General features: G+C 41.9%; 43 protein-coding genes, 1 CRISPR repeat array and 1 riboswitch. Of the genes, 7 read left to right on the top strand and 36 right to left on the bottom strand.

The genetic code is table 11. From position 1 onward, the window contains the following. Positions 1-51: 51 nt before the first annotated feature. Positions 52-347: direct repeats of the CRISPR family, unit length 32 nt; unit sequence ATTTCAATCCACGCACCCGTACAGGGTGCGAC. Between the two features lie 169 nt (positions 348-516). The 9 genes from cas2 to UB32_RS02125 all read right to left on the bottom strand — a co-directional run bounded on the left by cas2 (position 517) and on the right by UB32_RS02125 (position 11785). Beyond that, positions 517-807 carry a CRISPR-associated endonuclease Cas2 gene (gene cas2 / locus UB32_RS02165; protein WP_044390826.1) on the bottom strand — a complete coding sequence of 97 codons (291 nt, stop codon included), beginning with the start codon at positions 805-807 and terminating at the stop codon, positions 517-519. A 9-nt stretch (positions 808-816) separates the two neighbouring features. Further along, on the bottom strand, positions 817-1848 hold the full coding sequence (cas1c, locus tag UB32_RS02160) for a type I-C CRISPR-associated endonuclease Cas1c (RefSeq protein ID WP_044390824.1): 1032 nt from the start codon (positions 1846-1848) through the stop codon (positions 817-819). After that, positions 1845-2504: a CRISPR-associated protein Cas4 gene (gene cas4 / locus UB32_RS02155; protein ID WP_044390823.1), complete on the bottom strand. Its 660-nt coding sequence runs from the start codon at positions 2502-2504 to the stop codon at positions 1845-1847. Before cas4 ends, cas1c begins: the two co-directional genes overlap by 4 nt. After that, a complete protein-coding gene (gene cas7c, locus UB32_RS02150) occupies positions 2494-3357 on the bottom strand; it encodes a type I-C CRISPR-associated protein Cas7/Csd2 (protein ID WP_044390822.1) in 864 nt (287 codons plus the stop codon). Before cas7c ends, cas4 begins: the two co-directional genes overlap by 11 nt. A 16-nt stretch (positions 3358-3373) precedes the next feature. Then, complete coding sequence (cas8c, locus tag UB32_RS02145) at positions 3374-5242, bottom strand: type I-C CRISPR-associated protein Cas8c/Csd1 (protein ID WP_044390820.1); 1869 nt, start codon at positions 5240-5242, stop codon at positions 3374-3376. After that, positions 5239-5949 carry a type I-C CRISPR-associated protein Cas5c gene (gene cas5c, locus UB32_RS02140; protein ID WP_044390819.1) on the bottom strand — a complete coding sequence of 237 codons (711 nt, stop codon included), beginning with the start codon at positions 5947-5949 and terminating at the stop codon, positions 5239-5241. The genes cas8c and cas5c overlap by 4 nt, the downstream gene beginning before the upstream one ends. Positions 5950-6144: 195 nt before the next feature. Beyond that, a complete protein-coding gene (locus UB32_RS02135) occupies positions 6145-8571 on the bottom strand; it encodes a CRISPR-associated helicase/endonuclease Cas3 (protein ID WP_044390818.1) in 2427 nt (808 codons plus the stop codon). A 278-nt stretch (positions 8572-8849) separates the two neighbouring features. Further along, entirely contained in the window at positions 8850-10577 is a 1728-nt protein-coding gene (locus UB32_RS02130; protein ID WP_044390817.1) for a glycine betaine ABC transporter substrate-binding protein, read from the bottom strand. After that, positions 10574-11785, bottom strand: a complete 1212-nt coding sequence (locus UB32_RS02125; RefSeq protein ID WP_044390830.1) for a quaternary amine ABC transporter ATP-binding protein — start codon at positions 11783-11785, stop codon at positions 10574-10576. The genes UB32_RS02130 and UB32_RS02125 overlap by 4 nt, the downstream gene beginning before the upstream one ends. 450 nt (positions 11786-12235) lie before the next feature. On the opposite strand from UB32_RS02125, the gene UB32_RS02120 reads away from it, so the two are divergent. Next, positions 12236-13180, top strand: a complete 945-nt coding sequence (locus tag UB32_RS02120) for an EamA family transporter (protein ID WP_044390816.1) — start codon at positions 12236-12238, stop codon at positions 13178-13180. A 326-nt stretch (positions 13181-13506) separates the two neighbouring features. On the opposite strand, the gene UB32_RS02115 is transcribed toward UB32_RS02120, so the two are convergent. The 5 genes from UB32_RS02115 to UB32_RS02095 form a co-directional block, all read right to left on the bottom strand. Further along, positions 13507-14787, bottom strand: a complete 1281-nt coding sequence (locus UB32_RS02115) for a TIGR02679 family protein (RefSeq protein WP_044390814.1) — start codon at positions 14785-14787, stop codon at positions 13507-13509. Next, a complete protein-coding gene (locus UB32_RS02110) occupies positions 14780-18868 on the bottom strand; it encodes a TIGR02680 family protein (protein ID WP_044390813.1) in 4089 nt (1362 codons plus the stop codon). Before UB32_RS02110 ends, UB32_RS02115 begins: the two co-directional genes overlap by 8 nt. Beyond that, positions 18865-20031: a TIGR02678 family protein gene (locus tag UB32_RS02105; RefSeq protein ID WP_044390812.1), complete on the bottom strand. Its 1167-nt coding sequence runs from the start codon at positions 20029-20031 to the stop codon at positions 18865-18867. The genes UB32_RS02110 and UB32_RS02105 overlap by 4 nt, the downstream gene beginning before the upstream one ends. Continuing rightward, positions 20028-21518: a TIGR02677 family protein gene (locus tag UB32_RS02100; protein WP_431305956.1), complete on the bottom strand. Its 1491-nt coding sequence runs from the start codon at positions 21516-21518 to the stop codon at positions 20028-20030. Before UB32_RS02100 ends, UB32_RS02105 begins: the two co-directional genes overlap by 4 nt. 140 nt (positions 21519-21658) lie before the next feature. Then, positions 21659-23077 (bottom strand): amino acid permease, encoded by a 1419-nt coding sequence (locus UB32_RS02095; protein WP_044390809.1) that lies wholly within the window; start codon positions 23075-23077, stop codon positions 21659-21661. A gap of 667 nt (positions 23078-23744) precedes the next feature. Between UB32_RS02095 and UB32_RS02085 the strand changes: the two genes are divergently transcribed. Next, positions 23745-25052 (top strand): acetamidase/formamidase family protein, encoded by a 1308-nt coding sequence (locus tag UB32_RS02085; protein ID WP_044390807.1) that lies wholly within the window; start codon positions 23745-23747, stop codon positions 25050-25052. A gap of 350 nt (positions 25053-25402) precedes the next feature. Here the strand turns inward: UB32_RS02085 and UB32_RS02080 are convergent, their stop codons facing one another. The 14 genes from UB32_RS02080 to UB32_RS02015 form a co-directional block, all read right to left on the bottom strand. Continuing rightward, positions 25403-26014, bottom strand: coding sequence for a histidine phosphatase family protein (locus tag UB32_RS02080; protein WP_044390805.1), 612 nt, complete (start codon positions 26012-26014; stop codon positions 25403-25405). Between the two features lie 3 nt (positions 26015-26017). Next, positions 26018-26737 carry an AIR synthase related protein gene (locus UB32_RS02075; RefSeq protein ID WP_044390804.1) on the bottom strand — a complete coding sequence of 240 codons (720 nt, stop codon included), beginning with the start codon at positions 26735-26737 and terminating at the stop codon, positions 26018-26020. Between the two features lie 19 nt (positions 26738-26756). Then, complete coding sequence (locus UB32_RS02070; protein WP_044390803.1) at positions 26757-27248, bottom strand: ECF transporter S component; 492 nt, start codon at positions 27246-27248, stop codon at positions 26757-26759. Further along, positions 27238-27834 carry a cob(I)yrinic acid a,c-diamide adenosyltransferase gene (locus tag UB32_RS02065; RefSeq protein ID WP_044390801.1) on the bottom strand — a complete coding sequence of 199 codons (597 nt, stop codon included), beginning with the start codon at positions 27832-27834 and terminating at the stop codon, positions 27238-27240. The genes UB32_RS02070 and UB32_RS02065 overlap by 11 nt, the downstream gene beginning before the upstream one ends. Positions 27835-27846: 12 nt before the next feature. Next, positions 27847-28275, bottom strand: coding sequence for a bifunctional adenosylcobinamide kinase/adenosylcobinamide-phosphate guanylyltransferase (locus UB32_RS02060; RefSeq protein WP_044390799.1), 429 nt, complete (start codon positions 28273-28275; stop codon positions 27847-27849). Beyond that, positions 28209-28838, bottom strand: coding sequence for a histidine phosphatase family protein (locus tag UB32_RS02055; protein WP_044390797.1), 630 nt, complete (start codon positions 28836-28838; stop codon positions 28209-28211). Before UB32_RS02055 ends, UB32_RS02060 begins: the two co-directional genes overlap by 67 nt. Then, a complete protein-coding gene (gene cobS, locus UB32_RS02050) occupies positions 28796-29581 on the bottom strand; it encodes an adenosylcobinamide-GDP ribazoletransferase (protein WP_044390794.1) in 786 nt (261 codons plus the stop codon). Before cobS ends, UB32_RS02055 begins: the two co-directional genes overlap by 43 nt. Then, positions 29568-31067, bottom strand: a complete 1500-nt coding sequence (locus UB32_RS02045; RefSeq protein ID WP_044390792.1) for a cobyric acid synthase — start codon at positions 31065-31067, stop codon at positions 29568-29570. Before UB32_RS02045 ends, cobS begins: the two co-directional genes overlap by 14 nt. After that, positions 31064-31645 carry a bifunctional adenosylcobinamide kinase/adenosylcobinamide-phosphate guanylyltransferase gene (locus tag UB32_RS02040; RefSeq protein ID WP_044390790.1) on the bottom strand — a complete coding sequence of 194 codons (582 nt, stop codon included), beginning with the start codon at positions 31643-31645 and terminating at the stop codon, positions 31064-31066. Before UB32_RS02040 ends, UB32_RS02045 begins: the two co-directional genes overlap by 4 nt. Next, entirely contained in the window at positions 31624-32700 is a 1077-nt protein-coding gene (gene cobD / locus UB32_RS02035; protein WP_044390788.1) for a threonine-phosphate decarboxylase CobD, read from the bottom strand. The genes UB32_RS02040 and cobD overlap by 22 nt, the downstream gene beginning before the upstream one ends. Next, complete coding sequence (cbiB, locus tag UB32_RS02030; RefSeq protein ID WP_044390786.1) at positions 32657-33640, bottom strand: adenosylcobinamide-phosphate synthase CbiB; 984 nt, start codon at positions 33638-33640, stop codon at positions 32657-32659. Before cbiB ends, cobD begins: the two co-directional genes overlap by 44 nt. After that, entirely contained in the window at positions 33637-34353 is a 717-nt protein-coding gene (locus tag UB32_RS02025) for an adenosylcobinamide amidohydrolase (protein ID WP_241768407.1), read from the bottom strand. The genes cbiB and UB32_RS02025 overlap by 4 nt, the downstream gene beginning before the upstream one ends. Positions 34354-34396: 43 nt before the next feature. After that, positions 34397-35371, bottom strand: coding sequence for an ABC transporter substrate-binding protein (locus UB32_RS02020; RefSeq protein ID WP_044390784.1), 975 nt, complete (start codon positions 35369-35371; stop codon positions 34397-34399). 154 nt (positions 35372-35525) lie between these two features. Continuing rightward, positions 35526-35724: riboswitch (cobalamin riboswitch) on the bottom strand. A 116-nt stretch (positions 35725-35840) separates the two neighbouring features. Beyond that, complete coding sequence (locus tag UB32_RS02015) at positions 35841-36986, bottom strand: DUF2515 family protein (RefSeq protein ID WP_044390783.1); 1146 nt, start codon at positions 36984-36986, stop codon at positions 35841-35843. 116 nt (positions 36987-37102) lie between these two features. On the opposite strand from UB32_RS02015, the gene shc reads away from it, so the two are divergent. Further along, entirely contained in the window at positions 37103-38989 is a 1887-nt protein-coding gene (gene shc / locus UB32_RS02010) for a squalene--hopene cyclase (protein WP_044390781.1), read from the top strand. A 16-nt stretch (positions 38990-39005) separates the two neighbouring features. Further along, the gene (locus UB32_RS02005) at positions 39006-39548 is read left to right on the top strand and encodes an HXXEE domain-containing protein (RefSeq protein WP_044390780.1); all 543 of its coding nucleotides are present in this window, start codon (positions 39006-39008) and stop codon (positions 39546-39548) included. 187 nt (positions 39549-39735) lie between these two features. Here UB32_RS02005 and UB32_RS02000 read toward each other — a convergent pair whose 3' ends face one another. The 8 genes from UB32_RS02000 to UB32_RS01965 form a co-directional block, all read right to left on the bottom strand. Continuing rightward, positions 39736-40101: a hypothetical protein gene (locus UB32_RS02000; protein ID WP_044390779.1), complete on the bottom strand. Its 366-nt coding sequence runs from the start codon at positions 40099-40101 to the stop codon at positions 39736-39738. Positions 40102-40293: 192 nt separating this feature from the next. Continuing rightward, positions 40294-41943 (bottom strand): amidohydrolase, encoded by a 1650-nt coding sequence (locus tag UB32_RS01995; RefSeq protein ID WP_044390778.1) that lies wholly within the window; start codon positions 41941-41943, stop codon positions 40294-40296. Positions 41944-42011: 68 nt separating this feature from the next. Next, positions 42012-43478, bottom strand: a complete 1467-nt coding sequence (locus tag UB32_RS01990) for a sodium:solute symporter family protein (RefSeq protein ID WP_044390777.1) — start codon at positions 43476-43478, stop codon at positions 42012-42014. Then, positions 43478-43699, bottom strand: coding sequence for a DUF3311 domain-containing protein (locus UB32_RS01985; RefSeq protein WP_044390775.1), 222 nt, complete (start codon positions 43697-43699; stop codon positions 43478-43480). Before UB32_RS01985 ends, UB32_RS01990 begins: the two co-directional genes overlap by 1 nt. Positions 43700-43733: 34 nt before the next feature. Next, the gene (locus UB32_RS01980; protein WP_044390773.1) at positions 43734-44981 is read right to left on the bottom strand and encodes a M20 family metallo-hydrolase; all 1248 of its coding nucleotides are present in this window, start codon (positions 44979-44981) and stop codon (positions 43734-43736) included. Positions 44982-45121: 140 nt separating this feature from the next. Next, complete coding sequence (locus UB32_RS01975; RefSeq protein ID WP_044390771.1) at positions 45122-46477, bottom strand: aspartate aminotransferase family protein; 1356 nt, start codon at positions 46475-46477, stop codon at positions 45122-45124. Positions 46478-46516: 39 nt separating this feature from the next. Continuing rightward, positions 46517-47980, bottom strand: a complete 1464-nt coding sequence (locus UB32_RS01970; RefSeq protein WP_044390769.1) for a CoA-acylating methylmalonate-semialdehyde dehydrogenase — start codon at positions 47978-47980, stop codon at positions 46517-46519. A gap of 146 nt (positions 47981-48126) precedes the next feature. Then, positions 48127-49746 carry a PucR family transcriptional regulator gene (locus UB32_RS01965; RefSeq protein WP_044390767.1) on the bottom strand — a complete coding sequence of 540 codons (1620 nt, stop codon included), beginning with the start codon at positions 49744-49746 and terminating at the stop codon, positions 48127-48129. Between the two features lie 338 nt (positions 49747-50084). Here UB32_RS01965 and UB32_RS01960 point away from each other — a divergent pair, with 338 nt between their 5' ends. From UB32_RS01960 to UB32_RS18905, 3 genes are all read left to right on the top strand, one after another. Continuing rightward, complete coding sequence (locus UB32_RS01960) at positions 50085-50384, top strand: hypothetical protein (RefSeq protein ID WP_044390766.1); 300 nt, start codon at positions 50085-50087, stop codon at positions 50382-50384. 60 nt (positions 50385-50444) lie between these two features. Beyond that, positions 50445-51281: a hypothetical protein gene (locus UB32_RS01955; protein WP_044390764.1), complete on the top strand. Its 837-nt coding sequence runs from the start codon at positions 50445-50447 to the stop codon at positions 51279-51281. Between the two features lie 129 nt (positions 51282-51410). Continuing rightward, entirely contained in the window at positions 51411-52127 is a 717-nt protein-coding gene (locus UB32_RS18905; protein WP_241768405.1) for a thermonuclease family protein, read from the top strand. The last annotated feature ends 508 nt before the right edge of the window (positions 52128-52635 follow it).

Below are 52635 nucleotides of genomic sequence, written 5' to 3'. Positions count from 1 at the left end.
CCCGTACAGGGTGCGACGGTTTATAGTAGTGATCAATTGGCATTGTCATCAATTTCAATCCACGCACCCGTACAGGGTGCGACTTCTTTCGTATTCCAAAACTTCAGCAGAATAACTAATTTCAATCCACGCACCCGTACAGGGTGCGACGCATTTCATCTTGACAGGCAAAGGTGACTTCACATTTCAATCCACGCACCCGTACAGGGTGCGACGTCGTAGCCGGCCAGACAGTCGGATGGGTCGAGGGATTTCAATCCACGCACCCGTACAGGGTGCGACAAAGGCATCCTATTCAGTGATGTCGATGTAACAATTTCAATCCACGCACCCGTACAGGGTGCGACAGCGATTTTTGGCCATAGACTCCTAATTTATGGGAGGATTTTGATCAAAAACACACTATTTCCTCCAAAATATTAGAGGACATAAACATATTTTACAAATAACGGGAGAACAAACAGTTATTTTAGGTGCGAATCCCCTTAGCTAATCATGTTCGCTTCCCATTCGCACTTAAAAAATTAATGGACCTTCTACATCCACCGACTCTTTTATACCTAAATGTTCCACTTTATTTTTGTAATTATTGCCTAATTGATAAAACCTAAGACTATCCTTCTCTTTGTCGATAACATTCGCAAGTTCAATTTTTAAAGCTGCGAATTGGGTTGAATCGACAACACATTCAAAAACGGAATTCTGGACTCGTTGTCCATAATTTTGACATATTTTTGAAACTTTTCGTAGTCTCTTTTGACCAGTATTACTAATTGTGCTGACATCATAAGTGATTAGTACTAACAAAATATCCACCTACTTCCATAAAAAAGGTGGGTACTCATCTAAGTCACCCCGTAAAAAACGGGCTAATAATAATGATTGCACATGAGGTACTAATCCCCAGGAGATTTTTTCACCAAGATAGGGATGCGTAATTTTTTCCTGTTTTCTGGATTGCCAAGCTCCTAAAAACCTTTTTCTGGCATCGTCTGTCATTATAACAGCCCCATTCTCTTTTTGATGAAAATCATCTTTACTAACAATTTTTTTATTGATTAATGATAGAACAAACCGATCAGCATAGACACCGCGAAGCTCTTCCATAAGATCTAATGCTAAAGAAGCTCTACCCGGACGGTCTCGATGTAAAAAACCAACATAGGCATCAAGTCCTACACCTTCTAAAGCAGCCGCCATGTCATTTGATAATAAAGTATAAGCAAATGATAGCATGGCGTTCACATTATCAGTAGGTGGCCTACGAGAACGGAATTGAAAAGAGAAATCTTCTTTTTGCTGCAAAATCATTTGATTAAATACTTTGTTATAACTAATGGCTGCTTGTCCTTCAAGGCCTCTTAGCCTTTCTAAATCTTCACAGTTTCTAACTTGAATAATTATCTCCGACAACTGTTTTGAAACCTCTTTGAATTGGGACACATCTACTCGCAACGGATAGTCTCTCGTTATTCTTTCAAGAATCCATTTATGATTGAAAATTTTCCCAACAATAAAATTTCGCGCCACTTTAGCAGAAACTACTTCATCATCAGATATTCGGTATTGTTTCTTTCTTAATACAACATTTCCTCTACTTTTCCCTATGACTCTTGCAAGAAATCTGCCGTTCATCGTAAAAAAAACGATAGAAATGTTTTTCTCAGCACAGTAACCCATTAATGCCGGACTAGCGCCAGTATATCCAAAAGAGTTGATTGCCTCTAAATTGTGAAGAGGAAGCCTGCCTAACTGTTCTTTTTCTTTAAGAAGAACAATATTATCCCCATCTAATGATAAGTAAACGTCTGGTTGTGTTATAAATAACGTGTTTAATAATTTTTTCATTCATTGATCTTCCCATCAATAAAACTTTTCACAGACTGTTTATTCATTAACTTCGGTAAACAAATATTTTGAAGGGAACAATTTTTACAAAATGAACCTGTTTTCACTTTCGGCGTATGCCTTCGATCATAATATTCATGCATTTCTGCAACGATTGTCTTTACTTTCAATTTGTATTCTTCCGTTAATGGCACTTCGACTCTGTGTTTAATTTCATTATAAAACATATAGCCCAGATTAACCTCACAACAGAGCATTTCCTCAATACAAATCGCTTGTGCCGTTAACTGCAAGACATCTGAATCGTCCAATTTGGGTTTCCCACGTTTGTACTCAATAGGAAACGCGGTATATTTTCCTTCTGAACCGCTAATTTCAACGCCTTTTTCATCTCGAATAAATTCAACAACATCGCAAACTCCAGTTATCTTTAGCTCGTTCGACCTAACTGGCATCGCTCGAACAATAAGTTTATCCCCGCGTTTTTCTCGAATAAATGGCTGATCCGCTTTTTGATGAAGATGTTGTCCTTCTACCGTCCGAACATTTTCTTCCCACTGCTGCTCTATATGGATTAGCGCCCATTGTCGTTTGCAAAATTGAAAATGTTGAATTCCTGACAGCATCAAATAATCATTTTCTTCATCATAAACCATCGATGATCTCAGCTTCTAAACCTTCCAAATGCTCAACTGCGATAGAGTAATCATCAAAAGATCTCGGCTCGTCCATTTTAGATTCAATTTTTATAGAACGATGAACTTTTGCTGACGAATATTGACCAAGCTTTGAATTATGTTCCCACCAAATTAGCTTGTGTACTTCCATACTTCCATCCGGTCTTGCAGCAGATGTATCATTTTCAAAAAGAGTAACAAGAGCTTGTTTGATTTTTTCTGCATCTTCATTTGTAAAACCCGTTTTTTCAGCAAGCTGTGTGTTAATACTGCCGTAAAAAACATATAACCCAAAATCCACCCGATGCTTCATACCCATTGTATCTGATCCTTTTTCTTTTCCAGGTTCTGAATTGACACTTTTCGTTATCTGCATACTAGTAATATCAATCGGATCAATACTGGTTGCGGTATGGATAGAAACCGGCCCCCTTACACCTACTGAAACCGCACTTCCACTACCAGAAGCTTTAAAAGCAAAAACCTGTCCAAAACTTCTTACATCAATCCATTCATTGCAAGCAATTTTTGCAAATTCATCATTGGTAGAAGTTTTTGATTTTAACAGTTTCAATAACTCCGGGTTTGATTCAGCTCTTTCTCTTAAGCTTTTAAAATCATCTACACACCGGTCATTTGATTGTACAAAAATAGATTCTCCCATGTCTTGCAAACGATTTCTAATTTTTCGTTTTATGGCAACATCTGAAATTTCACCATGGCCGTCATAATTTTGCCGTGGACGGTTACCATTAAGCGGATCTCCATTTGGATTTGCTTTTGTTACAGACAAAACTACAGAAAAATCAACTTTGTGATCTAAAATTGTCATTTTTTCATTCTCCTTTTTATTTTTCTATATTTTCTTTTTTCTGATACAACTCATGCCGTTGACTATAAAACCCTAATAAATATTTTCCTGATAATGGTTTATTATTAAAATCTGCATAATCAATTTGGGAAGCTACCTCATCTATAAGGCTGGATAAATATCGAGATTTTGTACCTAGTCTTGCTTGATATGGCTGCAGACTTTCTTGAATTGTTTTCCATGTTCTTGCAGGACTTTTTGAAAAAGAGTTCATATATCGAATTGCATTGCTTGAACGGTTTTCATCAGGCCCTAAAGCTCTTCTTTCTAGTACATCTGCAATCGCTAACAACCTACCAAATAAATAATCCCGTTCCTTATTTTCCTTGTCCAATGTCACATTGTACCCCTCCATTTTATTAATCAATGCACAAGTAATACTTAACGTTTTTTCCCACTCCCATTTCTCCATTGATACAGGATTGGAGGACCGATTCATTGCGTTTTTAACAATGTCTAATGGAATAACTTTATTATCAATAATGCAGGGTAGCAGTCGCTCCATTAATCCTTTCACAATCTTCTCGTTAGCTTTTGGTCCGTATGCTGCAAACGCAATGTCTTTTGTTGCCGGTGCTCCAAAAAAATGGACGTATTCACCATTGTCATTTTTACGGTAGCGATGAATCCAAGCACAAGTAGAATGCCAGTTTTTCAGCCTCTCTAAATAAAGCTCTTTGTGTAAATTACGGTAGTATAATACAGCTAATCGACCTGTAGTGGCAGAATCAAGTAATAAAACATTAACCTCTGATTTTAGCGTTAAATTATTTTTGTGCCCATCGAAAGCTTTCGCGATTTCTCTGGCAAACTCTTGATTTGTATGAGATATCTTTTCTCTTTCTATTGGCACAGGATCAATTGAAAAAGTATCTTCGGTGACATTAGGAATAGAAAGATCATCATTGCCCCAAACAAGAAATACCCGCTGATCAATCACTTTCCCTTGGCGATTAATCAACCATTTTAACGCATTATGTGCTTTTTGAGACACTTCATAACTGATACTTGCCACTTCAGAACTTTTATTAAAGCGCCCCCTAAATGTGAAACCGCTTGTATCGTTAGCTGAAATTAGCTTTGCTTTATCACCCGAATTACGTATTTTATTGGCGTGTTTATCCGTGCTAGGCAAAAAATTTCCTGTTATATAACAAAGATCTTTATCCCCTAATAAATCTTGATAAAAACGAATGAACGAATTATACATTTCTTGATCCTTCCAAACTTCTGTTAAAAGTTTTTTAGAAGAATAAACAGTAAATCGAATAAAAGCACTTTCCTGCCCACCAGTTACAACGGAAAAAATAGCTGGCTTTTCTGCGTAGGTGGACTCATACTTTTTATCCCATGTTTCGATTAAATAGCCACTGCCATCGAGAAATAATATCTTCGAATCAACTAAATCTTTAATTAAAGTTCTTTTTGATACATAGTTATAAATACTTTTCACTTTTGATACTGCATACGGCGATTCTGCCCATTCTTTTAATTGTGCGATATAGTATGTAAAGGGTTCCTCTTTTTTTATTTTGCCACCGTATGCAACAAAATCACCTGCCACATAACTTAACTTATCATGAAGTGGATAAGGAGCAATTTTTGATCCTGCTCGATTTGCGGATCCTTCAGTGCATGGAATTAATGTGTTCATTTCATTTTTATCTAGTATCCTTGCGGAATGAAAAGTTCCATCTTCTGTGATCGTTACCTCAATATGTGCATTTTGTGTTGTATGAGAAATTGGCAAAAGTGTAAATTCTCGATCATTCGATTTCTTTTCAACTACTCCTACTCGATCAAAATTTGATTCGTACGTTTCATATAAGTTTAATAACCAACTCATTTATTCCCTCCCTCCTCTAATTGACTCAAAAGCTCGTCTGCTGATTGGATAGTTGTGAAATTCTTTGGATGCATTTCTGTAATTTTTCTTATTAAAGTGCATTGGTCTGGATGTGGAAACTTGATAATTCCCTCTTTCATCACCGGATTCCACAGTCGAACTTCCATTTCATTTCTTCCCGTTTCATCAGGGTAGTTAATCCCATGTATCATCGTTCCATAATGGATTTCTCCTTGGTCATAGAAACCTTCCCCCTCGCCAAAAACACAAGGTTCTACATATGCTTGACATTCCCTTGTTCCTAAGAAAACATCTCTTCTCCCTCCAGCTCGGAGAGATCGTTTCAGGATATTAAAATGTTTGTTTTCGTTTCGATCAAATGCCATGTCTGGTCGATATGGATTAAAGATAAAATGTGCGCGTACTTGATAACGAACATCCTTTAGGTAAGTATAATTTGCTAGTGTATTTCCTCCCCCATATTCAATGGGACGAATACCTTTAGATTCCATTTGGATCGGATTCATTATCCTTACTTCATCCACAACCATCAGTAACGTAGGCTTCCAATAAATTGATTCTACAATTCCTTTAAGTGCCTGGTAAGTCGGGATTTGATAGGATAGTTTTTCTCCCCCCATCTTTGTTAAAGGATCTGTGAATAAGGCATATTTTCCATAGACTTCGAATTCAATCATATTTCTCATCATTTCACCTCCAAAAATTCTAAATATTTTTTATAATTAAACAATACTCCTCTTTGAGAAAAATTTAAATGATATATTATATGAACTTTTTGTAAACTTTCTTTAATATGATATAATTAAGTTGTCGCTTTCTTCTTAGCGCGGATTGAAATATATAGTATATTATTTGTTAAAGCCTATCTATAGATAGGATTTTCAAATATATTCCAAAGGTAACTGACTATCGTTTTCTAAATTAAGTCCAAATTCTCTGTCATAAGCTCCTGCTTTTAACACAAAAATTTTCCCATCCAAATAACTCACTAATCCATCATTTTTAGATAGTTGGTCCAGTTCATATTTAAAAAGATTGATTGTATAATGCTGGGCTTTGCGTAGTAATCGAGTAAGATCATCAATGGAACCATCACTGTTTAGATTTGCGATGATCTCTTTGCCATCTTCAAAAGGTACAATCACAGATGTTGTCAAATCTTCAATAACTTGAAAATGCTCTGCTGCCGTTTTATAGCTGTTGACAAGAAATAACGGAGGAACGCCTCCATTCCTCGCCTTGTAAGCTTGATAAAATCCGCTTTTATTTTTATTAGCCGTCAATAATTCGGTCATCGTTTTATTCAAACCAGGAATAAAATAATTTAAGTCGGATGAAAACTTAGTGTAAAATTCTTTAAAATACCTTTCCATTGCGAGCTTTGATAGAATATGTCCGCCATGATTTGAAGCATCTTGGTTTAGATCGACTAAAATTTTTTTTGATATCTGTTTGCCCACGCTAATTTCCTTTAAATGTTTTAAGTTTTCCTCCTCATGATCAATAACATAAACATTTTGAATATCTTTTTCTCCATGTCGATTGCATCGTCCAGCAGCTTGGGCAATAGAATCCAATCCAGCTAAGGAGCGAATGACACATTCAAAACTCACATCGACTCCAGCTTCAATTAGCTGGGTACTGATACAAATGATTTTATTCTTGGAAAGAAGGTCATCTTTAACTTTAATTAATATATTATTTCGATGTGCTGCACACATGGAAGTACTTAAATGATAAGCAGAAGCCTGGATATTCCTTTCCTTTAAAATTGTGTATAAGTTTTTAACGACAGTCTTTGTATTTAATATAATTAAAACACTTTGGACGTCTTCCATTTTAGCCTCAATAAAATCTGCTAATTTTTCATTAGTAAAGGTTTGATTTGTTGCCAAGTCGATAATCTCTACTCGCCTAAAAGCTTCAATTACTTGATCAAGATGACCAATAATCTCAGCATCCGGATTTATTTCTAACTTATTTTCCACAAAATCCAACGCTGGTTGAGTTGCAGTACATAAAACAATACTAGACTGTGCATATGTTTTTAAAAAATTCAAAGCCTGATTAAATAAAGAAACACAGGATATTGGAACTTTCTGTACCTCGTCAAAAATAATTACCGATTCAGCTAAATTGTGTAACCTCCTTATGTTTCTGCTTCCTTTTGCATAAAAAACATTCAAAAATTGAACCATCGTAGTAAAAATAATGGGAGAATCCCAATTATCTTTTGCGATTTTTAATTTTTGCTGAACACTCATAAACCCGTCTTGCAATTCATCGTTCTCATTTTCGTTTTCAATTATATTGGAATGATGTTCCAATATATTTCCTGAATCATGTAAAATATCTCGAACTTCTTGCGCATTTTGTTCAATAATAGTGGTGTAGGGAACAATGTAAATAATCCTTTTTTTATTGAAAAGTTTGGCGTGTTTTAGTGCATAACGTAAACTTGCTAATGTTTTTCCCCCGCCTGTTGGTATTGATAATGTATAAATCCCTGATGGTTTCTCCGCAAATACATCACATTGGTCTGACATCTCAGTTCTTAAAACATTAATAGGGTGATCAGCGTTAGAGTCGTTTTTGAACGTATTGATTTTATTGATAACTTTCTCGTAATACACAGAAAATAGTTTTTCATGATCAATGGTTTTTTCATTGGTTCGATTTCCCTCAAATTGTCTCGTATTCGTACGGTCTGCATCAATCAACGAACTAAAAATAAATTTTGTTAAAAACATTAATTGTTTTTCAGTGTTTTCCGAACTTTCTTTTGCCAAAAACGCTTCTAATTCAATTGCTGCTTTATTCACAAAATGATGAAAATCTTGCTCACTGATAACGTTTTCAAAAAATAGTTTCTTTGTTATTTCAAAGTCTTTTAAATCCTTATCGCGTACTCTACTTAAATAATTAGATTCCAATTCCGGATTCAAAAAATCTTGCAAATACGAGTGATGCGACAGGATGGCATTACCGACAATCTCAGCAACAACTCCCTTATATCTTGAAATATTATCTTTGTGAAACAATTCGTATAATAATTTCCCTCCTGCCGTTGAGTGGTCAACGCTTCCACGTTTAGGAGGTGCTGCAGGATTATTAACTGCTTGTAATATGTATTCTCTAAATTCATTCGAGTATTTACCAAGGTCATGCAGCATTCCAGCTAAACCAGTTAAATGCTTTACCCCTAGCTTTTCTCCATATGTTTCTGCTAACTCTTTAGCTGCCAACAAATGTTCTTCAACAGTTTGAATCGTTTTGTCACTTTCACGAATGTGAGCGATAAAATTCATATAATCCCTCCGTTAGAAAATGAAAAAAGCAGAGGTCACCCTTGGTCTAAGTGTGTTCCTTCTGCTTCACATGAGGTAAGTTCGAAAACTCCAAAATTTTACTCTAATTTTATTTTGAGTTTTCTGTCTGATTTTGTCAATCATTATCATAAAACTTTTGGAATAAATTTCGACATTTTCCTTCTATTTCCGTATAAGCAAATAAATTCGCGATTGATTGCCCCCTTAAACCAATAAAAAAGAGGACAGTCAATTAGAACTGTCCCCTGCTTGCAAGGCTATTTTAACTCTTCAATGGAATTAATTTCTACATATTTTGGAACGACTAAGCCATTTTTTGTTCCTTTTAGATTGAGTCCGAGATCGACGAAATCGTTCTTGTAGGTATTAAAATATTCTTCATGGGTACTTGGCAGCCAAGCTCCAACGAGTGCATCGGAACTGCCGTTCGCAACACCGGCATACATCGGACCAACTTCAACCTGGCTGAGGGAGACATCGTAGCCATACTGTTCAAGAACCTTGCCGATGACGTTCGTACTGGCGATTTCTGTATCCCAAGCCACATAGACAAGGTTCATTTTTTTGCCATTTCCCTTGTCGGCACCATTTGTCCATTTAGATACTTTCTCTTGATTTTCAGCAATCCATTTTTCAGCAGCTTCACTTGGAGACATTCCTTCTTCGATATAGACCATCACTGCTTCCATATCGCCCGTCTCCCAGGAAAATTGATCAAGGATTTTATAAGCACCTGGAGCATCTTGTTCAAGGCCTTTCCTGACGATAGTATGGATTTCTTCGGCCCCGCCAAATACACCTTTCGGGTCATCAAGATACTTTAGATCAAACTTTGAAAACATCCAATGAGGTGACCAGCCGGTGATGATGATTGGCTGCTTGTTTTCATAAGCTTTCTTTAATTCTGCAATCATCGCTGCTGAAGATCCTTCTACAAGCTTCCAATTATCCAGTCCATATTCCGTTATCGAGCTGTTCGCCTGTTTCATGATTCCTGCTCCAGGTTCAATCCCGATTATTTCATAATTGGTTTGTCCACCGATTGCCTTTGGATCTCCCGGTAAATCCTTTTCAGTGGCAAGGCCTTGTACAACAAGGGTTCCAACGATAAGTGCGACGATAATAGAAAAAACATACTTCCCTTTAATGATATGGCCGTATGCCGGCTTGCGCAGATTTTGCGTCAGGCGATCGAGGATGATTGCAATAAAGACAATCGATATCCCTGCTTCAAACCCTTGACCAACGTTTATTTGGCTGACGGCCCGGTAAACATCTGCACCAAGACCAGGTGCTCCAACTAACGACGCCGTAACGACCATCGACAAAGCGAGCATGATGCTCTGGTTAACCCCAGCTAAAATGGTTGGAGTGGCCAATGGCATTTGGACTTTGAACAATTTTTGGTTGCTTGTCGAACCAAAGGCATCCGACGCCTCAATCAGATCATTAGGAACTTCGCGAATCCCAAGATTGGTCATGCGGATGGTTGGAGCAATTGCGAAAATAAACGAAGCAATAATCCCCGGCACAACTCCGATTCCAAAAAACAGAATGGAGGGAATCAAATATACGAATGCAGGCATTGTTTGCATGAAGTCCAGAATCGGCATAACAATTCTTTGCACTGTTTTATTTTGAGCACTCCAAATTCCTAATGGGATCCCAATTAGGATTGTCAGAAATCCCGACACCAGAACAATCGCCAGTGTTTGTAACGCTGATTCCCAGTATCCCAAATTATTTATCAATAACAAGCTGACAAACGTAAAGATTCCCAATTGCCATCTGCTTGTATAGGCCAACAATAAGGCAAGAACGATGATGAAAACAATCGGGGGTCCTGCGCCTACTACATTAACGATAAGGTTCAATAACCCATCGATTGTCGCAGTAATAAAGGAAAATAAACCAGCAAATGCTATAGTAATCCATTCCACAAAGGAATCGATCCAACTTCCAAGAGGGATTTTGGGTAAATTCATGTCAAGTCTCCCTCCATTTCGTTCAGTGAATCTTTATTGCCGGCTAGAGCACCTATGACTGCACCTCTGATGATGATTCCTTTCATTCTTTTTTCTTCATCAATTACAGAGATTGGAAAACTTGATGTTGCCATCGTATCCATAAGATCGGCCAATAATGTATCCTCCGTAACCGTTGGAATTTCAGTTGTCATTACGGCAGAAATTGATAGGTTCTGGTCGATGGCCTGCCGGGCTTGCTCTGCGGTCAAAGCCCCAAGCAGTTTTCGATGGCGGTCGACAACAAATATGCTGGAATACCCTTGGTTCCGCATAATTTCAAGAGCAACCCGCGGACCTCTGTCAACACTGATTCTTTCCGCCCGTTTCATAACATGTGAAGCTGTTAAAACTTTGGATAAATCAACATCCTCAACGAATTTTTCGACAAATTCATTAGCAGGCTGCATCATAATTTGTTCTGGTGTTCCAAGCTGAATGATGCTCCCGTCCTTCATCAATGCAATTCGATCCCCGATCCGCAATGCCTCATCCAAGTCATGTGTAATGAAAATAATGGTTTTCTTGTATTGTTCTTGAATTTCAATCAATTCATCCTGCATGTCTTTTCGGATTAAAGGGTCAAGAGCGCTAAAGGCTTCATCCATTAAGATGATATCGGTATCACTGGCAAGCGCCCGTGCAAGACCAACCCTCTGCTGCATGCCGCCGCTCAGCTGGGATGGAAGCTGGTTTTCATAGCCTTTTAAGCCTACACTCTCCAAAGCTTTCATCGCTTTTTCTCGCCGTTCTTCCACGGGTACTTTCTTGATTTCTAGACCATACTCTGCATTCTCCCGAATCGTTTTATGTGGGAACAAGGCGAAATTTTGAAAAACCATGCTCATTTTCTTCTGTCTGATTTCCCTTAATCGAGCACTGTTCATCTTGACGATATCTTCATTGTTAATAAAAATCTCCCCGATCGTCGGATCAATAAGCCTGTTGAACATTCGGATTAAGGTAGATTTCCCACTTCCAGATAAACCCATAATCACAAAAATTTCTCCAGGGTATATTTCGAAGTTGACATTATTAACGCCAACTGTCTGTCCTGTCTGTTTCAAAATTTCCTTTTTCGATTTTCCTTGCTTCAATAGATCAATTGATGCTTTAGGAGATTTCCCAAAAATCTTGGAAACATTCCTCACTTCTACTATCGGATTCATCCAGTCACTTCTTTCTTGTAAAATTGTCCATACAAATAGGTTTACCATTAATTGAATTTTATTGCCAGGAAGTTTAGAAAAGGCAAATAAAGGGGGAACCACCAAGTGACATCCTTGATAATTCAATAAAAGAGCCTCTTAGAGAGAGACAAAATGGTAAGGGAAACCAGCACGAAAACTGACTTTTTGATATAATAAGGGGTTATCAAATCAATCAAAAAGGCGTGTTTTCATGAGGGTCACATAAAAGGATCGAAATACGCATTGTTACTATTATACAAAAGATGTTGAAGAAACTCAAATTTTGATCCTTTTTTCATAGTAGAGGGTAAAAAGCAACATTGGTTCTCTGAGATAGTATTTTTTTTCAGGTATTATTTGTGAGTTTCTCTACTTATCATAGAAACTGTCATATACTATAATTATTGTCATGAAAAAGGGGGGGAATCGATGAACAGGCGAAAGGGAATCTTCCTCGTCATAACGGGAGCGATATTTTGGGGGATCGGCGGAACAGTGGCAAAAAAGCTGTTTGACGAATATCAGATTGATGTAAATTGGTTGGTTACAACCCGACTGCTGATAGCGGGCTTTTTACTACTGGCAATTCAATTTTTTAGAGCGGACCGTTCCCAAATATTTGATGTCTGGAAAAATCGCCAGACTGCCTTCCATTTTATCATCTTCGGTTTAGTTGGTATGTTATCCGTTCAATACACCTATATGGCCTCCATTGAACATGGAAACGCTGCTGTAGCGACACTCTTACAGTATCTGGCGCCAGTTATGATCATTGTATACTTACTTCTTCGCAAACTGACAGTTTTCACACGAACAGACATGTGGACAGTCACTCTGGCGCTTTTGGGAAGCTTTTTTTTATTGACGAACGGGTCCGTTTCACAATTATCAGTGCCTGCAACTGCTATTGTTTGGGGTGTTTTATCTGGAATAGCACTAGCATTTTATACTCTTTATGCCGTTCCGTTACTGAAACAATACGATTCGCTTGTAGTTGTCGGATGGGCTATGATCATCGGTGGTTTTGCATTAGGCTTCATCCATCCACCGTGGCAAATAGACATTGAAACACTAGATTTGGAAGCTTATCTTTATTTAATCTTCGTCATCCTATTCGGTACAATGGTTGCATTTTGGTTCTATATCGAAAGCCTGCAAAGCCTGCAGCCGAAAGAATCAAGCCTCTTAGGCAGCATGGAACCACTAGCCGCCGTACTGACGACAGTCTTTTGGTTAAAAGAACCATTTGGAATTTTTCAATGGCTAGGGGTCCTTTGTATCATCGGAATGATATTTTTATTAGCTATAAATAAGGGGTCCACCTCTCAAGATCCGCCTACAATAAACGAAAAACCTCTTATAACAGAAAGTTAGTCCTATTATATGGGCGGTATTAAAGGAAAAATACAAAGTCTATCAACATTATTTGCAAGCTTTTTTGTTAAAAGCTGTCCGAAGTTGCTCTAGTTCGGACAGCTTTTCCCCTTTTTCCGACAAAACCAGTCCGAAGTTGCCCTCAGTTCGGACTACTTTTCGTCTTTTCCCTCAAAACCAGTCCGAAGTTGGCTTTAGTTCGGACTACTTTTCCCCTTTTCCCACAAAAACTGTCCGAAGTTGGCTCTAGTTCGGACAGCTTTTCGCTTTTTCCGACAAAACCAGTCCGAAGTTGGCTCTAGTTCGGACGATTTCGACAGCAAAGCTTATTCCCTGTATTTCTTTATATCACCGATCAGCAAATCCACCAACGCTTCCTGATAGCCCGCTTTTTTCTTTTCCGTTAATAGAGGAATCATTTCCTTCCAAATTTGCGGATCAACACTTGCTAGTTTTGAAATACGTTCGGTAACATCCTCTTCTGAAATACTTTTTTCATAATCCGTAGCGTCCATTCTCCACAATACAAGCTGGTTTTGGTATCTTTTTTTTAAACGGTCGGCAATCAGTATACCTTCAGGATCAAGGTCACCGGAATAAAACAACGTACAATTGACCGCGGTCAATTTATCGAGAAGCCTCCAGCCTGCTGCACGCAGCTGTCCATGTGTGCATACTACGGGAGCGTAGGGTACTGCATCCATTATCGTCGAGGCAACACTGGAATTTTCGACAATCCAAACGGCGCTGCCGGAAGCAGGTTGGATTTTTTCCAGCTTTCCGAGTTCTTTCATTGGGACATTTAACACTGTTTCTGTTTGGACAGCTGCCTCCCAGACAGGATGAACCCCCTTCTGTGTCCATGCCACGAATCCGTTTACCGTTACAAAATTCCAAAGATCATCCCTTAGTAAGCCAAAGTCTGCAAGCAAATCATTGATTTCTTCCGTGCTTTTTGGAAAGGGAAATTCCGGATCGGCTATTTTCTTATAGACCGAAAGTGTATGAATCAGTAATCTGCCGCCAATATTAGCGATATCAAAATAATGAGGATTGCCTGTTGACCTCTGTGAAAAGAACGGCAGCCTTTCGAATTTTCCCTCACCAGGCAATGACTGAAACGCAAAGAATACTTTTTTCATTGTTTCAGCAAGCTGCTGTTCATTTTGATGAAAAAGAGACCAAATCCATCTTGAATCGGAACTTCTTGATCCGAGCCATGAAATCCACCAATCTGCATTAGGCATAACCTCTTTTAAAGAATCCAAAAAATCATTCTCCCGCCCCCGGATTTTTTCAGCTGCTTCTTTTTTAGACAACAGTGGCTCTTCAAATATTGCTTCTAGCAGATCAATGAGCTTAACATCAGAATACCCGGTGTTCGCTAATTCATTTTCAAATTGGGCAAGACCAATCCTGCCTTTTTCATGAAGGACGGCAGCTGATAGGCCAAGGAAACCGGCGATCGATTCGATCTCCGGTTCCTCAAATCCTTTCAAGCTAACGAATCCACCACTTCGGCCTAATGATCGGTATTTGTCACGAAACAAGCTGAACAGCTTCATAAATCCCGGTTCTTCCTTAAAAACGCGAAATCTGCTATTCATTTATCATCATTTCCTCAATAGATTCCTCAAAGACTAGTGACTTTTGTTTTCCGTCCCATTGATAGCGGATGACCGTGACATAATCAGCATTTTTCGGCCGTACCAATTCGCAAATTGCCAGGCTGGAAATGGTGTCATAATCCCCCCATAACGCTTGAGAATTCATGATGTAATTGAAACCAAGCTGTTCGACGACCTCGAACATGTCACGGATATTATTCTCATCCACACCAGCAAATGCTTCATCAAGTGAGATGATGAAAGGAGCCATATCGCCTGCTTCCTTGTATCGGGAGTAAGCCGCGGTAAATAACGGAATGTACATTGCCATCGCTTTTTCACCGCCACTGAACTTGAAGAAAGCATTATTTGACAGCTCACGCTTTGGTTCATTCACTCGGCTAAACGAGAGCACAAATGTGAACCATTTTCGGTAGTCGAGTACTTCTTTTAAAACTTGATGCAGCGTGGAACCTTCATTTCTGAGCTGGATCAATTCCTTGGCTTTGCCGATTCGTGATTGGAAGTGTTTCGTAATTCTTTGGAGATCTTCTTCATTCAAAAACTTGCTGTTCCGCTGTAAAAGTTGTACCAAATCCTTTGTATCCAATTCCTGTTCAGATTCAGCCGTCAGGGGCTTCCATGCAATGGAAAAGATCAGTCCGGAAGAATTATCACGATCTGCCATGATTTTATCCATTTCCTTCACCCATTGCTGTGCGCGTTGAATCCGATTTCTTAAAATAATGCCGACACTGTTTAAAATGATATCCTCATACAATTTGCGATCCTGTTCATCCAGCCAGCCCTGCTGTTCCTCCAGCTCCTTTTTCAGCTCAGCAGAAACATAATAAGGACTGACACGCTGGCCGCGGTATTCCATTTGAATCAGACGTCGGCCTTTTAGCTGCTGCCACTCATTGATGAATGGCTCATACTTATCGGCCTGTGGTTCAGCAAACCACAGCGGCATTTCAGCATCTTCGGTATATTCAAACATTCTGTATTCCGTTAAGTGTACTTGCTCGTTAATAAATACCTTCGTAAGCAATTCGGATAATTTAGATCGCTCATGCTTTTCCAAAATATTTCCGAATTCCGCTGTTTCATCAAACGGAAAGAAGTTTCTTCTTTTTTCTTCTTCGACCATTTTGCCCCATTCTTCACTCATCTGCTTCCAAAAGAATAAATCTTTTTGGCTGTCTGCGAGCTTTTCCTCGTTGCGTTCTAGGTCTGACTCTTTTTGAGGCAAAGCACTCCGCACTCGGTCGATTGCTTCTTCCGTTTCATTCAATACCCTCTGGACTTCACGTATCCTGTTTCTTACTTCATCGATCCCCTTCAATTGCAGCTGCAGGTCGATCGATTCCATTAGCGCTAGTATCTTTTCACGCTGGCTTTCCTTTCGGCCCCGTTCTCCATTTAACACATCAAGATCTTCTTCCAACTCGGCAATCCGTTGGACATTCGTTTGCAAATGTTTTTTGGCTGCGAATACCTTAACATCATTATTTTTTAATTCATGTAAAAAATCGATATAGCTTTGTGCTGAAGTAAGTGCATCACCTAGATCTTCCAATGTCATGGAAATATTTAACTGCATGCCCTTATCCCGTATCGTGCGCTTCACTTCTGTGTACTTGTCATACACAAGCTTCCATTCTTCATCAATCCGGCTCAGCATGATTCTTTCATTCTTTAATTGATGCTGCTTATTTAAGATTTGCTCATGGAGATCCATCAAAACCGCATCTTCTGGCATTTCTCGCTTCCACATTTCAATCGAAACTAGTTCCGACCCGAGGATTGCTAGCTCTTGCTTTAAGTCCGCAAGTTCCTCATTCAACTCCTGAATCGTTTCCATCCACTGTTGGATAAGCTCCCGCTGATGCCGTTTCCTCGATGTCCTGCCGATATATTTTGAAGGCCCCTCAATCGGAGCGTGCCCTACTAAACAGCCAATGGAGTAGGTTCCGTCAGCATCAATATGGAAGCCAGACCCATCAGCTTGCAGGGGAATGGAACGCAGCACCTGGTCAACAAACTCTGGTGTTAAGGAACTATCATCCTCCAGGTCAGGAACCAAGTAGTCTGCTAGCGTATAGCCCATTAATCGCGGTTCAGGCATCAAAATAGCATCTTCCCTTGGAGAAACTGGTTCATCCGTAAGCAGACTGTCTAAAATCCCTGTTCTCATTAATGCAGCCTCAAGCCGTTCTTTTTCCTGTTCCGTTACATGCTCCTGGAATTCAATTGCGCTATAAAACGGAAGGAAACGAACTCCTTCCTCGCTAAGTTTGCCACGTTGTTCCATCGTTCCTGAAGATCTTGCGGGTTCGACCATCTTTTGGGTCTTAATCCGGATAAGTTCTGCCTCTGCCTCGGTTATCGCTTTTTCTTTTTGCTCGATCCTGTCCTTTGTCAGTGCTTCATCCTTCCTCACCTCTGCTTCATAAGCTTGGATGGCAGTAAAAAGTTGGGACCGAACAACTTCAAAGCGGTTGTTATCATATAACCCTTGAAGTGCACGAGCAATTTCTTGACGCAGCTCATTTGGATAAGATAGTTTAGGGTGATTTTCGATCCAAAGAAACACATCATTTTCGAGCTTTTGATGCTCTTCTTCAAACCAGTTTTGGTAATGGTCAAGGTCCTTTTGCAGGCTGTCCAATTCCTTCTTCTTTTCCGATGAATTCCTTTGCAGCCGGTTTTGCTCTTGACCTAACCTTTCAGATTCAACAGCCAGCTTTTCGAGTTCAGCAATCAATGCCAGATGACCTTTCGCTTCTTTTTGCCAAACCGTGAAATCAAATCCGTTTTCCTTCGTCCTGTTGAAGTCTGCCACATTGACATTGTGCTGAAGAAAACCACTAGCATCGCTATCTATTAAAAGTTCACCTAATAGTTCCTTTTCTTTTTCAGCATATCGAAAAAGTTCATCTTCGGCGGCCTGCTTCTTCTGTAACTCGTCACGAAGTTTCCGGTTCACGTCTTCTATACGCTTAGTCAAACTAAGAATTTCTTTTTCTGCTGCTGAAGATTCTTCTACTTTCTCTGTTCGCTTTCTTTCCAGCGACCAGACTTCATGCTGCTGAAGGGAGTGACTTTCTTGTTCGGCCACCTGCTTCTGCTGTTGACTTCTTCCAAGCTCTACCCTTAGTCTGACTATGTCCTGCTCTAGCTGTTGTTTCTGTGTATTGTACTCATTCATTTTGGCTTCTGCATTCTTGCTTTTTTGCAAAGCCTTCTCCCATTGCAGTGTCCGTTCAGCCAAAATATACTTATTATAGGTGTCATACGCCGATTCCAGCCTTGTGATGGATTCCGCTTCCCTTTGCAGTTGCTCCAGCTGCTGTTGAGTCTGGTCCATACTTTCAATCGTATCAGATAGGTGGCGCAGCTCATCATCCGTTAATGGCGGCAAAGCTGATTCGAGAATTTCATATATGACCGTCGGTTTAAAGTCCTTTGATAATTTTGGGCTTCGCAACTGAATCAAAAGCTTGATCAAGTCCTCATATGCATCGATTGACTGGAATCCGAATACATATTTATTGACCAGTTCCATATACTCCCGCTGAGAATGAACAACGTACCCTCCCTGCCCAATCCGGTTTTCTAATTCCTTTGCAGATAATGGGATTTTTTCACCAGTATGCTGTTGGGCAAGCTGAAAATCATGTCCAATTCTGCGATTATCGGTCAACAAAAAATACCATGACTTGATTCCCTTATTGCGCTTCGCCTGCATGCCAATCCCGGTAGTGATATACTGTTCCGTACCTTGTTTTTTGTATTCCATAAACAAATAACCAGTTCGCTCATCTCGGTCAACGACTTCCTTTTCTCCGAGTAGATAATCATCCATCCGTCTCGCTTTGGAACCAAATGGATCCAGCCGATCAGGAGATTTTTTTCCGTCTAGCAAGACAGGCAAAAAACTTTGCATCGTAACCGATTTTCCAGAACCATTCGAGCCACGCAATAATAGTTTGCCTTTTTCAAAATGGAATACTTCTTCATCGTAATACCAAAAATTCAACAATCCCGCTCGGTTCATCATCCACCTTGTATTGTTCATTCCTTCTCGCTCCCTTCAAAATCGCTCGGGAATGTTCCAGCAAGAACACCCAGCAGTGGTTTTATTTTTATCAATGAACTTTCTGTTTCTACCTCAGCCATCATCCAATCTTTCATAGCCTCGACCAGTTCCGCACGAATACTGCTATTGCCTTTTTCACGAAAGTATTTAGACCATCCCCGCTCATATTGATCGCGCAGTTCAAGGATGATCGCATCCATTTCCCCCTCCGTCAAAATGATTTCCCCATTTTCTCGCGGCTTATACTTCTCCGGATGATCATGAAGATGTTTGGAGATTTGGAGGATCAAATCGGTCGAAGCTTTGGAATCAGGATATAACTGCCGGTATTGTCTTAAGGCATCAGTCGAAAGAAATGCAGTGTTTTTGTATACATGCAGTTTATAATCACTATGATTCTCAATATCTTCTGAGAGCCTATTACGGAAATTCCGGATGTAGAGGAAATCAGGATCTTGCTGATCCAACCGGTGAAGTCCAGGGGAAAAGAATAATTTCCGATACACTCGTTTTCTCCGTTCATCCTCCTGGTTGAGCCGCCAATCTTCATGCAAAAGCTCTTCCCAGTGCTGATAGCTGGTAAAATCATCAGGATAGGTTCTCATAAAATAACGGCTATAAACCGTTGCTTCATATAAGACCTCCTGCTCCTCATTATGATCATACCTGCTGATGTCGCCATCAATTGTCCTGATCAGCTGGAAATCAATTAGCACCTTGATTGCTCTAATCAAAGATTTACGATGTATGAACATCGTCCAGTCAAGGGAAAGATCCCCCGGGTAGTCAGCTTGAATTTCCTGGCTCAATTCCGATAACAGAAATTGCTCATCGACCGATTTGCCTTCAAGAAACGAAAGCGCACAGCAGAAAATGGCATAATCCATCGGTTCCTGAAATTCTGTAACCCCCATCCATCTTTCGGGTTCAACCGGGATCTTTTCTAATTTGATGAAATGCTGATGCACGATCAGCCTCAAGCCGAATTTTTCATTGATATAACGGCGCAGCACCTTCTCACGTTCCCGGATAAGCTGATACCATTCGGGCTGTTCGCTGCGAAGGATCCAATAATGATGGAATAAAAGATCCATTCCAAGAATAGCTTTTTCATCGAAATCGAGTGTTTGCTCAGGCTTCATGCTCCGGATCCTCCTTCCCCTTCAAAGGTGAACAACGCATCAGGCATCCGTAAAGTTCCGTCTTCCGCATGAAGGTGAATCGATTTTTCACGATCAATCGACACCTTGACGATCATGCCATAATCGGTCTTTACTCTTCCATCCTTGCTGGCCATCGATTTTCCAATCCAGCTTAACAGCACTTTTCTAACAAAAGGCTCGACTGTAGCTAACGTTGAAAGCCTGATGACGCCTTCGTCGATATGTCTTTCAATTAATAGCCTCTCTTGTTTTCTCTCAGCTAAATACTGCTCTCTTTGCTGACGTTTTCTCTCTGTATTTGATACCATCGAACCCGGCTTCGTCCTTTCTCGATAACGATTCGTCCGCGGTTTGAGTGGGAGTAACACCGGATCTTCTTCCCATGTTTCACTATGTATATTATCGGTACTAACTTCTTCCAGCTGAAGATGCTTGATCGTCATCGCACCAAATACAACGGAAGATAATTTGTGAGCCTCTGCTATCGTGTCCGTGCTAACGAACCACTTAGCCAAGTGCAGATAATCATTTTTTCGGCTGCGGAAATGCTGCTGTCTTTCGCCAATACGCTGTACATAACGAGTCATTCTTCTGATCATTTCATTTGTCTGCCATTGCAATACATCTAACTCACTTTGCTGTAAGCTTGATCCAAGGAACCATTGTCTTAAGGAATCCCAATATTCGAGATACTCCATTCGCCATTCCTCAACCGATGAACGAACATCCTCCAACCTCGGAATGGATTGTCGATGTTCAATCAGCTTTTCGAAAAAGACAGACATTTTATCTAGAGTCAGCTCATCCAGTCTTTCCCTGATTTGCAAAGCGGTATTTTGTAAGGAAACAATAAAATCCCGTAAATAAGTCGTGAATTGATTTTTATAGACCAGAAAAGCCTCTGTTTGCATCCGTTGGTCTGTTTGTTCGCTATTAATGTATGCGATATAGTCGGCTGTACTTGTTCGGATCGTCTGGAAATAGCGGAATACATCCTCCCAAATTCTGAGGTACTCTTCTGGTTTTTTTGACAGATCACCTGTTAATTCCTTCTGCAAGTTTGCTAATGACTGCAACAATCGATCAAACTGCGACCGTTCCAACGATCCCTGGAAGGTATCTCCTACCTTCTTCTCAAGCACAATCAGCATCCGCTCAATTTCAATTGTATAAGGTGTTGATTGGTAACGAAACCGCTTCTTCTTATATTCCTCAACCGTCTTTGCATTCGTCATATCCTGCCGTGCGATTAAGTTGTTCCATTTTACAAGCTGGGCTAGCTGCTGATGCAGCTGTTCTTCCTGATAATCGCCAAACATTGGAATAGTCCGAAGGTAATCTAGAAGTTCCTCAGGGGAAATGAAATCCCTCATTCTTTCATGCTGATGGTAAAAATAACGTAAGATCGTTCGGTAATGTGCAGCTGAATCAGCTGTTAAATAACTTGCCTCGACAACTTTTTTCATCGTAACGTCCACTCTCATCATCCTTCATGTGAATCTATTACTATTATTGTAAAGGAAAAAGAACAGGAGGGGTACAGGTTAATAGAGGAAGCAAAAATTTTTAAAAAAAGAAGAACCTGCACACTGGCAGGTTCCCCGTTTTATTCAGTTGCTTCTTTTTTTATCTTCCATCTTTGTGGTGCTACTTTTCCGTAAAAAATAATTCCGCTACCTAACAGGATGACTCCAAAAGTAAAAGTTTTGATATCAGCAGTCCCGGCAATAATCACCCAGATCGAGTAAATCGTCGAAAGGAGCGCAATGATTCCATCAATAATCCTTGATGCAGGTTTGGAGTAAGTTTCCCCAGTCACCACCAGCTTTAATTGGAAAACAGAAGAAATAAAATATGGAACCAAATAAGCTAGTGTGGCGATAAAAATGATAAAATCAAAAGCACTGGAAATCGAATTAGAAATTGTCGAGAAAACAAACAGCTGTCCCAATAAATTCGTAATCACTAATGAATATACCGGCAGCCCCTTTTTATTTTCCTTTAAAAATGAAGGTAGAAAGAGGCCTTGCCTTGCTGCCTGGTACGGCACCTCGGCACTTAACCATACCCAGCCGATCGTTGAACCGAAAAGGCTAATCAGGCCTAAAAACGCGAGGGTTTGCCCTCCGACTGGCCCTAGTACCGTTTCGATCGCATCAATCAGCGGTTTTTCCGATGCAATTAGCGTCTTCTGATCCAACATTCCCATGACTAGCATGCTGATCCCAATGTAGATTGCTAGAGCGATGAATAATCCGATAACGGTGGCACGTTTAACATCCACAGGGCGCTTCGCTCTGGAGGCAAATACCATTGCTGACTCAACCCCAATAAATGCCCAGAGTGTGGTAATAGCTGCATTATTAATCTGGCCGTACAGCCCAATTGTATTTCCAGCTTCATCGAAACGCGGTGCTGAGAATGGCAGGATATTTGCTTTTTGAAAAGCAAATAATCCAATGATAATAAATAGGAAGAAACCAATGACTTTCGCAGCTGTAGCCGCAAAGTTCAACTTACCAGCATATTCCATACCGGACAAAATGATGAAGTGTGTTCCCCATAATAAAATCGTACAAACAAGGAAAGTCATTAAGTTTCCGGTTGTTATTACCGTATCTCCAAAAGTAAACAGCTTTGCCTGGCTAGTTAAAATAGGGAAAAACGTTGAAAGATAGCTAGCGAATGTAGTGATGATGGCTATATTACCTGCCAAATTTCCAATCCAGTATCCCCAGGAAGCCATGAATCCTGAAAGCGTACCAGCATGAGATCCTCGCGGGAATAATTCTTTCGCATAAATTTGCGGTCCACCGGTCAGATGAGGCTTTCTTAATGCCAAATTCCCAAAAACCAATGCCGTCATTAATACACCAAAACCAGTCAGCAGCCACCCAAGCAAAACTCCGAGTGGACTTGCAGCCTCTGAAAGTGACCGAGGAATCATGAAAATCCCCGAACCTACCATATTCCCAACAACCAAGGCTGTCAGAATCCAGACACTTAATTTATTTGATTGACCCATGATGATCTTCTCCTTATAGTTTCCTAATTTAAAGAATAAGTTAGTATAAATTTTGCTTTGATAATTGTCCAGCTACAGCGCCTAGCCCCTCGAGTCGCTGGTCTAGTGTCGCCTCCTAGAAACTCTGAAACTTCAACTCCGCCGGCAGAAGCAAAAATCGCTTCTTCCGGGGAGTCTCCAGTTTCTGCGTTTCTGGGCAGTCGGCTATACTTTTCGGTTTCGGTCCGTCCAATGAAGTCAAAGAACGACTTCACCGGTCGGTCCTCCAGCGCTTGTCGGGGCTGACCAAGGCGCTTGCGCTTTTCTTATTTATCAGCCTTCCCTTGACACAGAAAAAAAACACACCTAATGAAATGGCTGTCTAGAGGCGCAACTATGAAAAAGGGAAGTTTCCCACTTAATAGCTGATTCTGAGCAAAAAAGGCGATCAATCTCTCTTGACACAGTTCAAGTAGGATAAATATGTACAAGACTAAGTAATCATACAGAAGAATTTATCCTGTGTCAAAGAGAAAATTTTACCTTGTTAAAGGGATAAAGTCGTATGTAAAAATCAATAGAATCTTTCTCCTCTCTCCTTCACAATCGTTCAATCTTATTATTCGCGTCTCTCAAAAAAAAATTTTATAATGAAAGAGGTAAGAAAATTCAGAAAGGGTGAGTTCAAATGAGAGAAGCAATGCAAACCGTGTATGTGAATGAGTTTACTAACGGTATTTTAGACCCTGAGCAAGAAATGCTTGGTCCAGTAAAAAATGGCGGACATATAATTGCTAACACAGCGCCGGGATGCTGGGGACCAATGATCACTCCTCGTATTCGTGGCGGACATGAAGTCACAAAACCGGTTTTTGTCGAAGGAGCAGAAGTAGGCGATGCCATTGCCATTCGCATTAAGTCGATACAGGTCACTTCGATGGGAACTTCATCTGGTAACGATGCCCCTGTAGAAGGCAGATTTGTTGGCGATCCTTTCGTCGCAGTGAAATGTCCTGGCTGCGGGCAGCTTTATCCGGATACGAAGGTAGTTGGGACTGGTCCCGAGTCGGTTCGCTGCAGCAATTGTGGTACGGATGTGACCCCTTTTGTTTTTACAAATGGCTATACAATAGCATTTGACTCTAATAGACGGGTTGGCGTCACTCTAGATAAAACGGCCGCAGAAGAAGCTGCCAAACAAGGGCGCTCATTTATGAACACTCCAGAAAATTCAGTTCAAAACCCAATCGTCGCTTTTGCCCCACATGACTTGGTCGGAACGGTAGCTAGGCTTCGTCCTTTCTTGGGACAGCTAGGTACAACACCTGGCAGAGCTTTTCCTGATTCTCATAATGCGGGTGACTTTGGCCAATTCCTGGTTGATGCCCCTCACGAATATGGAATTACCAGGGAACAGCTTGCAGACCGCACTGATGGCCACATGGACATTAATAGGGTTCGCGAGGGCGCCATCTTGATATGCCCTGTAAAAGTGGAAGGCGGCGGAATATATATTGGGGATATGCATGCAATGCAGGGAGACGGAGAGATTGCAGGCCATACGGCAGATGTATCAGGCATCGTAACGCTTCAAACCATCGTCATAAAGGGCTTGAACATCGACGGACCGATCCTGCTGCCTGTTGGCGAAGATCTCCCATACCTGGCTAAACCAATCACAAAAAAAGAAAAAGCCACTGCCCAGAAAGTAGCCGGACAATGGGGTGTCCGTCAACTAGAGGACTCCCTGCCAATCTCCTTCATTGGCACAGGAGCCAACTTGAACGAGGCAACCGAAAACGGATTACAGCGTGCAGCCGAAGCTTTCGGAATCACCGTACCAGAAGTGATGAACAGGGCGACCATTACGGGATCCATTGAAATCGGCCGCCATCCGGGAGTCGTCACGGTAACCTTCCTAGCACCAACCAGTTATATTGATCAATTAGGATTGACGCATTTGGTTAAAGATCAGTATCGTGATCTATTGGAATAAATAAGAAAAACCGGGCGAAAACCGCCCGGTCCTTTTTGGTTTGGCTGATAATCGGGGCTGTTGATTGAAACGTATGACACTCGCTTTCCGCGGGGCGTCAGGTGAGCCTCTTCTCTCCTCTCCTCGTTTCGCTCAAACCTTACCGATAGCAACCGAGCCTATCACCATCCAAATAAATAATTTCACCCCAAATCTGTCAAAATAACAGGGGTTTCTTGACAACTTTCCACTCTACACACCCAAACCTGTCAAAATAACAGGGGTTTCTTGACAACTTTTCGCTCTACACCCCCAAACCTGTCAAAATAACGAGGCTTTCTTGACACTATCGCTTGCAACTTGGTTAGCTGTCATAATTCAATATGTAAAACGCAAGCTTCGAGCAGAAGCTCTTTTTTTCCGGCATCAAGTGATACAATCGTTAAGCTTGTACCATGAATGAATGGGGGATCCCATAAGTGCTTCAAGGATGTATTCCGGCACAGCAAGTATAAGGTTTTCATCACAACGCCATGTGTAACAATCAAGATATTGCCTTCCGTCACTGTCTCCTCCAAATCCTTCAAAAATTTTATTATCCTTTGCTGTACCTGTAAAAAGGTTTCACCGCCAACGCCTTTGTACCGTTCAGGCTCGTTCCAGTACGCATCGAATTCTTCGGGATAGAGAGATTTCACTTCTTCCTCTGTTTTTCCCTGCCAGGCTCCTAAATCGATTTCCATTAACCTTTCATCGGTGGTCAACGGTATCATCCGTTCTCCTTTTACCAGCCTGGCTGTTTCCAATGTTCTCCCACTGGGAGACGAAATGATCTGGCAGAACTCTGTATTATCAAGCCTGTCTCCCAGAGAGCGAGCATCTTTTTTCCCTTTCTCCGTAAGGGAAGAGTCCAGTCTGCCCTGGCTTCTTTTTTCTTTATTCCATTCTGTTTCTCCATGTCTGATTACATACAAATGGATCATGATTCACCCCGAATAATTGATTTCATGAAAATAGCGGCCGGAAATCGAGATAAGTTTGTGCATGATTTCTTTTGGAAAGACTGCAACAAAGCAGGTTGATGGGCCAGAAGATTTTAAGACTTCGACAGTTGCGTCCACATTCTTTTCAGTAAATGTGACATTTTCGAACAAGGTATTCAACTCATGAAGGATTCCTTTGGAGCCGACTGGAATTGTGACAACTTCTTCCAAATCGCAAATCCGCGCAAAAACAGACAAAGGGACAATCTGTTCTTCCTTTTCCACGACCTCCTGCCCGACTAGCGGAGAGCCAATAACTGCTATGCGAGTTTGAGCGTTATACATCAGTTTCTCAGTATTTTCGCTTGCTTTTGTTTTTCCCAGCACAGAAATGCCAACAGCGGATTGATTTAAGGAAAAATTGCTTTCCGTACTTCCGGTGATCTTGATTTTCACCGTTTCCAGCTCGCGAATTCCCTGTTCCATCCCTTGTAAAAGATCTTCCCAGGCTTCCTCACCGCAAAAGTTCTGCACAACGACCGCAAATGGTTCTGCACCCGCACTTATGCACTCCATGACAGCCACTCTAAAGGAGTAGTAAGCGACGGTTTTATATGAAACCTGAACCGCATCCCCCACTTTCATTCCGATACTACCGCTGTTATCACTGGAAATGACAATATTCTCTTCTTCATTCAAAGGAATGGCTAAAATATCTCTCACTTGCTTTCCTCCCTGTTAACTATGCCTGTCTTGAAAATGGAAGGACTGGTCCGAGCATTCGAGCAATCCTCGGCAAAACAGCATAGGCAAAAACAGTATTCAAAACAGAACCGATCAACAATGATGGCACAATAGCTAAGTAAAAAGACTTTCCCATTAACATTATAAACGGAAGCGGGGCGGCGAAGCTGTTGCCGATGATAAATAGTAAGACTGCTGACCAGCGTTTGTCGTTTCTATATAATACCCCGAATAGAAATACAAGCAAGGCCATTTCACCGGCAATTAGGAAATGAAAAGGTCCGAGCGGCATTCCGGCAATGATTGCAGATAGCAAGTGGCCAATCCCGCCAACTGCTGCTCCTGCCGGCCCTCCCAAAAGTCCTGCTGCCACTAAGGCAGGCAAGGAATCTAAGGCCACACTCCCAATTACTGCCGGAAGCTTAATGGAGGCGCCCGCCGCCGAAAGGGCGATGAACATGGCCAACCAGGATAATTTCTTATTCTTCACCCTGCTTTTCCTCCTTGCGCTTTCCCTCCCTGAACACCTTGGCACTCCGAACATATTCAATATCCTGTAGATGGAGCCTGAAGTTAATCACCCTGGCCAGAGCAAAGAAATAATCAGACAATCGATTTAAAAATTGCAGAGCAGTTTCGGAAACTTCCGGGTCAGATTTCAACAAGGAAACGACTAATCTTTCCGCCCTTCTTGTTACCGTGCGGGCTAGATGGATCGAAGCGGCAGCAGGGGCCCCTCCCGGCAAAATGAATCTCTCCAGTTTCGGAGCTTCGACAATTAGTTCGTCAATTTTCTTTTCTAGGTAGTCTACGGATGGCTTCGTCAGTTTAAGCTCCCGGCTCTTCGTTACATTCGCTAAATCGCCGCCGCAGTCGAACAGTTCATGTTGGATTTTTTCAAGGTCTTCAAGGACATCTGAAAAAATTGCAGGATCCAGCTGGGTAATAGCCTGGCCAACAAAACAATTCACTTCATCGACCGTTCCGTATGCTTCGACACGGATATCATCTTTATCAACCCGGCCTCCGATTATGCTCGTTTTTCCTTTGTCGCCTGTTCTCGTATATAGTCTCATGTCCATTCCCCTTTATTTTAGTTTTTGACTGATTCCGTACCAGATTACGTCAACCCTCTCTGCCGCTGATACAAGATCCTGGTAAACCCATCCTGTAGTATCGCGCCACCATCGATCTTCGGCAGCCATTGGAACGATTCCTTTCGAAATATCACTCCCGATCAGCACCAGTTTCCGCTGTTGGTCCATACTTTCCCACTTCAACCATTCCCGAACAAGTGACTGCCATTTTTCCCGGCATTCGTCAGCAGGAATGGTTTGATTTATTTGGCGGATCCACCATTCAATGCCTTCCAAAACGATGATTTGTTTGCCATTCAGTACTGGAATTTCATCGCCTTGGTAAGCTGAGATCCAAGAACTTTCTCGCTCCGCTAGCTGATATTGCTCCCTGACCCATTTTGCTTTCCCATTAAAGGAACCTCCTGTAACGAAATGCACCGTTCGCCCCTCCTTAATCTCTCGCTGCTGCAAGTTAGTTGATAACCTCGTCCATACGGAATGCTCCATTCCCAAAAATCTTTCTGTTCTGGCGAATACGAACTCAATAAATAACGAATCACACCGCCATGTGTGACAAGTGCAGATGTTCTTACCCGTTGTTCCAGCATATTCGTAGTCATTTCTGCCCAGCCTTTCTGTACGCGCCGGGTAAAGGCAGAAAAGGATTCCCCATTTGGAGGAGAAATGCTGAAAGGGTTATCAAGCCACTTTTGATAGATGGTGTCGTGCTTTAGCTGTTCGTATGTTTTTCCTTCCCAATCTCCAAAACTCATTTCCCGAAGTTCTGGCAAAACTTCCGCTGTTTTTTTCGGAAACAGGAGATTCGCAGTTTGCCTGCATCTCCCAAGATCACTTGTATAAACCCTATCAAAATTTTCAGGAATCTCGGAGAAAACCTGTCCCGGCATCAAAGGGGAATCCGTCCACCCTACATATGCCCGCCGTTTATTTTCCGCCGTCATCCCATGGCGAAATAATGCAATAGCCACAGTGTCATCCACAGTAAAACCTCCGTTAATTCGACACTTGCGCCGAGTGAATCCCCAGTCAATCCTCCAAACCATTCCACGATCTTCTGCTTAAGGAACAGGACAATGAGAATAGCAACAAGGAGATAGCTTGCCAGACTACTATACAGACCATTAAAAAGCAACAGCACTACAAATCCAAGGAGATAAACTGGATAAATCCATACGGTTTTCTGTGAAGAAGACTCTTTAAACAATGCGCCGAGCCCTTCCTTTTTTGCTGGCTTGACTGAAACGAGCAACACTCCCATTACTGTTCTGCTTAGAAACGGAATAGCAAGTGCTAGCAGATAGGTAGCATCTCCTATCATGTTGATAATTTCGTAAAGGAAGAAAAATCTCGCACTCAACAGCACAATAACGGACAAAACCCCAAACGCCCCGGTCCTTGGATCCTTCATAATTTCTAGTCGCTTTTGCTGATCCCGGTAAGAGAAAAACGCATCACTTGAATCAATCCAGCCATCCAAATGGATTCCTCCGGTTAAGAGGATAGTTGCAAGCCACAGGACAAACGCAGCTGCTAGTGGTGAAAACGGGGTCCACTCCATCAAGCTATAAAGAAGACCAGCGTAAATGGCGCCTTGCACTATCCCAAGTATCGGGAATGTTTGAATCGCTCTTTCCAGATGCTTTTTGTCCATTGGTAAGCTAAGTGGAATGGGTATCGTCGAGAAGAACTGGAGATTGATCAGAAATCCCTTAAACCAACTCATGGCTATTTCTCCAATGATCAGAAATTTCCTTCAGCTTTTCCCAGTGTAGATGTTTTTTTAAATGCTCGGCCAGTTCATCATACTTCTGGTCCTTGAGCCTGCTGATATAAACGGGTTTTTGCTCAGGAAGTCCCTTCGCCGTTCGAATGGAATTCAGCCAGTGATTTCTCCAATCATCATTGTGAAAGATATGATGCAGATAGGTCCCAATGATCCGGCCGTCCTTTCCGTAAAAACCTTCTTCACTGCCATTCTTCAGCAGCAGGAATGGCTGACAGCAACCAATTTCCGTATCGCCAAGATGAATTTCGAACCCCTGGACAGTAAGATCCGTTCCAATGCGCCTATGGAGTTTCCCTTCTGTTCGCACAGTGGTTTTCTCCATTGAAAAGGTAGTGACAGCTGGAATGATTCCCAGTCCTTCTTCCTCCGAGCAGGCTGCACCGGTATCGCTTCCGAGCGGGTCAAGCAGCTTCTCGCCAAGCATTTGGTAGCCACCGCAAATCCCAGCTATAAATCCTCCATTCGCAGCATAATCACGAAGCCAACTGTCGATTCCTTCCTTTTTAAAATATTGAAGGTCCTTGATCGTGCTTTTTGTGCCAGGCAGGAGCACAGCGTCCGGTTCGCCGATCTCGCGAAGTGAATGGACCCAGCGGACTGACACGTCCTGCTCATGATAGAAAGGCTCAACATCACTGTAGTTCGAAATGTATGGAGGCTTGAAAACGGCAATATCTAGTCCGGTTTTGTAAGTAGATGCGGGGATCGATAAAGAGTCTTCGCCATCCATCATATGGTTTTCGAGAAATGGGAGTACACCAAGTACAGGAATCCCTGTTCTGGATTCCAGCCAGTCAATCCCTTGTTCAAATAAGGAGATGTCACCGCGGAATTTATTGATGATAAGACCTTTGACCCGCTTTTTTTCCTCTGGAGACATTAGTTCTAATGTGCCGATAATGCTGGCGAATACGCCACCCCTGTCAATATCTGCGACCAGAACAGCCGGTACATCGGCAATTTCTGCCACCTTCATGTTGACCAGCTCCCGGTCCTTCAAATTGATTTCAACCGGGCTGCCCGCACCCTCCATTACAATCATTTCAAATTCCTCTTGAAGTTTTTCGAAAGCGGAAGAAATTGCCTTCAGTCCCTGTTCGTAAAAAACGTCCCGATAAGCCTTTCCCGACAATGTATCGACTGCTTTCCCAAATAAGACCACTTCCGCATTCTGGTCGGACCTTGGCTTTAGCAGAATCGGATTCATCCAGACCGTCGCCTCGGTCCTTGCTGCCTCTGCCTGAATCCCCTGGGCTCTGCCGATTTCTTTTCCATCAGCAGTCACATACGAGTTGTTGGACATGTTTTGCGATTTGAATGGTGCTACTTTAACACCCTCATTTGCATAGGCCCGGCAAATTGCAGTCACAATCAGGCTTTTCCCAACATCCGAAGCTGTGCCTAATACGATAATTCCCTTCATGGAGAAACCTCTCCCTTCCTCCTCATCGGCACACCAGCTTCCACCAAATAGGCAAAATCCGCTTCTTTTACAATAGCTTGATGAAGCTTGCCTAGTATCCTAGCATAGGTAAATACCATCGCTTCATCCGGTATTGCTGCCCCGAGGACTTCATTGCTGACAACGATGAGGGCTCTTGTTTGCTGAGCCACTTGCTTCAGATCATTTATGATTTTTGTTTCAATCCTTTTTGGGACCTCAACCTGTTCTTGCTGCCAATCTGTATGGAAGAATTCATTGTTTAACAGCGTGGTCAGGCAATCCAGCAGGACAATATCATTTTTTGTGAGAACGATAGAAAGCTGAGAAAGATTTCTTGGAATCTCCCATGTTCTCCAGTGCAGCCCGCTGAGTTCACGGTCCCGTTGATGGCGCAGAATTCTTTCTTTCATTTCCTGATCGCTCGGCTGCCCTGCGGCAACATAATGCAGCTGCCCAGAATATTTCGCTTGCCATACTCCTGCTAAATTTTCAGCAAAGCGGCTTTTGCCACTGCGGACACCACCAGTGATAAAAATTAAAGACGACTCCCCAGCCATTCATCCACCGCCTCCATCAATTTGTCGTTCTCCGCAGGTTTCTTAATCGCAAATCTCAGCCATGCTCCATCAAGTCCAGGAAAGTTTACGGTATGTCTCGGTATGATTCCTCTTTCCAGCAGAAATTTCAAGAACGGATACTGGTCATTAAGAGACGAGTCCGTTAGCAGATAAAAATTTATCTGGGACGGAGACACGGTCAAGTTTCGGTTTTGATAAAAACGGAAAAGACGTTCTCTTTCCTGTTTGATTAAGGCAATCGTTTCTTTTATATAAGATTCACTATCGAGACACCATTCCCCTGCTTTCAATGCAATCGCATTTGTACTCCAATGGGGTTGGATCGCTGCAAGCTTGCTAATGACTTCTTGATCTGCAAGCAAATAGCCAAGCCTTAATCCAGGGATCGCAAACATTTTCGTCATCGATCGAATGAGGAGCAGATTCCGATATTCATGTATGTAAGGGGAAATAGATTCATATTCTTCGAGGAAGTCGAAAAATGCCTCATCGACAATTAGCAAGCAATGCAGCCTTGTGCACTCCTCTAGCAAATGAAGAATGATCGATTTAGGATAGTAGGCACCTGTTGGATTATTAGGATTGCATAGAAATAAGGCAGCTGCTTTCTGGAGCTTGTCACTTACATTGTCCTCGATCCAGGCCCCGTCAGCTGGCAGCTGGTGATACTCAATTTGGCAGCCATTCCCCCTGCATGCTTCTTCGTATTCTGAAAAAGCAGGCTGGACAATCACCACCTGTTTCCCTGCAAGCATCCGGCCAATCAGGGAAATAATTTCAGCGGCTCCATTTCCGAGAAGCACCTGATTTTCCTGCAATCCTTCGCGATCGGCTAGCTTTCTTTTTAAAAATGTCCCGTTTGGGTCGGGATACTCATGAACCGATTCTAGGAGTTCGCCCCAATTTTCTTTTACCAAAGGAGGTGGTCCCAGTGGATTTATATTGGCGCTGAAATCCAGCTTTTCCTTTGGAATGGTCAGGTTCATTTCTTCATATAAATAATGTGGATTGGCACCATGAGATGGCCACTTCAAAGACAATTCCCCCAAGCCACAGCACTGCTAAAAAGAGCGGAACAGTCGCTGTTACAATTTTGTTTGCTGCTACCATATGATTTTTCTCAAGAGGGACAAGTTCTTCGCCCATCGTGGCGCGTTTCGATACGATCCCTTTATAATAATTGATGCCTCCAAGCTGGATCCCCATGATCGCAGCCACAGCGGCCTCTCCCCAACCGCTGTTCGGACTTGGGTGCTTTCTGGCGTCGCGCCTAACCATTTTCCAGGCAGACATTCTAGTAGTGTACATCGGGCGGTTCATTATGATCATACAAAGAGAAGTTAACCGGCTTGGTAGCCAGTTCACCAAATCATCCAGTTTTGCCGATGCCCAGCCAAATTCAAGATACTTCTCGTTTTTATAACCAACCATCGAATCACAAGTATTGATTGCCCGGTATATAAGCGCAAACGGGGCTCCTCCAATGGCCGCCCAGAAAAGCGGAGCAGTAATGCCATCGCTCGTGTTTTCAGCAACCGTTTCAACGGCCGCTCGGACTATTTCTGGCTCATCAAGCCGTTCTGTATCGCGGCCAACAATCCAAGAAAGCTTTTCTCTTGCCTCTTCAAGATTGTTAGTAACAAGTGGATCATAAACCGATAGACTAGCTTCCTTGAGACTTTTTTGGGCAATCGCGGTAGAAATCAGCATCGCTTCCATGAAAATGCCCGCTGCTGGATGGATGTAGTAAAAAATGGAAGTAACCAAGATGGCAATGCCCCCTACAATCAGCAGAACAACGATCACCATTGCCGTGCCTTTTGCCTTTTTGCCGCTGCCCCTATTCATTATGCGGTCCAATTTGTAAATAAGTGTGCCCATCCATTTCACCGGATGCGGCCAGTCCGGCGGATCCCCCACAAACCAATCAAGGAGGACAGCAAATGTTACGGCGATAAGATGATGGACGATCACTTCTTCCCCCTTTTCTGGCTGCTCCTAATTGCTTCGACTGTACATTCATAGACACCTTTGCCAATGATTTGTCCAAGAGGAGTTATCGTGCCGGCATATTCCAGCTTTTGCCCACGCTGGGAAGAGGCGATGAGAATGCTGTCAGTTGAAGTACCTGTTGCCACGGTCCCTGACAAGGAGTCCCTTATCTCCAAATCATGCAGCGCCTTTGTTTTTGCTTCTGTTGCTGTGATAATACTTTGGATGAACGCTTCTTCGGTCAGTTCACCGCTTATGTAAATCCAGGTATTGATCGTTCCAGGTGATGAGTCATTGGAATAATACTCCCTGCTTCTCGAGGCATCCACCGCATTTCCCACACCTGCTGTTATAACGAAAAACACTGAAAACCCTTCTTCTTGATATTGCTTATAACATACATCTTCTGTCCTCACGGCAGTCATCATCCCCACCGTTTCCTTCGGCTCTATTCCCTGTTTCTTCAAATATTGGCTCATTTCTTCCCGATGGTCCCTGCAATTATAATCCTTGTTCACATGGCGGTTCACGAAGCTGCTGTACCAGCCCGTTCCCGCGCCAACAACTCCCGAAGAAATAGTTCTTAATGGAATAGGAGATTTCAAGACAATGAAATCTCCTGTCACTTCAAGATGGCTTGAGCCTATTTCCACTGCTGCTGCCTCGTCTGAGCCATTTGTAGGAAGCAATACCATTTCTGGCACAGCCTCCTTTAAATGTGAAAAAGGGCTCAACTTTTTAGTTAAAAACATCTGGGTAAACCGCTTTTGCAAGCTCTTCTAACCCTTCTGTCAGTCTCGGCCCTGTTCGCGTCACCTTGTCTGAATGTACATCAACTACGCGATTTTCTTTGACCGCGGTAATATTCTCCCAGCCTTTGCGGCTTGTTACATTTTTAACTGGCTCAGGTGTATAGTAACCGTGGGTGGTAATAATCACATCTGGATTTCTTTTTATAATTGTCTCTGAATCCAGCTTAGGCCATCCCTCTTCGGTAACGGTATTCTCTGCATTTATGATCTGCAGCATTTCATCAATGAATGTATTTTTCCCAGCTGCATAAACCTCCGGCGCCGGAGATACTTCTACAAATACTGACTTGCGATCTTCCTCTTTTATTGCTTGTGCTTTTGTTTGAATCTCTTCCGTTTTATTCTTCATGTCCGCAATCATCGCATCCGCTTTTTCCTTTTGGCCGGATGCTGTTCCCAGCATGCTGATCGATTCATATACTTGATCGAAAGTTGTCGCATCATTCACGACAAGTACGGTAATGCCCGCATCTCTAAGCTGCTGCAATCCAGCTTCCGATGTATGGGCACTTGAAGCATGGGCAAGAACCAAATCAGGCTTCAAAGAAATGATTTTCTCGACATTAAACTCCATGCCGCCAACTTTCTCTTTCTCCGCCACTTGTTCAGGGAAATTATCAAAATCAGAAACTCCAACAATCTGTTCCTCCAGACCCAACCCGTATGCAATTTCTGTATTGCTTGGAATCAGGGAAACAATTTTTTCCGGTTTTGATTCTATTGTTACATCTTGTCCTGTTCCGTCTGTGATCACTACAGGGAAAGTCACTTCTGCCTGCGGGGCTGTTTCTGCAGTGTTTGTGTTTTCTTGTTTCGTCTTATCCGCATTGTCGCTGCCACATCCAGCTAGCGACCCAATCAACAGCAATAAAGCAAATAGGAACGCGTTCCACTTTTTCATCCTTCATTCCTCCAAATTATCTTTTAAAGTACCAATTTTTTTTAAAAAACCGTCTATAAACCTAAAAAAACACCCCCATTATTCCATGGAGATGTTTGTGCCGGTTTGTCTATTAAGACAGAATCGTTCTCAAACACCTCCTATCCTCGTAGGTTGTGAAGCAAAGAATCTGGCAGGTCTCCTGGCTTCTGGTCATTGCAAATCAAGCGCCTTCCCATACAAAAAGTACAGTGGCAACATGCTTGAAGCTCCCAGTTACAGTGGCGGGACCGCGTTGGAATTTCACCAACCTTCCCTATTAAGTCTCTAAACTAGAAATGCGTTTAGAAAACACCAAATCTTTATGTATTTAATTTTCCGTTGGTATATATTATACACAATTTTTGTCGAAAAAAGTGTCAATTTGAGACGAAATGACTAAAAGTTTTTTCCCAGCGAATGAATCCTACTAATCTCACCCAGACTCTTCTCATAAGCTTTGTTCATCTTCCCGCAAAAGAATCGCTTCCTTCGTCATAACCGCCAGTTCTATTTTTTCAATGGTTTTGCAGTAATGATGAAAAATATCTCCATCACAATGATCCTTTCTTTGAAAATAATCCAGTACACGCCAATCCTCAAACCAATCCCCGTTCTCTGCCTCTTCTTGAGGAATATTCGGCCAGGCGTATTTTAAAGACGGGCTGTACAGCCGCTCGGCACCTTTCCTTAACTCGCAATTTTTGACGCGCCGCTTATAAAGGGAGCGAGGAAAAGATTCGTTTACATCATTAAATACATCTGGCCAATAATCTTTTCGCGAGCCCGTGTGTGGGTGCTCATCGGCCCATTTCAAAACTCCTGACAAAATCTTTTCCTGCTGAAAAAGCAGCGAATACAATTTTTTTCCGAATAAAATTCTCTCGTGAAGCGAAGTGAAATACCGTAAGGCTGCGCCAGCAAGGGATGCTTTCTCCGTGTCATTCCCAGCTGCATAAGGAAAAATAGTGTTATTAAGGTTCAAAAAATCATACATTTTAAAGCTGACCGTTCCTGTAACGATTTTTTGATAATGCTGATTTTGAATCAATCTTTTTTCCAAGTAGTTTTGTTCATTAATCACCATTGCAATCGCTAAGCTAGTTTTGTCGCCACTATTCCAAAAATAATCCCACATCGTCTCCATAAAGGTAGAAATACCAAAATAGCGCAAAAGGTAAAACATTTCTTTCTTGACCTTGACACTCAAGTCATAAATCAAAAATTGGGGAAATACATCCTGAAAAATCAACCAACTACCTCGTTCCAAAAATGCAAAAAAATCTTCCTGCTCTCGTTCAGGCAAAAGCTTTGTTAACAGCTCCCCTTTTAAATCGGTCATATTCCATCCAACGTTACGGGAAACCATATGTCCAAGCAATGCCCAGTGTATTTCAGGATGCTGATGGTAAAAATCAAAGTACGCTTGCGTCCGCGTGCTATTGTTTTGGTTGAGTTGTCTCGTCTGTTCTTTTATCACTTGGATTCTACTTTTATCTTTTTGTGATAAACAGGGGAGTTCCCCAGAAGTCTTCTTGTTTGCCTTGTTCTTTAAGTCTTTTTTAATATCTGAGAAAGAGTTCAGCAAAAACGGCATCATCCTTCATATGAATTCATTTTTAGTGGATCAGTTATTCCTATCAAAGGAATGCATATTCATTTTGCACAAGGAATATGAATACAAAGATGAATATTTGGGAGAGGACGGATTAAATGAATCATCGGGTAAATAAGGAAATGAATAGAATCGTGAAGCAGTTAATCCGGGACCAATCAAAGGATGGTGCCTGGCGTTATCCATTTGAGACCGGGATCGCAACGGATTGCAGTATGATTATCTTATTACGGACATTAGAGATAGAGGATGAAGCGTTCATAAAAGAGTTGGTGGAAAGGATAGCTGGAGAACAACAGGAGGATGGGTCATGGAAGCTGTTTCATGATCAGAAAAACGGAAATCTGACATCCACTGTGGAAGCTTACTATGCCCTTCTTTATTCTGGGTATCGAGATCGAAAAGACAAGGATATTCAAGCAGCCAGGCGATTTATTTTAGCCAATGGAGGGGCTGGGGAAGTCCACCAGTTTTTGAAAATCATGTTGGCGCTAACAGGACAGTGTGAATGGCCGCATTTCCCAATTAATATTGAGGTAATGCTGATCCCGGATACCTTTCCGATCAATCTTTTTGACCTTTCCGTATACGGTCGAGCCAACATTATCCCTTTTTTAATTCTCGCTAATACAAATTTTCGTAAAAGAACAGCCCAATCACCCGATCTCTCCGATTTATTTCAAAACAGAGAAGTTCGCTTATTTACAGAGGAACAAGATGAGGAGCTCCGCTCGCTTACGAAATGGGTGAAACAAGGGATTAACGGGTTGAAATCTCATGGGAATCTTCGCGAATTGGCATTATATCGGGCCGAAAAATATATGCTGGACCGTATCGAGTCAGACGGTACGTATTTAAATTATTTCAGCACGACCACCCTTATGATTTTTGCCTTATTGGCAAGAGGCTATCACTCTACCCATCCAGTGATTACCCGTGCAGTGCAAGGTTTAAAAGCAATGACCACCCGGATGGATGACAAACTTCACTGCCAATACACAACGGCAACAGTTTGGAATACGACCTTAATTAGTTATGTCCTGCAAGAATCTGGTTTCGCCTATTCCTCCAGCCCTGTCCAAAAGGCAAATCAATACATTCTCTCGCGCCAGCAGCTTAAATACGGAGATTGGGCCATTCATGAATCAACGGTATTGCCAGGAGGCTGGGGGTTTGCCGACTTGAACACATTCCACCCGGATATAGATGACACAACAGCCGCACTGAGGGCGATTCGTACTTTGGCGACAGAGCAAGTAGATTACCGACAGGCATGGGATCGTGGAGTAAACTGGCTCATTTCCATGCAAAACAAGGACGGAGGCTGGGCGGCATTCGAAAAAAATGTGGATAAAAAGGTGTTGAACTTGTTCCCGGTTGAAGGTGGACAAGATTTACTGATTGATCCGTCCACGGTGGACTTAACGGGGAGAACTTTAGAGTTCTTCGGTAACTTTACAAATCTAGATTTTCACCAGCCAATGATCAAAGCTGGGGTTCGCTGGCTGCTGCAGCAACAACAGACAGATGGTTCTTGGCTGGGACGTTGGGGCGTATATATTTATGGCACATGGGCGGCCGTGACGGGGATGATTGCAGTCGGAATTTCTCCGAAGCATCCAGCCATTCAAAAGGCACTGACTTGGCTGCGGAAAATTCAGAATCCAGACGGCGGATGGGGAGAATCCTGTAACAGCGATATTCAAAATCAGTATGTACCACTTGGTGACAGTACCCGCACGCACACCGCATGGGCACTTGACACCCTCATCTCAGCTGCAACTACCGTTACATCTGAAATGGAAAACGGAGTCGCTTTTTTAGTGGATCGGAAGGAAAAAGATTGGACGTCAACCTACCCAAAAGGCAGAGGTATGGCAGGGTCTTTTTATATCAATTATCATTGTTATGAATATGTTTTTCCATTGTTAGCTCTGGCTCATTATCAAAAATTGACTGACGGCCAGCTGCTAACTGGTGAATAAAGGAGGTAGACAAAAGATGTTAGCGGAGCCCCACCATTTTATCGATCTGAACACATTAATCTGGCTATTTCCGATCATTTTTATTTTCCATGACTTAGAAGAAATCATCACCATTGAATCATCGATGGCGACAAGCAAGAACAGAAATCCGAAGACTCCCTTCGTCGAGATGACATTAACAATGAGAAAAAAGCTAGGTTCAACCGCTGCCCAGCTTGCTGTTTCAGCTACCTGGATTTTACTAATCATCACATTCACTGCCATAACAACCGCCCACTTTTCAGACATATGGGGCTTTCTTTTGTTTACAGCCATACTTCATTTATTTGTTTTCCAGGCATCCATGCACATCATTCAAAGCATTATGTTCAAGGCCTACACACCCGGGATCATAACGTCCCTAATCCTCCTAATCCCTTACAGCCTCCTAACCTATTATCTTTTAGCCGAATCAGGACATCTAGACTGGCCTTTCTTTTTCACCAGTCTCCCAATTAGTTTGGTGATGATCCCAGTTTTCCTAGTTGGCAATCTTTTAGGACGGTATTTTATTCGGTGACTGGCCCTGCTACTCATAGTAAAATGGGATAGGAAATAACCTGATTCACTCCTGTTCAGGAAGGAATCAGGTTATTAATATTCCTAATAGCATTCCCACACTCCCGCCACTTTCAACCATGACTCTTTTTGGAGTTTAGTTGGAATCTTAAAGTGGAAAAAGACTGATTTTTGGTATTATCCAAAAATCAGTCACTAGCCAGGAGATGTTTACGGATTTCAAAAGCAATATTTGTAGGCTTATCTATTTCAAAAATCACATAATCATACCTTTCGTGACCATCCAGTTCGATTATTACCAAAGGCACCTTCTTTTCGTATGAGAGAAAGTACCACTTATTAGCATATTTAAAGCTACCTTCAAAAATATTCAGAGCGGAGATAGAAGTCCCAGGCATCCGAAGCATCCACCGGGGAGCATCAAAACTATCAACATATACACTTTTGATTGTCTCAAATGGCATTTTCAAGTTTAATTTCAAAGCGGAAATAGCATTTACACCACTTAGTTTTAAAATTACATTTTCATCATCAAATTGTACTTCTCTTGCCATCTTGAACCACCTCTCTAAATTTTTACGATGGTTAGACTATTAACGAAATTTATCATAAATTTTTCCACTTCAAATACAATTGATGATTGTAGAAGCTCTTCTCTTTATTTTGTATAAATTACTGGACACCTAATTCCACGTAGGACCTGCCTTTTTTGTTTCATACTGTAAGGGGGAAATATAGCATGAATTTTAGTTTGAATAAACTTCTTTTATTTCATAAAACGAACTCTTATTTGAGGAGTACAAAATTTCCCCATCCACCATTGTCAGTTCGACTTTCATGTCTTTTATTCTTTTTTTCTCTTCTTTTAAAATACTGGAGTTCAAAACGACTAAGTCTGCTAGTTTACCTGGCTCAATACTGCCTTTAATGTTCTCCTCGAAGCTGGCATATGCACCATTCCATGTATATGCCCTTAACGCTTCCAATATTTCAATGCTCTGATTCTTGCCAACGTGTTGACCTTCAACCGACTCCCTGTTAATTGCAGCATGTATTCCGAGAAGTGGATCAAGATAGGTGACAGGCGCATCAGACCCAAATGCTGCTACGATTTCTTTGTCGATGAAATCTCTTGCAGCATACATTACCTCTACACGCTCTCCGTAATATTCAAGATACTTGTCGCCATTTGCATACATAAATACAGGGTTTGGTGTTACAACTACACCAAGCTTCTTTATCCTCTCCTGTAAATCAGGGGATGATATACCCGCATGTTCAATCCGGTGCCGATGATCTTCTCGGGGATGTTTTGTCAGCGCTAATTCATAACAATCCAAAAGCATTTCAATCGCCCGGTCACCCTGTGCATGTGCTGTAAGCTGGAAACCTTTCTCGTGTGCCTGACCTAAAATCCGATTGAGCTCATCCTGGCTATAATAAATAATCCCTCTGTCATCAGGATTATGAGTATACCCCTCTCTTGTGGCTATAGTGGGGCCGACGCTGCTTCCATCTGTAAACAACTTGGCTGGACCGATTTTAAAATACTCATTCCCAAGTCCTGTAATTGGCCCAGCGTGAACCATCTTTTCAACAAACTCGTGAGAATTGGTCAGCGAACCGATCATCGCATATACCCTTACCTTAACTTCTCCTCCATTGATTGCCTGCTGCATGATTCGGATGATCTCGGCACCATCGCCATACCCTCCTGCATCATGGATACTCGTAATGCCTGCTTTGATAAATTCATCCGAAGCCAGCTGCATCCCTTTCCGTATTTCTTCATTGCTATAACTTGCATATTGAAAAACCTGCATATGGGCATTTTCGATCATCCGTCCAGTGAGACTGCCATCTTTATTTTTTTCGATTATTCCTCCTTCGGGATCAGGAGTATTCTCATCAATCTTCGCGATTTCTAGAGCCTTACTGTTGACATACGATGTGTGGTTGCAAGTTCTGATAATAACAATCGGATGGTCCTTTGAAATTTCATCAAGCTCTTCCCTAGTTGGAAAACGATTTTCTTTAAGATTGGATTCCTTGAACCCCCATGCTCTTACCCATTGCCCTTTGGGTGTCTCTTGAACTTTTTTTCGAAGATCTATAAACAAATCCTCCAACGATTGAATATGCGGCTCTATACAACTGACTCCTAATAAATTCGTTCCATAGATCGTCAAATGGATATGGGCATCATTGATACCCGGCATAAGCGTTTTACCTTCCAAATCGATAGTAGTGGTGTTTACTGATCTAAAATCTTCCATTTCCTCCGTCATACCAACAGCGATAATCTTATTTCCTTTAACTGCCACAGCTTCTGCAATGCGATTTTGACTATCTATTGTAATAACTTCACCATTTTTAAAAATATAATCTGCTTTCATAAGCCTCTCCTTTCAAATGGAAAAATCGAGACACATATTTCAAAATCTTGTCTGGCGAATCTATTTTTTTATGCTACATCGACATAACGATTAACTTCATCTTCGGTTTGTGCTCTTGTTACGTAACTAACGGTTACCATTATGACAATATTAGAAACTAAGCCTAGAATTCCCGCATGGATACCAAATGGAGTAGAAGTAGCAACCAGTTGGAAATAGTAATTGACGATTGTTCCTACAACTAATCCTGAGATAACCCCATGGGTTGTTGCTCTTCGCCAAAATAGTGCACTGTACACTCCTGGAGCAAACTGGACAATGGAACCATAAGCACCTAATAACAAGGCGACCAATCCCTGCCCGCCGAAAACAGTAATATAATAAGCTAAGGCACCGATAACGAAAACGCCAACACGCATGATTAGAAGTGTTGTCTTGTCTGAGAGGTCCTTCCAAATGGATTTGATCACTCCATCCGTTACCTCCAAAGAAGCACTATGAGTAATCGCATCGGCGGTTGACATAGCCGCAGCAAGCGCACCAGCTCCGACAAGGCCATACAGCCATCCAGGCAAATTCATAACCGTTGTAATCAAATAAGGTAAAACTTGATCAGCGCTTTCTAGTTGTCCTGAATCAACTACCCCTTTAGCAGCAAAGCCAACAAGTAAAAGTGGCACTAAAAACAAGGCGAAAATTGGGTATGCTAGTACAGTCTTTTTAATTGTCCTTGAATTGGATGCATATGACTTAGAAAATAAATGCGGCCACATCAGAAATCCAATTACCGATACTAGAATGGTAGTTGTGTAAGCAACGGTACCCATTGAAGAACCTTCTTTCCCTATTTGAAGGAATTCAGGTGTCTCTCTCGCAATTGACTCGAACATTTCAGTTGTTCCGCCATGTAATTGATAAACGATGGTCAAGCCTACAATCCAAGAAATCAGGATCATCAATATACCTTGGAATACATCAGACCAGGCAGCTGCCCGCAGACCACCTGTTGCTACATATACAACAACGATTCCATACGACAGAAGAGCACCAAGCCAGAACGGAATCCTGCCTTCGGTCAAGGTGTTAAAAATAATGGCCATCCCTGACATTTGAGTAGCTAAATATTGAATGGAAGCAAATAACGCGATCAATCCAACAAGTATAGCCAATACAGGGCTGTTGAATCTTCCCTTTAAAAACCCTGCCACTGTATAAAGACGATATTTCCTGCCGATTTTCCCTATTTTTGGCCCGATGATGTACCATGGGAGAATCGCAAACGCAGTGTACGTAATAATATATAAGGCCGGAGCCCCTTTTGAATACGCCCATCCGGGTGCTCCTAAAAACGAGAATGCGCTGAAGACAGCTCCTCCCATCAAGAACCACATTACAAACAATCCTAGCTTCCCGCCTGCTACCGCAAATTCATCCAGCGAGCTGCTATCTCTTCCTCTACCTGCCATGACACCTACAAAGAGAGCGATCACAAGGTACAGAATCATCATAATAAGAGCAATCTGCCATCCTGGCATTAAACATCCTCCTCCTCATCCTGGTCTGGGTCTAAACGATACAGTATTACAAGTGTTACAAACGTAATGACAATCCACAAGATCACCCAGAAAAATGAAAAGGGTAAACCAAATATAATCGGGGTTGCACGATTCGCAATCTCGAAAAACGGAAACACGAGCATTAAAAATGGTATCAGCCCAACAGCGATATAGATTGTGTTAAATTTAGATTTGCTCATCTTTTATCAACTCCTCTTAGGTTATCGGTAATCCTTACTCTGCCATCCTAACGGTCGTTCGATAAAGCAATTCAGCACCTAATGAAATATCTTCAATGGATGAAAACTCTTTAGGATTATGGCTGATTCCATCCTTGCAGCGAACGAAGATCATCCCATAATCGCACACATAGGACATAGCAAGAGAGTCATGGAATGGGCCGCTCATTAATTCGATGGTATCCAGTCCAATATTTTTGCTTTCCTCTCTCATCAAATTCATTATTTCCTCAGAACAGTACCTTGGCTCACTATTCGTGTCCTCATGAATTCTGTAAGTCAGACCGTGTTGATTTGTTATTTCGGCAATACGCTCATATAATCTCTCTTCGATCCGATGTCTTTTATTAATATCAATATCTCTTAAATCCACAGTGAAGGTAACTTTTTCAGGGATTATATTACGAGAATCGGGGAAAATACTCATGCTTCCCACAGTTCCGACTGTTGGAGCATCAGGATCTTCACCAGCCAGCTCATTTAGTGCCACGATAATTTTTGCTGCTCCCACCAGTGCATCCTGCCTCATCGCCATTGGCACAGAGCCTGCATGACCTGCAAAGCCTTCTAACTCAATTGTCAGCCATAATGGTCCAGAAATTCCGGTGACAATACCAACCGGGAGATCATTCTTTTCCAGGATCGGTCCCTGCTCAATATGCATTTCCAGGAAGCCAGCGATGCTTCCCTCTTCATATTCGGATTCTTTTAATCGATCAGGGTCAAAGCCAAATTCCTTCAATGCCTCGCGCCGGGTCACACCATCTTTGTCTTTTCTCTCTAATTCGCCTTCTTCAAGCTGCCCAAGGATTCCCCGGACTCCAAATAATCCTTTATTAAAGCGGCAGCCCTCCTCATCGCTAAACGCCACAACCTCAATTGGCATTCGCGGTAAAATATTTTGCTCCTTCAAAGTTTGCGCGACTTCTAACCCGCCCAGCACCCCGATGACACCATCAAACCTGCCTCCATATGGCTGGGAATCAATATGGGAACCAATCATCAATATTGGAGCATCGGGGTCTTTGCCCTCAAGCCTCCCTATCAGATTGCCAAAATCGTCTATTCTTGTTGTAAGACCAGCTTCTTCCATCCAGTTCTTTACCTTCTCTACTCCTTCCCTGTCCTCTTTCGATAAGGTCAATCGGCAGACACCAGTATCCCCAATTTTGCCTATCTCTGCTAACTCATCAATACGCTGCTCCAAACGCTGTTTGTTGATCGTAAAAGTTTGCAGTTTCATCTTTCCCCTCCTCCTATTTTTAAAATCCTTTCAGTCAAAGCGGAGTGTCAGCCATGTCCTAAAAAATTCCTCAGTTCTTTAAGTTTTGACAAAACACTCGTAATCCCAATATGAAATTACGAGTGTCTCCGGTGGTTGTTTTACTGTATTTTCTGTAATTCTTCCGTGAGTGTCTGAATAATAAAATCCAGGTCTTCCATCTCAATATTGAGTGGCGGTGACAAAGTTAATACATTGTTGTATCCCGCAACAGTCGCCCCATTCTTTCCAATTATCAATCCTCTTTCTTTACATCCATTCATCACTTTGTTGACAAGATTTGTATGAAGAGGTTCTTTCGATGTCTTATCACTGACTAGTTCAATACCAATCAGCAGCCCTTTCCCTCTCACATCTCCTACAAAAGCATGATCCATCAGCCTGTCATAAAGACTTTGTTTTAAATAATTACCTAACTCCCTTGAACGATCGAACAATTTTTCATTTTCCATGATTTCAATGTTCTTCAAAGCGAGAGCACAGGCAGCGGGATTACCGCCAAACGTATTCACATGGCGGAAATAATCATAATCCTCAGATCCTTTAAAAGTTTCGTAGATTTCTTTCCGGACCGCTGTTGCGGAAAGCGGAAGGTATGCGCTAGTAATACCTTTTGCCATTGTGATGATGTCTGGTTTAACACCGTAATTCATGAAACCAAATGGCATCCCAGTCCTGCCAAATCCGCAAATCACTTCATCCACGATCAGCAAGGCACCATGCTTTTCACAAACCTCTTTCACACCTTTCATATACTGCTCTGGTGGAACGATGACCCCGCCTCCAGTAATGATCGGTTCCATAATCACTCCTGCAATCGTCTCGCCAAGCTCCCATGTCATCACCCGGTCGATGTCCTGTACTGACTGGAGGTTTACTGCTTCGGTGTCTTCTTGATCTGCGCCACGATATAGATCTGGCGGAGCGACATGTAGGAATCCAGGTGCCAATGGCTCATATTTAATTTTGCGCTGCGCTTGCCCCGTAGCCGCTAATGAGCCCATCGAATTACCATGATAAGCCCTGTAGCGAGAAATGAATTTGTACCTGTTGTGCTCACCATTTTGCTGATGATACTGCCTTACCAGTTTAAAGGCCGTTTCATTTGCCTCAGACCCACTGTTGGAAAAAAAGAAAACATAATCATCTCCCAGTAAATCATTCAGCTTTTCAGCCAGTTTAATCGCCGGAATATGACTCTGACTAAGAGGAAAATAGGCCATTTCCCTTAATTGTTCATAAGCTGCATCGGCTAGTTCTTTCCTTCCATAACCAACATTCACACACCACAGCCCCGCCATGGCATCAAGATATCTTTTACCGTTATGGTCCGTCACCCATGAACCTTCTGCTTTCTCTGCTATTAGGGTGTTGTCGGGGTTATATGGCTTCATTGAATGCCAGACATAATCCCGGTCCTTTGCAAGAAAATCCTCTGCTTGTTTTGTCTTTGTCATGCCCGCCTTCCTCCTACGCTTTCGGTTTTGTGGCTAAATTTAATAATCAAAACGAGTAGTAATCATTTTTTTGCGAGTATAGAAGTTCACACCATCCTTGCCATTCACATGGAGATCACCATAGAAGGAATCCTTCCAGCCGGAGAATGGAAAGAAAGCCATCGTGGCTGGAACGCCAACATTGACTCCAAGCATTCCTGCGTCAGCATCTTCCCTAAACTGCCGGATTGCTTTTGCATCCTTCGAATAGATCGTCGCCCCATTGCCAAAACGGGATTTACGAAGGTATTCCAGCGCCTCATCCAGATTCTCAGCACGAAGGACACTCAAGACCGGTGCGAAAATCTCCTCTCTGGCAATCGTCATGTCTGGCTCCACATGATCAAATATTGTTGGACCAAGGAATGTACCTTCCTTTAATTCGTCCATCGCACTTCGTCCATCCAGAAGCAGTGAAGCTCCTTCTTCTACTCCCTTTTCGATATATCCCAATACCTTCTCGCGATGTGATTTTCTAATCAATGGAGTAAGCAGGACCTCATCATCCAAACCATTTCCAATCACCAGATCGCTAGCCTTTTGTTTTAATGCCTGTACAAATTCTTCTCTGTCACCTACAACGACTACGGCACTGCACGCCATGCATCGCTGCCCAGCACTTCCATAGGCGGAACTGAGGATATTGGTTACTGCCTTTGCCACATCCGCATCAGGCATGACAATATGGTGGTTCTTAGCCCCCGAAAGTGCTTGAACCCGCTTTCCATTGGCTGATGCTCTTTCATACACATACTTAGCAACCGGCTGGGAACCTACAAAGGAAATGGCTTTCACATCTTCGTGGTCAAGAAGACCATTCACCACATCATGTGCTCCGTGAACAATGTTAAATACGCCTTTTGGAGCACCCGCTTCTGAAAACAGTGACACAAGTTCATTCGCCAAAAGTGGTGTTCTTTCGGAAGGTTTCAATACGAAAGTATTTCCACAGGCGATGGCCAAAGGGAACATCCAGAGAGGAACCATCATCGGAAAGTTGAAAGGAGTAATTCCGCCGACTACACCAAGAGGATACCTGAACATTTCAGAGTCAATCTCCTCCGCTATATTGGATAAGCTTTCCCCCATCATCAGCGTTGGTGCCCCAACGGCAAACTCTACACACTCAATGCCACGTTGCACTTCCCCATAAGCTTCCTTATAGGCCTTGCCATTTTCCTTGACAATCAACCTTGCCAGCTTTTCGTGATTCTCAGTCAGCAGGTGATGATACTTATAGAGAATTCGTGCCCTTTTCGGCACCGGAGTGTTTTTCCAAGTTTCAAACGCGGTTTTGGCAGCACTTACAGCAAAGTCAACATCTGCCGCAGAAGAAATTGGAACCCTCGCTAATACTTCATTAGTAGCTGGATTAAGGACCTCAAGAGTTTCATTGGACTGGGCATCTACCCAATCACCGTTTATATAGTTCTTTAATACAGCGGTTCCTTTGGTTATATTCATTGGTTGGCGGCCTCCTTTTTTCTGAATTTTTAAAATTAATATTATATAAATTATCTTGTATTTGTTACAAAGTTTCATTAGACACTATGTAAAAAATCTAACGGAGTTTTTTTTACATTTTGAAAAAAATCTTGCTTTTCTTCAGGCTATAGTGATTCTTGACCAGACTTTTTTACCTGCCTGGATGAAATCAAATAGTCATAAGAATAAATCATGAACTCAATCGCCAGCCGTTTTTCATGACGCATGAAGTCCTCACCAAGCAGATTTTCCAATTTATCAAGCCGATGATAAAGTGTCTGTCTAACAACATATAGCTGTTTAGCTGTCTCTTGCTTTGATCCATTACATGCTAAATAGATTTTCAAGGTATCCATCAGCTTCGCATTATACTTTTTGTCGTATTCAATCACTGGTTCTAGATACTCCATCACAATTTCCTTTAACTCTAAATGCTCGTTCAGCTTGGATATGAGCCTGTATATATGCAGGTCATCATAGAAATAATAGGATTCTTGCTCACTCCAGCGTGTTTGGATTCTTAGAGTCTCGGCAGCTGTTTTATAACTCATTCCGATGTTTTTCAGTTCCTGAACGTATTTCCCAATCGCAAGCATATGTCGGAACTTGTATTCGCCAATTTTAAGATCACTTTGCAACAATTTCTGTATTCCCTCTGTCATCCTCTTCTTCCAATTGGCTGTGCTTCTCATATTTAAGAAAATAAATACTAACAAACCTTTCCTCTCTATCGAATAAAAAGTAAATCCATGCTGTTCAAAGATTGTTCTTGCATAAAGTTTAAAATAGGTTAAATCAAGATTTGAAAATGAATCAAGTGTCTCTAGCCTGCACAAGCAGACAAATCCTCCTTTCCCAACAACTTGCGGTGAATGATAGGCTATGTAATCTTGAATAGCATCTTCACTGCATTCTCCCTCCAGCCAGTTATTCAGGAAATCCGTTTCCTCGTTCCGCCGCTTCTCTTCGAAATAATGCTTTCGCAAGAGAAACTGTGCAAGAGCAGTTGCCGTCCGATCCAGAATTAGCCGGTCAAAATCAGTAATACCCCTGACTTTCGAAAGGAGGAATAGCTCTGCTTTATTGTCGCCAAGCAGTTGGATTGGTACGCTTGCTATTGATGTTGATAGATGGTCTGGTACAAGGTTGTTTATGAATGGTATAAGTTCATTCCTCTCGTTGGCATCGACATTTGGAATAAACTGAATATCAGAAGGATGAAAAAGGATGGCTACTTGAACATTTAAAAACTGTTGGATGAAAGTGAGGATTTCTTGATGATTTTCAATCGTTAATAACTTCTTGTTTAGCTTTTGAGAATATCCTTCCAGGTCAGATATCATCTGGTACTGGTGGTTGATTAGGAGGGTGTGGATGTCTTGGGTGATCTTGACGAAAGGAACTTCTTGTTTAAAAAGGATAATTGGGAAATGATGTTCATTTGCGAGATCAATAATTTCCTGCGGCAAAATTGAAGTGTAAGTACCAATCTCAAAACAAAGAGCAGCAGCCTGGGATTCAATTAACTGTTCAACAACAGAAAAAAATAAATTTTTGTCCTCTTTCCATGCAAGCCCGGTAGACAAAATCAATTCACTCCCATTTAAAAGGTTTTTGATTTTCGTCACATCCATCACATGGACCCATTTAACAATACGGCTCAGACCCTCATGCCCAGCAACAACTTCTATATTCTCAAAGTACTTTCTCTGTAAAAGATCCTCAACCGTGATATATAAAGACAAGGTGATTGCTCCTTTTTTATACAATATAGAAACTGTATGATTTATAATTCACAAGAATTCTTTATATTTTAAGTATTCTGTTTTTAACTCGGATTTACCTGCATATTCCCCTTTTTTCTCAGTATTAGTTTGAAGGAAAATTGGAGGAAACTATTTCGTTTTGTTGTTATTAATGAAAATATGAAGACCAAAAGAACTAGAACACATCTCTAAAAAGAACGTAAATGTTTAAATAAAGAGTGCATTTTTTCAGTGGATTCTTTTACTCTTTCAATCGGAATAAATTATTTCTGTGGCAGTTCTATATAATTGCAAATAGAAAAACCTAGATTGGGAGGATGAAATCAATTACAGCTGCTCACTCGGATGCTCTTCTAGTTATGGAAGCCATGAAGGAAAGCAACGATAGGCGCATGTTCGAACGGTACCAAGTTATCCACCTCCATCTAAAAGGGTATAAGCAGAAGTTCCTGAAAGGAAAACAAATACAGATTACTACTTATGGACCGCACCGGGGTGCCAAGCTCCTCGGTACATTGAATTATGAAACTGGAGAAAACTTTGTGTCCGAAGCAGAACACTGTATGACCATTTTCCAACTGGATAACCGTCACAAAACAGACACAATAATCCGCTAACCACCCTGTCCCCTTTTCCTGCCCCTCTGTATATAGACAGTGAAAGGGCGGTGCAAAAAAATGACGATTAAATCAGGGGTCATTGAAGGTTTTGAAGGGTATGGACAATTCAGTTCGCTGGAGGAATTCAACCACCATTTGGAGATGTGGATGGCTTGGCACAAACGTGATTTTACAAAGGGAGAGTTAGTAGGATTGAAGAGACTGTCACGGTTTGCTGCCAAGGTCCCAGGCGTCAGCAACGCAAAAATCGGCACGATGCTGAAAGCCATCCATGAAGAGTACCACGAGCTCGGCATTTCCCGTTCCACTTTTAAAAGAATGATCATCAAAGCAAGAAATCTGGGAATCTTCACGGTACACGAAACATCACGTAAGAACGGTTCACAATCCAGCAATTTGTATGTATTCAACCGTTTTCCCAATAATGAACCACTGAAGAAGGAAAAATTGAACCACCCTAATAAAACTATTAATCTTTCTGAAACTAAAACTATAAAGAATAATAAACGTGAAGAAACGGCCTCAGGGGAAAATAGCCAATTCCACAATCTTGATGAAAAGAAACCAGAAGGCAGCCTGATCCAACCACCAGAAGATCATGAATTCGTCAGCGATCGAATTCCAAAGCCATTCGTTGAACTGGTACAATGCTTCTTCCCTGCAGCCAAAACAATCGAGGAATTCTGGAGAATGACAACGATCTCTGCCTATAAAAACAACCAGGAGAACGAAACAGACACCGTTCTAGCTCTCTCCCTGGATTCCTTCAAACAGCTCGTACGCAAACTTAAATCAACAGTGAAGGTGAAGAATCCACTCGCCTATTTCACCGGCATCCTGAACAAGAAGTTCCAAGAGGTTTATTTTGGGGAGCTTTTAGAGATGGGATTTTAGGTCTCGAAAAAAAGAACCATTGGTGCCGTAACCACCAATGTATTGGTCATTAAATTTGTGGATCCTGTTCCTGAAAAAGCCATTTTAGAGTCAAAATCAGAGCAGCAGGCCTAGAAAGATGCTGATAAAATGAAAAACGAGAAAATGGAAACAGAGACAGAAGAAAAAGAAACAGCCGAGAAAATGGCTAAAGAGGCAGAACAACAAAAAGCGAAATTAGAGGCACAAGCTAAGCCGAAAGCAGAGGAAGAAGCAAAGCGAAAGGCTGAGGCAAAAGTAAAAGAAGAATCCCGAAATGCCGAACTAGGTCTAGAGGAAGCCATCGTTGTTCGAGTCGTTGATGGAGATACAATCGTAACCAACAAAGGCCGCAAAGTCCGCCTTGTTGGTGTAAATACACCCGAATCAACGACAAGAAAAGAGCCATTTGGAAAAGAAGCAAGCGACTATACCACTTATAAACTCAAAGGCAAAAAAATCTGGATGCAACCAGACGTCAGGGACACCGACCGTTACGGCCGACAGCTTCGCATCATCTGGCTGTCAATCCCAACGGATGACAGGAACGAGTGCGAAATCCGCTCTAACATGTTTAATGCCCATCTTGTTCTCAGTGGATTTGCAGTACCATCCACCTTCCCACCTGATGTAAAATACAGCGACTACTTCGTAAAGTTTGCCAGAGAAGCACGCGAATCAGGAAACGGATTATGGGGATTTGGAACAAAAAGAGCAACCAAAGGCGACCCAGACACAAAAGCAGCCGCTAAAAGTACAACAACAACTAGCCAACCAGCAACTACTACAACAGGCAGCCAGTACGACTGCACCAGCTACGGCAATTAAAACGGAATACTTGGCAAACTATTAAGGAAAGTCTATCCAGATGGAGTACCCACCATCCATTCGACCTATCAAACAAAGATGGATCGGGATAAGGGTTGTTATGCTTGCGAGAGAGGTTTAAAGGATTAGAGCCAGCGATTTACAGGATCTAGTTTTTGCTTCAAAATTAATCTAGAAAGGAAGCAATATGTACATCCCACGCTAGCAAATTAACCTATATTATTAATAACCCGTTAGCATCCCACTTTGATCTTTATCAGTTGGCACCCTAAGAAAAAATGGCCAAACAATAGGATGAATACGAAGCTATAATGAATTTCACATCAAAACGGATTATCATGAACGAAGCCATTACGCAACATGAAAAGCTCATCGGATAATTTGTGCAAATCAGCTGGTTGAAGCGTGAGACATTTGTGTTAAAACAACATAGGTACATGCTGATTGCGGTATGATAAAGAGCACTGACATTCAACTCTTCTCTAATGATTACGGCCACGGGTTTTTA

The sequence above is a fragment of the Mesobacillus subterraneus genome (genome assembly GCF_000934845.1).
Lineage (GTDB): Bacteria > Bacillota > Bacilli > Bacillales > Cytobacillaceae > Mesobacillus > Mesobacillus stamsii.
Note: the sequence above shows the minus strand (reverse complement) of the source record. Positions and strands in the feature narration are given on the sequence as shown.

What these genes read in the sequence shown, in the direction of transcription:
- cas1c (WP_044390824.1), bottom strand. Translation starts at nt 1,848, where the DNA reads ATGAAAAAATTATTAAACACGTTATTTATAACACAACCAGACGTTTAC.
- cas4 (WP_044390823.1), bottom strand. Translation starts at nt 2,504, where the DNA reads ATGGTTTATGATGAAGAAAATGATTATTTGATGCTGTCAGGAATTCAA.
- cas7c (WP_044390822.1), bottom strand. Translation starts at nt 3,357, where the DNA reads ATGACAATTTTAGATCACAAAGTTGATTTTTCTGTAGTTTTGTCTGTA.
- cas8c (WP_044390820.1), bottom strand. Translation starts at nt 5,242, where the DNA reads ATGAGTTGGTTATTAAACTTATATGAAACGTACGAATCAAATTTTGAT.
- cas5c (WP_044390819.1), bottom strand. Translation starts at nt 5,949, where the DNA reads ATGAGAAATATGATTGAATTCGAAGTCTATGGAAAATATGCCTTATTC.
- UB32_RS02135 (WP_044390818.1), bottom strand. Translation starts at nt 8,571, where the DNA reads ATGAATTTTATCGCTCACATTCGTGAAAGTGACAAAACGATTCAAACT.
- UB32_RS02130 (WP_044390817.1), bottom strand. Translation starts at nt 10,577, where the DNA reads ATGAATTTACCCAAAATCCCTCTTGGAAGTTGGATCGATTCCTTTGTG.
- UB32_RS02125 (WP_044390830.1), bottom strand. Translation starts at nt 11,785, where the DNA reads ATGAATCCGATAGTAGAAGTGAGGAATGTTTCCAAGATTTTTGGGAAA.
- UB32_RS02120 (WP_044390816.1), top strand. Translation starts at nt 12,236, where the DNA reads ATGAACAGGCGAAAGGGAATCTTCCTCGTCATAACGGGAGCGATATTT.
- UB32_RS02115 (WP_044390814.1), bottom strand. Translation starts at nt 14,787, where the DNA reads ATGAATAGCAGATTTCGCGTTTTTAAGGAAGAACCGGGATTTATGAAG.
- UB32_RS02110 (WP_044390813.1), bottom strand. Translation starts at nt 18,868, where the DNA reads ATGAACAATACAAGGTGGATGATGAACCGAGCGGGATTGTTGAATTTT.
- UB32_RS02105 (WP_044390812.1), bottom strand. Translation starts at nt 20,031, where the DNA reads ATGAAGCCTGAGCAAACACTCGATTTCGATGAAAAAGCTATTCTTGGA.
- UB32_RS02100 (WP_431305956.1), bottom strand. Translation starts at nt 21,518, where the DNA reads ATGAAAAAAGTTGTCGAGGCAAGTTATTTAACAGCTGATTCAGCTGCA.
- UB32_RS02095 (WP_044390809.1), bottom strand. Translation starts at nt 23,077, where the DNA reads ATGGGTCAATCAAATAAATTAAGTGTCTGGATTCTGACAGCCTTGGTT.
- UB32_RS02085 (WP_044390807.1), top strand. Translation starts at nt 23,745, where the DNA reads ATGAGAGAAGCAATGCAAACCGTGTATGTGAATGAGTTTACTAACGGT.
- UB32_RS02080 (WP_044390805.1), bottom strand. Translation starts at nt 26,014, where the DNA reads ATGATCCATTTGTATGTAATCAGACATGGAGAAACAGAATGGAATAAA.
- UB32_RS02065 (WP_044390801.1), bottom strand. Translation starts at nt 27,834, where the DNA reads ATGAGACTATATACGAGAACAGGCGACAAAGGAAAAACGAGCATAATC.
- cobS (WP_044390794.1), bottom strand. Translation starts at nt 29,581, where the DNA reads ATGAGTTGGTTTAAGGGATTTCTGATCAATCTCCAGTTCTTCTCGACG.
- UB32_RS02045 (WP_044390792.1), bottom strand. Translation starts at nt 31,067, where the DNA reads ATGAAGGGAATTATCGTATTAGGCACAGCTTCGGATGTTGGGAAAAGC.
- UB32_RS02040 (WP_044390790.1), bottom strand. Translation starts at nt 31,645, where the DNA reads ATGGCTGGGGAGTCGTCTTTAATTTTTATCACTGGTGGTGTCCGCAGT.
- UB32_RS02025 (WP_241768407.1), bottom strand. Translation starts at nt 34,353, where the DNA reads ATGGTATTGCTTCCTACAAATGGCTCAGACGAGGCAGCAGCAGTGGAA.
- UB32_RS02020 (WP_044390784.1), bottom strand. Translation starts at nt 35,371, where the DNA reads ATGAAAAAGTGGAACGCGTTCCTATTTGCTTTATTGCTGTTGATTGGG.
- UB32_RS02015 (WP_044390783.1), bottom strand. Translation starts at nt 36,986, where the DNA reads ATGCCGTTTTTGCTGAACTCTTTCTCAGATATTAAAAAAGACTTAAAG.
- shc (WP_044390781.1), top strand. Translation starts at nt 37,103, where the DNA reads ATGAATCATCGGGTAAATAAGGAAATGAATAGAATCGTGAAGCAGTTA.
- UB32_RS02005 (WP_044390780.1), top strand. Translation starts at nt 39,006, where the DNA reads ATGTTAGCGGAGCCCCACCATTTTATCGATCTGAACACATTAATCTGG.
- UB32_RS02000 (WP_044390779.1), bottom strand. Translation starts at nt 40,101, where the DNA reads ATGGCAAGAGAAGTACAATTTGATGATGAAAATGTAATTTTAAAACTA.
- UB32_RS01995 (WP_044390778.1), bottom strand. Translation starts at nt 41,943, where the DNA reads ATGAAAGCAGATTATATTTTTAAAAATGGTGAAGTTATTACAATAGAT.
- UB32_RS01990 (WP_044390777.1), bottom strand. Translation starts at nt 43,478, where the DNA reads ATGCCAGGATGGCAGATTGCTCTTATTATGATGATTCTGTACCTTGTG.
- UB32_RS01985 (WP_044390775.1), bottom strand. Translation starts at nt 43,699, where the DNA reads ATGAGCAAATCTAAATTTAACACAATCTATATCGCTGTTGGGCTGATA.
- UB32_RS01980 (WP_044390773.1), bottom strand. Translation starts at nt 44,981, where the DNA reads ATGAAACTGCAAACTTTTACGATCAACAAACAGCGTTTGGAGCAGCGT.
- UB32_RS01975 (WP_044390771.1), bottom strand. Translation starts at nt 46,477, where the DNA reads ATGACAAAGACAAAACAAGCAGAGGATTTTCTTGCAAAGGACCGGGAT.
- UB32_RS01970 (WP_044390769.1), bottom strand. Translation starts at nt 47,980, where the DNA reads ATGAATATAACCAAAGGAACCGCTGTATTAAAGAACTATATAAACGGT.
- UB32_RS01960 (WP_044390766.1), top strand. Translation starts at nt 50,085, where the DNA reads ATGAAATCAATTACAGCTGCTCACTCGGATGCTCTTCTAGTTATGGAA.
- UB32_RS01955 (WP_044390764.1), top strand. Translation starts at nt 50,445, where the DNA reads ATGACGATTAAATCAGGGGTCATTGAAGGTTTTGAAGGGTATGGACAA.
- UB32_RS18905 (WP_241768405.1), top strand. Translation starts at nt 51,411, where the DNA reads ATGAAAAACGAGAAAATGGAAACAGAGACAGAAGAAAAAGAAACAGCC.